The organism is Pseudomonas sp. NFACC04-2 (assembly GCF_900119265.1).
Lineage (GTDB): Bacteria > Pseudomonadota > Gammaproteobacteria > Pseudomonadales > Pseudomonadaceae > Aquipseudomonas > Aquipseudomonas fluorescens_AA.
Genome location: NZ_FPJC01000006.1, coordinates 168,240 through 224,653, shown reverse-complemented (window position 1 = coordinate 224,653; position 56,414 = coordinate 168,240). Strand labels below are relative to the sequence as shown.

Below are 56,414 nucleotides of genomic sequence, written 5' to 3'. Positions count from 1 at the left end.
ATTTCCTCGACGCTGACGCCTGGGGCACGTTCTTTCAGGATGAAGGCGCCGTCCTGGATTTCCAGGTAGGCCAGGTCGGTCAGCACACGCTTGATGCAACCGGCGCCGGTCAGCGGCAGGCTGCAGCGTGGCAGCAGTTTCGACTCACCGTCCTTGGACGCGTGGGTCATGGTGACGATGATGTTCTCGGCGCCGGCCACCAGGTCCATCGCACCGCCCATGCCCTTGACCAGCTTGCCGGGGATCATCCACGAGGCAATGTTGCCTTCGACATCCACCTCGAAGGCGCCGAGTACGGTCAGGTCGATGTGGCCGCCGCGGATCATGGCAAACGATTCGGCGGAAGAGAAGATCGACGCGCCGATGCGCGCGGTGACCGTCTGTTTGCCGGCGTTGATCATGTCGGCATCGACTTCGGCTTCGGTGGGAAACGCGCCCATGCCGAGCAGGCCGTTTTCCGACTGGAGCATGACTTCCATGCCTTCGGGAATGTAGTTGGCGACCAGGGTCGGGATACCGATGCCCAGGTTCACGTAGTAGCCGTCCTGCATTTCGCGGGCGACGCGTTGAGCCATTTGTTCGCGGGAAAGTGCCATGTTCTTATTCCTTCATTCGGGCCGGGGGCAGGAGATCACTTACGCACGGTGCGCTGTTCGATGCGTTTTTCGAACGTGCCGCAAATGACCCGGTCGACGTAGATGCCAGGGGTGTGGATCTGCGTCGGGTCCAGCTCGCCGGGTTCGACGATTTCTTCGACTTCCACCACCGTGATCTTGCCCGCCGTGGCGGCCAGCGGGTTGAAGTTCTGGGCGGTGTGGCGATAGATCACGTTGCCGAAATGGTCGGCCTTCCAGCCTTTGACGATGGCGAAGTCGCCGGTGATGGATTCTTCCATCAGGTACTGGCGGCCATGGAACTCGCGCACTTCCTTGCCTTCGGCCACGGGCGTGCCGACGCCTGTAGCGGTGAAGAACGCGGGGATGCCGGCGCCGCCGGCGCGCATTTTTTCGGCGAGGGTGCCTTGGGGGGTGAGCACGACTTCGATTTCGCCGCTCAGCAGTTGTTGCTCGAACAGGGCGTTTTCGCCCACGTAGGAGGCCACCACCTTGCGGATCTGCCGGTCTTCCAGCAACACGCCGAGGCCGAAACCGTCGACGCCGCAGTTGTTGGACACCACGGTGAGGTCGCGGATGCCCTTGCGCTTGATCTCGGCGATCAGGTTTTCCGGAATACCGCAGAGGCCGAAGCCGCCGGCGATGACGGTCATGCCGTCTTTCAAGCCCTCCAGCGCTTGTTCATAAGAGCTCACGCGTTTGTCGAAACCTGCCATAGACACCTCTTTTATTCTTGATGGGGTCGCAATGAGATGCAGTGTTGCGCCAAGTCATATATTTGTTAAGTTGATTTTTAGGTTGGATTGATTGATAAAACTCAACAATTGCCTTCGGAGCACCGCGACCATGACCCTCAAGCAAATCCGCGCCTTCCTCGCGGTGGCCCAGAGCCTGAGCTTCGCCGTGGCCTGCGAGCGGCTGCACCTGTCCCAGTCGGCCTTGAGCCTGACCATCAAGGCCCTGGAAGAAGGCCTCGGCGGTCGTTTGTTCAGCCGTAATACCCGTAACGTGGCGTTGACCCCCGAAGGTGAGTCCTTACTGCCACTGGCCCGTCGGCTGGTGGCCGACTGGGACAACGCCGAGGACGAAATGCGCCAGCGCTTCACCTTGCAGCGCGGTCGCGTGACGCTGGCGGCGATGCCTTCGTTTGCCGGCAATCTGTTGCCGCCGATCCTCAAGACCTTCCGCGCCCGCTATCCGAATGTCAACGTCACGGTCAACGATGTGATCAACGAACAAGTGCTGGAAATGGTCCGTGATCGTCATGTCGAGCTGGGCGTGGCGTTCGAGCCGATGCAGGGGTCGTCTCTGGCGTTCACGCCCTTGTACCTCGATCGTTTCGTCGCGGTGGTACCGTTGGATTCAGCCTTTGCCCAGCGTGACGAAATCCACTGGGAAACCCTGCTGGAGCAGCCGTTCATCACGCTGCAACGACCCTCCACTGTACGGGTGATGCTGGAAGAGCATCTGCGAGCCCGGGGCATGAAACTGCCTGTGGAGTTCGAGAGCCACCAGTTGGCGACCGTCGGACGGATGGTCGCCAGTGGGTTGGGGGTGAGTGCCGTGCCGGCGCTGTGCGTCGGGCAGATGCATGAGCTGGGTGCCCGCTGCATCACCTTGAGCGATCCGGTGATCGAGCGAGCCATCGGGGTGCTGACCAAGCCGGGGCATGAATTGTCGGCGGCGGCGCAGGCATTGTTCGATACGCTCAGGGGGCAGGACTTGGGTATGCAGTTGGCCGCAGGTTGACCCCGGCCACTGTGGGAGCGGGCTTGCTCGCGAAAGCGGTGGGTCAGTCGACAGCAGTATCGAATGTTCCATCGCTTTCGCGAGCAAGCCCGCTCCCACAAAGGGGCCGGGTGTTGCTAAAACGGGTGTTGTGTCAGCAATGGCAGTAGTTGCTCACACGGCTCTTCAAGCTTGAGGTCCAGCAGCTCATCGGCCCGGGTCTTGCCTTGGTTGATCGCCAGCAGCGGCTTGCCCTGGTCCTTGATGGCCCGGCACAGGCGAAACGCCGAATACGCCATCAGCGACGACCCCACCACCAGCAGGCCGTCCGCTTGCTCGACGGCTTGCATGGCGCGGGTCGCTGTGAGGGGGGCGACGTTCTCGCCGAAGAACACCACGTCGGGTTTCAACCGCTCGCCACCGCAATGGGGGCAATGGGGCACTTGGAAGCGCGCCTCGAACGCGGGGTCGAGCAGGGTGTCGCCATCGGGTGCCTGTACCGCATCGACATTCGCCAGGTAAGGGTTCGCGGTTTCCATCAACCGTTGAATCTGCTGTCGCTCGCTGCGCTGGCCGCAATCCAGGCACAGCACGCGATGCAGGCTGCCGTGCAGTTCGATGACGTCCTGGCTGCCGGCCTGGTCATGCAGGGTGTCGACATTCTGGGTAATCAGGCCGGTGATGCGTTGCTGCGCCTGCAACTCGGCCAAGGCTTCGTGAGCCACGTTCGGCCTGGCCTGCCTGACCCGGGGCCAGCCCAGCATCGCCCTTGCCCAATAGCGCCGTCGTGCCTCGGGCTGGGCGAGGAATTCCTGGTACATCATCGGTTGTCGACCCCGTCGCACGCCGTCGCTGTCACGGTAGTCGGGGATGCCCGAAGGGGTACTGATGCCGGCGCCGGTGAGTACCAGGAAGCGGCGCCCGGCCATGTGCTCCAGCAACTGATCGAGCGGTTCGAGGTGAAGGTCGTCGGGCATTGGGTGTCTCCGTTGGCCTGGAGCCGTTGAGGTTAGCACTCCAATCGGGCGGGGAAACCGTTGCAGCGCCTTTCGTCGCCCTGGCCCATGGTCTTTTCAAACTTTCCCCGGCGCCGCGATATCCACTTTTATGTGCGGTATTTCATAACCGTCGCACTGCGCTGCAGTGGCGACCACGGCTAAGGAGAAGGACATGGCAACGCCTAAAGAGAACCTGCTGGACTGGCTCAACGATGCCCATGCCATGGAGCAACAAGCGGAAAAAATGCTCAAGGCCCAGGCCGAACGCCTGGAACATTATCCGGTGCTCAAGGCCCGGATCGAGGAGCATTTGCAGGAAACCCTCGGCCAACAAAAATTGGTCGAACAATGCATCCAGCGCCTGGGCGGCAGTACGTCGACGCTCAAGGACCTGGCCGGCAAACTCATGGCCTTTGGTCAGGCGGTGGGCGGCATGACGATGAGCGACGAAGTGGTCAAGGGTGCCATGAGTGGCTATGTGTTCGAGAACCTTGAGATCGCCTCGTACACCGTGTTGATCGAGGCGGCGAAGGTAGCTGGGGATGTGGAAACGCAACGGGCGTGCGAACAGATCCTGCCCCAGGAAGTCGCCATGGCCGAGTGGTTGCGCGACCACTTGCCGGAAATTACCCAGGCGTTCCTGGAGCGTTCGGCCAATCCGCACACTGAAGCCAAGCGCTGAGCACGGCCAAGTATGAAGGAGCGGCAGGATCGCGTGCCGGTCGCTCCTTGAAGCTGCCGAGAAGAGGAAACGTATGAAGCAGACCACGGGTGAAGTACGGGCCATCAATCGACAGAGCGCAATGGTGGGGGTGTATGTGGCGCAGGAGGACGGCCATACCGTGCTCGAGCTGAGTTCGGCCAACGACATCGATATTGGCGACATCCTCGAATGGAACAGCGGCACGGCCTTGGGCACGCAGTCCTATCACAACCTGACTAAAGGTTGGACCGCCGATGTGTACGTGGCCAACCACGGCGTAGCGGCGGCGAATCTCGAGGTCCAGCTGATGGTCGGCTCTTCCTGACGGCGCCTTCGACCCTTATCTCGGGAGAAAGAGCATGAGCGGATTAAAGTGCGGTTGCCCCGATTGTCAGTGCGAGGTAGATCCGCAACGGGTTTTCAATCACGACGGCGAAGCTTACTGCAGCCAAGCCTGCGCCGAACAACACCCTAATGGTGAGCCGTGTCCGGCGCCAGACTGCCATTGTGAACGCAGTGGCAAGGTGGGTGAGCGGGACGTCACCAATAAGCAGCTGGACGATGCGCTGGAGGAAACCTTTCCGGCCAGTGATCCGATTTCACCTTGATCGAATCTCTCATCCGGGTGTCGGCGACAGGACATCCGGACGCCGCAAGCCGGTCAGTGCGGTGGTGCAGGAAAACACCGGCAGCCCGCGAGTTTTGGCTTCCTGGAACGGCGCGAGGCCAGGGTGACGAGACCGGTGCAATGGGGTGCCGGCGCCGCCCGACCTTTGGCGGACAGCGTGGAAAGACACGCACTGCTTTCAATTGAATGTAACAAGTAACGGCTAAGGTGTTTAAGATAATTTATGGCTCGCCGCTTATTTGATAGCGAGTTGTAATGTTCAGGCGTTGAATGGATTTGAAGTGTCTAGTTCTGACCGTTCGTCGCCGTTCGCTGAATTTCTTTCAAACCTTGGCGAAGTCCAATTCTCATAGTAATACGAGCCAGCGAGGCTCGTTAAACACTAACTAACGAGGTGAATGAAATGGCTAATACAGGAAATAACAATCCTGGCAATTTCGCTAACGATCGTGAGAAGGCATCGGAAGCCGGGAAAAAAGGCGGACAAGCGTCTGGTGGCAACTTTGCCAATAATCCGGAACGCGCCTCCGAAGCAGGGCGCAAGGGCGGCCAGGCATCGGGCGGCAACTTTGCCAACGACCCTGGACGCGCTGCAGAGGCCGGCCGCAAAGGCGGGCAGGCATCGGGTGGTAATTTTGCCAACGATCCTGGGCGCGCCTCGGAAGCGGGCCGCAAAGGTGGCCAGGCTTCGGGCGGCAATTTTGCCAATGACCGGGAAAAGGCCTCCGAAGCCGGTAGGAAGGGCGGCGAAAACAGCCGTGGCGGCGGTCGTGACTCGTAATGCCCGCTGACCAGGCAGGCCCCGTGCCCATGGCATGGGGCCCCATGGGCGGCAATAACTGAAAGTGGATATAAAGTTTCGCCTGGCTTTACAAGCTTTCCTTTTATTCGTGATGAGATGTTCGATGATGTCTTTGTTATTACCGTTCGTCTCATTTATCGAATAAAAAATAAATAACGTTCCCTTAACTTTTTCTGATGACTTGTGGGCCTGTTATTCCTGGCAGTGTCTCCATGGTTTATGTCTGATCGAGGGCTTTGATCATGTTTTTACATAATAAAAGACTGCAATACACCGTCCGTGTCGCCGAACCCAATCCCGGGCTTGCCAACTTGCTGCTTGAACAGTTCGGCGGTGCGCAGGGTGAGCTGGCGGCGGCGTCGCGCTACTTCACCCAGGCCTTGTCCGAGGACGATCCAGGCCGTAAGGATTTGCTGATGGACATCGCCACTGAGGAGCTCAGCCATCTGGAAGTCATCGGTTCGATCATTGTGATGTTGAACAAGGGCGCAAAGGGCAAGATGGCCGAGGGCGTGGAGAAGGAGGGCCAGTTGTACCGGGACATCAACGGTGCCGGCAATGATTCCCACATTACCAGCCTCCTGTATGGCGCCGGCTCACCATTGACCAACTCCGCCGGTGTGCCCTGGACCGCCGCCTATGTGGACACCATCGGCGAGCCGACAGCGGACATGCGTTCCAATATCGCGGCCGAGGCGCGAGCGAAAATTGTCTATGAGCGCTTGATGAACGTCACTGACGATCCCGGTGTGAAGGAAGCGCTGGGCTTTTTGATGACCCGCGAAATCGCTCACCAGCTGTCGTTCGAAAAAGCCCTGCACTCGATCCAGCCCAATTTTCCCCAAGGCAAGTTGCCGGGCATGCCGGAGTTCACCAACGTGTACTTCAATATGTCCCAGGGCGAACCTACCGTGCGCGGCCCATGGAATCAGGGCGACGATTGGGAGTTCGTCGAAAATCCAGCGCCGGCGGTGGATGGCGGCGATGGCCTGGCCAGCGTCCAGCTCAGTGAAAAAGACGAAGCGCTGCTGATGGACATGAAGGCACGGACGATGTCCAACCCCGAAAGCAACCCCATCACGGGTGCCGACTTGGGTTCAGGGATGCAAGGTGACAAACTGTAAACAACGGCGAGGGAGGAGACTCCCTCGCCTGAACCTTTTCGTCTGAGCGTTCCCGCCATGCAACCCTCAGACTAGCCATGCCTGCAGAGCATTAAGGACATTCGATGGACCAGCCTACTTCCCGGATCCGATCGCCTTGGCGTACCTGGCTGGGTCCTGTGCAAAACAACCTGCTGCTAGGGGTGAGTTTCTGGCTCGGGTTGGCGGTGATAACCGCGTTGTTACTCTACAGCGGCTACAACGCCTTGGTCGGTGCTGATCGGCACAATCTGGGCTACGCGGTCCTGGGCGGCACGTCCGGTTTCGCCGCCACGGCCTTGGGCGCATTGATGGCGGTGGTGCTGCGGGATATCTCGTCACGTACCCAGGACATCATGCTGGGTTTCGCTGCCGGCATGATGCTCGCCGCCAGCTCTTTCTCACTGATCCTGCCGGGCATCGAAGCCGCGCAGGTGATTTGTGGCAATCAGTTGCTGGCCGCGTTTGTCGTCGTGGTCGGCCTGGGATTGGGTGTGGCCCTGATGATCGGCCTCGACCGCTTCGTGCCCCACGAACACGAGTTGAGTGGGCGGCGCGGTCCTGAGGTGGAGCGCATCAACCGTGTGTGGCTGTTCGTGCTGGCCATCACCTTGCACAACCTGCCGGAAGGCATGGCCATCGGCGTCAGTTTTGCCGACGGCGATTTCAAGGTCGGCTTGCCCCTGACCACCGCCATTGCCATCCAGGACATCCCCGAAGGCCTGGCCATTGCCATGGCGCTGCGGGTGACGGGCATCAGCACCTTGCGTGCTGCGCTGATTGCGGTGGGCTCCGGGCTGATGGAGCCGCTGGGATCGGTGATTGGCCTGGGCATGTCATCAGGTGTGGCGGTCGCGTACCCCATCAGCCTGGGGCTGGCAGCGGGGGCGATGATTTTCGTGGTCTCCCACGAAGTGATTCCCGAGACCCACCGCAACGGCCATGAGACCCCGGCGACGCTGGGCCTGATGATGGGGTTTGCGGTGATGATGTTTCTCGACACGGCGCTCGGCTGAAGGCTGTTCGACCGTCTCGATACCCTCCGTCCACGCTTCGAAAAATTTCTTGAACATCTGAAAATTTCTTCGGGTCAGTGTTGATGACAGGTGAAGCGGCGTAGGCCGGCTTCACCTCATCTACCCTTTGAGGCCCGCCAAGTGCGGTGCCTTTTCTTGACCGGAGGATGATTGAAATGGCCAGGAAAACAGTGACCGACCTGTTCATTCACGAACTGTCCGATATCTACAGCGCCGAGAAGCAGATCACCCGCGCATTGCCCCGCATGGCCAGGGCCGCGACCAACCCTCTGCTGGCGCAAGCCTTCAACGATCACCTTGAGGAAACCCAAGGCCAGATCGAACGCATCGACACCCTCATTGAAGTGGCCGGCATCAAGCTCAAGCGCATGAAGTGCGTGGCCATGGAAGGTTTGGTGGAGGAGTCCAAGGAACTGCTCGAGGAAATCGAGAAAGGTGCGGTACTCGATGCCGGGTTGATCGGCGCGGCGCAAAAAGTCGAGCATTACGAGATCGCCAGTTACGGCACCCTGATTGCCATGGCCAAGCACTTGAACCTGGGCGATGAAGTGGTCGGGCTGTTGCTGGCGACGCTCAAGGAGGAAAAGGCCACCGACGAGAAGCTTTCCAAGATCGCTGAGCAGGGCGGTAACCAGGCGGCGACGATGGACTCTTGAACCATACTGGGCTGCTGCCCTCGCGCCCCGAATGGCGTGCATGCAACGTGATATGAATCGGGCCTGGCCAGTGCGCCAGCGCCCGGTTTTTTTGTATCTGCAATCCGTCAAACGGCGGCCATTACCGCACGGCGTCCAGCCTCGAAACTCGTTGGAACTCCCCTTGATCTGGCTCCGTCATCTGTTCTGAGAGGCACGTATTCGGGCGTCACCGCAGTGGCTGCCCGTTGTTGGGTTTTCTTCACGGAGGCAATGGACAGTCATGACTATCCCGGACAACAACCCCGATCAACAAAGCGGTCCATCGGGCCAGGACCGATCCAAGGATCATTTGAACGACCTCAAGGAGGATGTGAGCGAAGCCATCGGCAGCGCTCGCGAACAGGCCGATGCGCACTTTGGCCAATACCGCGATACCGCAGCCGATCAGATCGATGCACTGGCGCGCGGTGCCAAGTCAGCCGTGTCGGAACTGGAGGCCAATGACAGTCTTGGACTGTCCCACTACCTGACGGACATGGCGGATTCGATGAGCGGCCTGGCCAGCCGGTTACGCCACATGAGCGCCGAGCAATTGCTGCACGACAGTTCTCGACTGGCCCGGGACAATCCGGGGCTGTTCCTCTCCGGCAGCGTCGCGGTGGGCTTCGGACTCTCGCGTTTCCTGAAGGCCGGCAGTTCGCCTATTCCCGCCGAAGTCGACGATCCTGCCGCTGGCCATTCAAACCCTCCCACCGGCGGGTTTGCGGCTCGCGGACCTTTCGATGCGCCCCCGGACCCCCTTGGCCCCGGAGCCGGCACCCAGAGTGGCCTGGCCACCGGCATTACCCCGGCTTCCCCCAGCGCTCAGGATCACCCCAATGACGCCGCAACCGGCTCGTTGCCAGGCTCGGCCAATTCCAGAGGAGCATTGTGATGGACCGACAAGACCCGAATTACCAGCGTCCCAGCGCCGCGGCCATGCCCGAGGGCGATGCTTCGGTCATGGGGCTTCTAAAGCAATTGACCCATGAAGTCCCGTCGTTGTTTACCAAGGAACTGGCCTTGGCCAAGGCTGAGTTCCAGGCCAGCCTCAACACGCTCAAAGCGGGCATCGTCGGAGTGGCCGGTGGGGCGATTGTGCTGCTGGCCGGTTTCATCATTCTGCTGATGGCGGTGGTCTATGGCCTGAGCACGGTCATGGCGCCCTGGCTGGCGGCGCTGATCGTTGGCGCGGTGGTGATGATCATCGGCTTCGTCATGCTGCAGTCGGGCAAGAAGCAATTCGAACCGTCTCACTTCAAGCCTGATCGTACGCTCGATGCGTTGAACAAAGACCAGCAGGCCTTGCGGAGGAAAGTCTCATGAAGGACGAATTCAGAACCGAATCCGAAAAGAGCCCGGAAGCCATCGAGCGCGAGATCGACGAGCAACGGGCTCACATCAGTCATATCGTCGATGCCTTGGGCAGCAAGTTCACGCCAGGGCAAATGCTCGACCAGGCCCTGACCCTGGCCAAAGGCAACGGCTCGGCGTTCTTCAGCAACCTGGGCACCAGCGTGCGTAACAATCCGGTACCTGCCGTGCTGACCACCGTGGGACTGTGCTGGTTGATGCTCGGCCAGAACCAGCCGCCGCCACGCACCGGCTATCGCGTCGGTCCCGACCAGGACCAGGACCAGGATTCCAGCGGTTGGGGCGAAGGGCTTGCCGGTGGCCTGGACAGTGCCAAGGAGCACTTGCACAGCACCACCGACTCACTGCGCGAGGGGTTCCATCACCTCAGGGACAAGGCCTCGCACCTGGCCGATGACCTGGGCAGCAGTGCCCGTCATGCCCGGCGCAGTGCTCACGAGGCTGGGGAGCGCATGGCCCACGGTACGCAAGACCTGGGGGATTCGTTCAGTCGTCTGTTCAAGGAACAGCCACTGATGATGGCCGCCGCGGGGATTGCCCTCGGTGCCACGCTCGGTGCGGCGTTGCCCATGTCTTCCACTGAACAGCGAGTAATGGGCAAGACCAGTGCGGACCTGGCCGACAAGGTCAAGCGAACCGCACGGGAGGGGTATGAAGCGGTGCGCGATACGGCGAGCAAGACCACCGAGCATCGCGACGATGTCCCCCCTCGCACCCTGGCTAAGTCCGGTACAGACTTGTCTGCCGGCCTGGGCACCTCATAGGCCAGGGCGCAAGGCCCGGCGCAGCTTGGCAGAGCCTGTGCCGGGCTCCTGTCGAACCTGACAGTAGCCAAGGGCCCGGTGCCGGTATCTCATGGTTCCGTCGTCTGCATTTCCTGGAGGCCGCCCATGGAACACCGGGGCTCGTTCACCGGCCATCTGATCTTCATCGGGTTTGGTTCAATCACCCGGGCCACCCTGCCGTTACTACTGGGGCAGGATCATGTACCGGTCCAGCACATCACGGTCATTGCGCCCGTTATCGAAAAGAACATCTGGTTCAAGGAACGAGGGATCAGCTTTGTCCCCAAGGCGCTGACTGAATCAACCTTCGTGCAAATCCTGGATCGCTTCGTCAGGCGCGGCGACTTCATCGTCAACCTGTCGGTGGAGGTCAGTTCGTTGGCGCTGATGGCTTACGCCTTCGAGAAGGGCGCGCTGTACCTCGATACCTGCGTCGAGCCATGGGCGGGTGGCTATGACGATCCGCAATTGAGCCTGTCGCGGCGCACCAACTACGCCTTGCGCTATCAGGTCCTGGACTTGCGGGAAAAACTGGGCAAGGGGCCAACGGCAGTGGTGGCCCATGGTGCCAATCCCGGTCTGATCACCCATTTGCTCAAAGCCGGCCTGATGGAGCTGGCGGTGCATCTGAATCATTCGCCGCCACAGAGTCGTGAGGGCGTGGATTGGGCCCGGTTATGCATGGAGACGGGGATCAAGGTGATCCATTTTGCCGAACGTGACACCCAGTGCTCCAAGCAGATAAAGCAGGACGATGAGTTCGTGAACACATGGTCAGTGGAAGGGTTCATCAGTGAGGGTTGCCAGCCGGCGGAGCTGGGCTGGGGCACCCACGAGCGCCGTTGGCCGTCGTCTGCCAGGCGTCATCGCTTCGGGAGCCGCAACGCCATCTACCTGGAACGGCCGAGCGCCAGTGTGCGGGTCAAGACCTGGACACCGTTGGGTGGCCCCTGCCTGGGCCTGATGATCACGCATCACGAAACGGCGTCGACCGCCGACCTGCTGACCGTGAAAGACCAACGGCAATTGATCTACAGACCGACCCTGTACTACGCCTATCACCCGTGCAACGACGCGTTGCTGTCCATGCATGAGTTGATCGGTCACGGCTGGCAGAGCCAGCCTCGGCAACGCATCCTCAACGGTGAAATCGACAGCGGCGGCATCGATGCGCTGGGTGTCCTGCTGATGGGGCACGAACTGAATGCCTACTGGTTCGGCTCGGTGTTGAGTATCGATGAGGCGCGTGCGCTGTTGCCTTTCAACAACGCCACCAGCTTGCAGGTGGCCGCGGGTGTGTTGGCGGGAATCGTGTGGGCGGTGGAGCATCCGGACTGCGGTATCGTCGAGCCGGAGCAGATGGACTATGAGCGCGTCCTGGAAGTGGCCAGGCCTTACCTTGGCACCCTGGTGGGCAAGCGCACCGACTGGCGACCAACCGGTGCCTTCTACGAAGCTCCCCGCGACAGGGCTGCGTTCGATTGGCAGTTCGAGCATTTCACTCGTTTTTGACCCAATCGCCTGAAAACCACCACGCCGTAGCTACCAGCGCCGCCACCCAGGTCAGCACGATCAGTGCCGCCGCCCTCTTGTCCACCGGGCGCTGGCCGTCGGTCTCTTGCCATTGTCGGGCCTTGGCTTCGCACTCTGCCAGTACGGCCGGCGGCATCAATCGAATGGCCAGCCAGATGCCCAGCGGCAACAGGATCAGGTCATCCAGGTAACCCAGCACCGGGATGAAATCCGGAATCAGGTCGATAGGACTCAGGGCGTAGGCCACTACGATGATTGCGATCCATTTGGGCAGCCATGGCGTCTGCCGATGGCGATAACAGAACCACAGCGTCATGGTCTGGCGCTTCAGGGCTCTGGCCCATTGGCGAAGATGTTCGAGGAGCGTTGCCATTCAATATACCTGCAGGGGCCGGGATACCAGGCCAGGGTAACTGCAAACGCCGGATAAGCCTGCCTGGGCCCGCAGGTTTCGCTGCTCGCCACCTATACTAATCCCGTGGATGACATGAATCCGGGGTGGCGCGATCGTGCTGCGTTCGCTGATGTTGGGCGTTGTGCTCGTTCTGGCGGGGTGCGCCACGCCTCAGCGCGGTCAACAGGCCGCCCCGGTAGCGATTTCCCAGGACACTTGGCGACAGGTGGACCAGCAGCTCATCGCAGCCTCGAAAAGCGCCGTCGAACAGGCGGCACTTTATGCCCGTGGGTCGATGGAGCATTGGCGCACCTTGGTCTATGAGCGCACCGAGGTTGAATTCATCCCCTGGTTCAGCAGCTATTGGACCCAGGAGTGGCTGGCGGTGAAGGTCAGTTGGTACGCCGCCAGCGCCGAGGGCGAGACGGATTCCTCGGCCAGGCGTCTGGCGGTTTACCTGCAGGAACAATATCGCGAGCAGGTGCTGGAGCCAGTGGCGGTGGAAATCGATCCCGAGGCGATCAGGGCCAACGCCATAGGCTACTACCTGCGCCAGCTCAATCAGCAGGTCCAGGTCATCGCCCTGCGGCATCGCATCTCGAACGAACTGATGAACCGACGCCTGCACGGCATCCCGGCCATCCGCCTTGGCCCGCCCGCGGCGCGTGACGCTTCGTTGTACGAGATGGTCCACACCGAACCCTTGAACACCCTGCCGGCCTATGCGGCCCTGATCGATCACGTCAACAAGGCCGCAACCACAGGGGCCGGACCCTCGGAGGCGGTGATCGCCACGGTGGCGCAACGTACCAGCGAAAAAATCGAGGCTCAGTTCGCCACGCGAGGGGCAACCGGTGCAGCGGCGGCCGTGGCCGGGAAGGCGGCGGGGGCGTTGATCTCGGTGGGCGTGGCGGGCATTCGCGCGATCATCCACGAGGGCGAGCGGCCGGAAATGGAGGCGCAAATCCGCAAAAGCCTGAACGCTGCATTCGACGAGGCATGGTTCAAGTCACTCAAGCATCCCCTCAGTGGGGTGATGGCGCCGGTGTACTACCTGGACGAGGAAGTGGGAGGCAACCTGGTGGAGGCGGACCTGGCCAATCGAGCGGTGGCATTGCCGGACATCAAGCCGTGACGGGCTGCTTCATTCTGATCCGAGGGTGACGCGACAACCCTTGCGATGGCGGATCTGCTCGTCCGATGGGCGTTCCTTGATGAACTCGAAGCGCGGCTCGCCTTCGCTGTAGATCACCAGCCATCCCCATTCCAGCTCGCTTTCATCCTGCCCGGGCTGGGGCGGCGAGGCCCACCAGGGTTCTTTTTGCATGATCTGACGCATCGTCTACTCCTGCCGATTGATCCTTTGAACTATAGACCGCTCGATCAAGACGCTTGCATGGGTTGTGTGCCTGAAGCTTGATAATCAGTGTGCTCTGATCCCGCCCACCAGCGTCTAGCGTCTGTATCCCCGCACTCGAACGGGGAATGACTGGACCCCGCGCATATGCAAGCACTGTTGAACGAGATCCTCGATGCGGTTCGCCCCCTGATCGGTCAGGGCAAGGTAGCCGATTACATTCCTGCCCTGGGCACTGTGGTGCCCAACCAGTTGGGTATTGCCGTGTATGGCAATGATGGCGAGTTGTACTGTGCCGGCGACGCCGAAACAGCGTTTTCGGTGCAGAGTATTTCCAAGGTGTTCAGCCTGGTGCAGGCCATCGGGCATTCCGGCGAAGCGATCTGGGAGCGCCTGGGTCATGAGCCATCCGGTCAGCCGTTCAACTCCCTGGTGCAGTTGGAATTCGAGCGCGGCCGGCCACGCAACCCGTTCATCAACGCCGGCGCCTTGGTGATCTGTGATATCAATCAGTCGCGTTTCGCCGCCCCGGCGTTGTCGATGCGCGATTTCGTGCGCCGCCTGTCGGGTAACCCACAGGTGATGGTGGACGGCAAGGTCGCCGAGTCGGAATACCAGCACCGCGCCCGCAACGCAGCGATGGCGTACCTGATGCAATCGTTCGGCAACTTCCATAACGACGTGGAAGCAGTGCTGCGCAGTTATTTCAGCCATTGTGCCTTGCGGATGAGCTGTATCGACCTGGCGCGGGCATTCTGCTTCCTGGCCAACGACGGGTTCTGCAAACACAGCGGCGAACAGATCCTCAGCGCCCGGCAGACCCAACAGGTCAATTCCATCATGGCCACCAGCGGCCTGTACGATGAGGCCGGCAACTTCGCTTATCGCGTCGGCCTGCCGGGCAAGAGCGGTGTCGGTGGTGGGATTGTCGCCGTGGTGCCGGGGCGGTTCACCGTATGCGTCTGGTCGCCTGAACTCAACGCCGCCGGCAACTCCCTGGCCGGCATGGCGGCGCTGGAATTGATGAGCCAGCGGATTGGCTGGTCGGTGTTCTAGTTTCCTGCCGCATAAAAAAAGGCCCGCTCCTGATTCAGGAGCGGGCCTTTTCGTTAGGGGATATCAGCAGAGGCGGTCGATGACCCGGACCTCGGAAGTGTTCTGCATCGACTGCCAGGCCTGGGTCAGCGTTTGCAGCACACGGCCCATGAAGTCTTTGTCAGCCGCGGCCTTCTTGCCGACGTAGCCTTGGCCACGGCGGTACATCTTCAGCCGGGCACACAGTTCTTGCGTGTTCTTCTCGAACTCGTCTTCCTGGGTGTAGGGAGACAGGCAGTCCATATGGACCTGGCCAGTCTTGCTGATCCACAGGATATGGCTGTCGAGTGTGTCTTTGTGCGCTGCGAACATGCGAGCCAGTTCATCAATAGATGGTTGATTATTCAGATTCATGTGTAAGCCCCTTGACCATTTGGTTGATCTGTCTGGTGGTTCGCAAAAACTTCGCTTCTCGGTAAGTGCCTGCCTGCTACCGAACCCAGGCCGTCAGCGTTCGTCCGTCGAACTTCGACGGGGTCGTGCATCGGTTGTGTAGTGTTATCGAAGGGCTGCTACGCAAATGCGCTACAACGAAGAGAAACAGCGAAGAATCGTCAGGCAGTGTCAACTTTCGAGGGTCGACCACGCGCGTCATGAGGATCTTCGCCGACGTTTCTCGTCCTTGTCACCGGACGGTCATGCCAGGTCAGCACCTTCAATCTGCCTTGTGGGCAGTCCCTTATCCAAAAAACAGCTCGGCGGTCAGACGAGCTTGCTCAAACAGTTGCCTGTACTCCCGATCGGGGAGACGTCTGCATCATGCAAGGGCAAATCGGAGGCGTCAACGGTTTTGTAGTGATTATTTTTGGTCACTACATATTGTCGGACAAAATGGTTTGGGTATGAGGATTTCCGGTCAGACACACAATCAATGTCGGAGCGAGCTTGCTCGCGATGGCGGTGTGTCAGGCAATGATCTGATGGCTGATTCACCGTCATCGCGAGCAAGCTCGTTCCCGCAGGGGGCAGGGGGCCTGATTTTTGTTCAGGTGGCCTTGGCCTTGCTCGCCTTGCGCGGTGCACCGGCCGCCTTGCGCTTGGCTGGCTTGCGTTTGTTTTTCCATGGCGTTGCGCCCCGCCCGGCGGGGCTGGCCGGGCCGCTGATGGTCAGGCTCATGCCCTGGCAGCGGGCGACGTGCTTGCTCATCCAGGCGGCTTGCCGGGTCACGAATTCTTCCAGGCTCATTTCTCCGCTTTGCACCATGTCCAGGGCCTGCTCCCAGATGGCGGTGGTGCCCGGGTCGGCGATGGCCCGGGGTACGGCGTCGATGAGGCTGAAGGCCGCCGGTGTGGCGGAGAGGGCCTTGCCGTTTTTCACCAGGTAACCGCGGTCCAGTAGCCCCTGGATGATTGAGGCTCGGGTCGCTTCGGTGCCGATGCCGGTGGTGTCCTTGAGCTTCTGTTTGAGCAGCGGGTCCTCCACTAGTTTGGCGACGTTTTTCATGGCCTTGATCAGGTCGCCTTCAGTGAAGGGCTTGGGCGGCTGGGTCCATAGGTCCTTGGGGTTCACCTCGTCCACCGTGCAATCGCGACCTTCGGCCAGTGCCGGCAAGGTTTGCGGTGCCGGTGCTTCACGGCCCTTTGCCGGCGCCAGCGCTTCGGGCAGGGCGCGTTTCCAGCCGGGTTCGACGATCTGCTTGCCCACGGCGCGCAGTGCCTGGCCGGCACAGTCGAAGTCGGCCTGGGTCCGGTCGTATTCGTGGTTGGGCAGGAACTGCGCCAGGTAGCGCGCGCGAATCAACGTATAGACCGCACGCTGCTTGCCGGCGAGTTTGTCGAGGTTCCTGGCGGCGGCGGTGGGAATGATGCCGTGGTGGGCACTGACCTTGGCGTCGTTCCAGGCCCGGGATTTGCGCTGCGGCTGCAAATGCTCGCGCAGCGGCGCGAGGCTTGGGTCGGCCTGGGCGAGGGCGGCCAGGATGGCCGGTGCTTCGCTGTGCTGGCTCAAGGGCAGGAAACCGCAATCGCTGCGGGGGTAGGTGATGAGCTTGTAGGTCTCGTAGAGCGACTGGGCAATGTCCAGGGTTTCCTGGGCACCGAGGCCGAGTTTCTTCGAGCAGACTTCTTGCAGGGTGCCCAGGTCGAAGGGCAACGGCGCCGCTTCGCGCAGGCGCTCGGTACGCACCTTCAGTGTCCGGGCGGTGGCGGCGTTGCGCATGGCCTCGGCCGCGTCTCGGGCCAGAGCCTGGTTCAGGCAGCGTTCCTGGTCGTCGCAGGCATCCGGGTCGGCGCGCCACTGGGCAATGAACGCCGTGCCTTCGTGGCTGAGCTGCACGTCGATGGCCCAATAGGCGACCGGCACGAAGTTGGCGATGCTGCGGTCGCGATCCACCACCAGTCGCAGCGTCGGTGTCTGCACGCGGCCTACCGGCAGTACGCCCTGGTAGCCGGACTGGCGCCCCAGCAAGGTGAACAGGCGACTCATGTTCATGCCGATCAGCCAGTCGGCCCGGGAGCGGCCCAGGGCCGAGTGATACAGATTGAAGGTTTCGACGCCCGGCTTGAGGGCGGCCAGGGCCTTGCGGATCGACGCTTCGTCCAGGGCTGACAGCCATAGCCGCCGGATCGGTCCGCGATACCGGCAATGTTCCACCAGCTCGCGGGCGATCATTTCGCCTTCGCGGTCGGCGTCGGTGGCGATCACCAGTTCCTTCGCTTCCCCCAACAGGCGCTTGACCGCCTTGTACTGGCTGGCGGTTTTCGGCTTGACGGTCATTTTCCATTGCGCGGGCACGATGGGCAGGTCGGCCAGGACCCAGCGCTTGTAGCGCGCGTCGTAGGCGTCGGGCGGGGCGGTTTCCAGCAGATGGCCGATGCACCAGGTGACCGTGACGCCAGGACCCAGCCAGCAGCCGTCGCCACGGCGCGTGGCACCGAGCACCGCGGCGATGTCCTTGGCCTGGGACGGCTTTTCACACAGGTACAGCTGCATAGCGCCCTTTTCCTGAGCAGATTTCATGGGGCTGTAGCATGGTCATGGATGCGCGCAAGGGCAAGTTTTATCTGTATGGATATACAGATAAAAGCGTTGCGCTGAGTTGCAAGGGGTGTCTGGCGTGACATTCGGCGGCCTGTCGGCACGCAGAATGAATTTCTCGCAGGGGTATTGCTCATAACTTCAAGGCGGTTGAAACCGCAAAGAAGGTTTATGAGGTCAAGGAGAGTCACTTTCATGAATTCGATGCCCAATGGCAATGGCCAGGCGACTACACGTTTGATTCTCGTGGTGGAGGATGATCCAACTATCCTGGAGTTTCTCTGTGAAATCCTCGAGGAAGAAGGATTTGTCGTGGAGCCTCAGAAAAACGCTGACGATGCTTTGGAGTTCCTGGAAAAGAGCGCCCATTTTGTCGATTTGTTGCTCACCGACATCACCATGCCCGGCAAGATCGACGGTGCTGACCTGGCCAACCTGACCGGAGACCGCTGGCCGCAGATCCCGCTGCTGATCATGTCCGGCTTCGAAACGCCGGAAAGTGCCGGGATCAAGCACCACGCGTCGTTCATCGCCAAGCCTTGGGCCCTGGGCCAGATGCTGGACCTGGTGGAGAGCACGGTGAAAAATCACGCCATGCATTGAGTGATCCCAGTGGGTGGTGGCGGCCAGGCAGGTTTGGGTTGCAAGCGGCGATGGGCTCCATGACAATGCGAGTCATTATCAGTCGCGAATTATTCCATCACCATGCCCGCCAACGATCTGTCCCTACGCAGTGCTGTCGACGTTCTGTACAGTGATCATCACAATTGGCTTCAGGGCTGGTTGCGCAAGCGCTTGGGCAACACGTTCGATGCCGCCGACCTGACCCAGGATACGTTTGTGCGAGTCATCAAGGCGCGCACCGCGCTGGATATCCGCGAGCCGCGACCGTACCTGTCGATGATCGCCAAAGGGCTATTGATCGATCTGTTTCGCCGGCGCTCGCTGGAACAATCCTACCTCGAAGCGTTGGCCGCCATGCCGCAGGAGCAACACCCATCGCTGGAAGAGCAGGCGATCCTGCTCCAGGCCCTGATGGAGATCGACCGTCTGCTCCTGGGGCTGGGGCCGCGCGTCAGGCAGGCGTTCATCCTGTCGCAGTTCGATGGCCTGACGTACCCGCAAATTGCCGAGCGCCTGGGCGTCAGCGTCCGCACGGTCAACAACCACATGGCCAAGGCCATGGAACATTGCTGCCTGATGCAAATTCAATTGCAGCTTTCATGAACCTGGCCCCCGACGAGTTGCGAGCCATCCGCGTGGCGGCGCGGTGGTACGCCCGGCTGCATTCCGGTATTGCGACCGACGCGGACCGGGCCGATTGGCGCGCCTGGCTGGCCGCCGACCCATTGCACAACCAGGCGTGGCAGCGCATGGCCGCGGTGGCCGAGCAGATGGCGAGTGTGCCGGGCGCCTTGGCGGCACCGACCTTGAGCGACACCCACCAGCGATCCCGGCGCCAGGTGTTGCGCAGCGTCTTGCTGCTGACGTCCGCCGGCGGGCTGGGCTGGCTGGGCTGGCGCAGCCCGGCAACCCAGAACCTGTTTTGTGATTACCGCACCGCGGTGGGCGAGCGTCGCGCGTTCCAGCTGGCCGATGGCAGCACGGTCCTGCTCAACACCGACACCTCGATCAATGTTCGTTTCGATGGACAGCAGCGGCGCCTGGAGCTGTTGCGGGGTGAGGTACTCGTGACGACGGCGGTCGATCCCTTGCAACGTCCGTTCAAGGTGGTCACGGGGCCGGTCGAGGTGCTGGCGCTGGGCACCCGGTTTATCGTCCGTAGCCAGGCGCGGGGCGGCGAAGTGGCGGTGCTTGAGAAAGCGGTCGAAGTGAGCCTGTTGGCAAGTGGATCAAGGATGCGGGTCGAAGCCGGTCAGCGCCTGGATTTCAACGAGCGGTCGTTGGGGGCGCTGCGCGGCAACGATGTGTCGGTTGGTGCCTGGCAGAAGGGAAGCATCATCGCCATTGACCGTCCCCTGGCGGCGCTGCTGGACGAACTGTCGCGCTATCGACCCGGTGTGCTGCGTTGGGATCCGGCGATTGGCGACTTGAAGGTTTCCGGCGTATTTCCCGTCGACAACACCGATCTCGCCCTGGCCGCGCTGGAAAGTGGCTTTTCGTTGCGAGTGACTCGCTACAGCCGATTCTGGGTCCAGGTCTCCGGTGGCGATCGGCGGTAATGCTACGCAATAAAAAAATCAGCCCCTGCACTTTTCGTCCCCATCGTTCGGCTCTTCCTCAGTGAGTTTTTATCGACCATTTTGGGGAGGGGAAATATGACTTGGGTGAGCGCGCCAGGCCGTCTGGTGTTTGCAGTGAAAATCGGCTTGCTGGCGGTCACGACCGTCAGCGCCACGGTCGTGAATGCCAGCCCGGTTCCAGCGGCTGCGGCGCAACAGCGCGCGGTGCAGGCCTACGATATCGGCGCCGGTCGCCTGGTGGATGTGCTGACCCGCTTCTCCAGTGCCGCAGGTGTCGCCCTTTCGTTTGATGCCCGGCAGCTCGAGGGTTTGCAATCGCCCGGCCTGAGCGGTGCTTTCGGCGTGGGCGACGGGTTCGCCCGTATTCTGGCTGGAAGCGGCCTGCAAGCCGCCCTGCAGGCCAACGGCACCTACGTGCTGCGCCGGGTGCCCGTCAGCGGTTCGGCACTGGAACTGGACGCAACCACCATCGAGGCTCAGCGGCTCGGGGCGACCACCGAGCAGAGCAACTCCTACACGACGGGGGCGATCACGATCGGCAAGGGCGAGCACTCCCTGCGCGAAACACCGCAATCGGTGACGGTCATGACTCGCAAGATGCTCGATGACCAGAACCTCAATACCATCGAACAAGTCATGGAAAAGACCCCTGGCATTACCGTCTACGACTCGACTATGGGCGGCAAGTATTTCTATTCCCGCGGGTTCCGCATGTCTGGCCAATATCAATACGACGGCGTTCCGCTGGACATGGGCAACAGTTATGTCCAAGCCGACAGTTTCAGCAGCGACATGGCCTATTACGACCGTGTCGAAGTGCTGCGCGGCGCCGCCGGGATGATGAAGGGGGCGGGCGGCACGTCTGGCGGCGTAAACTTCGTTCGTAAGCGCGGCCAGGCCACGGCGCAGACCGAGCTCAGCCTGTCCGGGGGAACCTGGGACAATTACCGTGGGCAGGTCGATACCGGTGGCCCGTTGAATGACGCCGGCACCGTGCGGGGCAGGGCGGTGATCGCCGAGCAGAGCCGGCATTATTTCTACGATGATGCCCGGCGCAAGGACCAGATCTACTACGGCGCCCTGGACTTCGACCTGTCGCCCGACACGACGCTCGGCCTGGGCGTTGCCTATGAGGACGTCGATGCAAGCCCCTGCTGGGGCGGGCTGCCGCGCTACCGGGACGGCAGCGATCTGAAACTCAGCCGTTCCACTTGCCTGGACCCCTCATGGAACACCTGGCGCAGCCAGCGGACCACGGTGTTCGGCGACCTCAAGCATCAGCTCAACGACGACTGGGCCGTGAAGGTCGCCGGTGTCTATACGAAAAATACCCAGGACATCAAATACGCGTTTGCATCGGGCTCGGTGGCGCCGGGAGGCTCGACCACCAACATGCTCGGCAGCATGTACGACTATGACCAGGTCGATTACGGTCTCGACGCCTACCTGGACGGCAAGTTCGACGCCCTGGGGCAGCAACATGAGTTGATCGTCGGTTTCAACGCCAGTCGTTCGGACAAAGATGATTTTTTCTCGGTGGCGCTGTTGCCGCAGAAGCAGAATGTATTCGATCCGGACCGACATATTCCCGAGCCGGACGACAGTTACTTCATCGAAAACTCGACGCGCGGAGGCCCGGTCAAGACCGTGACCGAGCAGCAAGGCATGTATTCGACCCTGCGGCTGAAACTGGCTGACCCCTTGACGTTTGTCGTCGGTAGCCGGGTGAGTTGGTACAACTCCAAGACCGATTCGGTGTTCCTCACGGGCGGTACGGAGCACGCCAAGAGCACGGAGACGGGGCAAGTCACGCCGTTTGCCGCCGTGTTGCTGGACCTCGATGAGCACCTGACGGCCTATGCCAGCTATTCGGATATCTTCACGCCCCAAGGCAACTACCGCTCCGAAAGCGGCTCGGCACTCAAGCCCCTGGTGGGCGAGAGTTATGAGCTGGGGATCAAGGGCGAGTGGTTCGAGGGACGCCTGAACAGCGCCTTCAACCTGTTCCGCACGTTGCAGAAAGACCAGGCCCAGACTGACTACAACTCCAGTTGTGCGTCTTCGGACGGGTACTGCTACGAGAACGCTGGCAAGGTGCGCGCCCAGGGTTTCGAAGCCGAGATCAGCGGTGAAGTCATCGAGCGCCTGCAACTGCTGGCCGGTTACACCTACACCCAGACCAAGACCCTCGACGACATTGATACCAGCCTCAACGGTGGCTCGTTCAACAGCTACGTGCCGCGCCATGTGCTGCGCCTGTGGGGCGATTATGCCCTCGGCGGGGCGTTCGAACGGTTCAGTGTCGGCGCCGGGGTCAATGCCCAGAGCGACAATTTCCGCGTATCGCCGGCGACGGGCGAGAAGATTACCCAGGCTGGTTATGCGGTATGGAACGGCCGCGTTGGCTACCGCATCGATGACACCTGGTCGGTGGCCCTCAATGGCAACAACCTGTTCGACAAGCGCTACTACACCACCATCGGCACCGAGAGCTTCGGTAACTACTACGGTGAGCCGCGCAACTTCACCATGACCCTGAAGGGGCGCTTCTGAGCCGGTGGCGAGGGCCCTAAAGCCCTCGTCACGGTTTTGCCCTCAGTTGGTATCCAGGTCCACGTTGCGGGTTTCCCGCAGGCAGATCATGCCCACCACCAGGCTCACCCCGGTGATCACCACCGGGTACCACAGCCCGTAGAAGATATCTCCGGTGTAGACCACCAGGGCAAACGACACGGTGGGCAGGAAACCGCCGAACCAGCCGTTGCCGATGTGGTAGGGCAGGGACATGGAGGTGTAGCGGATCCGGGTCGGGAACAGTTCGACCATCAGCGCCGCCAGCGGTCCGTAGCACATCGCCGAGATGATGATCAGCGCGACGATCAAGGCCACGATCATCGGCCGGTTGATCTGCTGGGCATCGGCCTGCTGCGGGTAGCCGGCCAGGGTCACCGCACCGCGCAGGGCCGCTTCGTCGTAACCTTCGAGTTTCACGTCACCGACGCTGACCTGCACCGCGCTACCGGCCGGTGCCGCGACGCTGTTGTAGGGCAGGCCTTGCTTGACCAGGAAGGTCTTGACCTTGTCGCACGGGCTGTCGAAACGCGCCTTGCCCACCGGGTCGAACTGGAAGGTACAGGTGGCCGGGTCGGCGACCACGGTGATCGGCGCCTGGCGGCTGGCCTGGTCGATGGCCGGGTTGGCGTAGTGGGCCAGGGTCTTGAAGATTGGAAAGTACAGGGCCGTCGCCAGCAGCAGGCCGATCATCAGCACCGGTTTGCGCCCGACCTTGTCCGACAGCCAGCCGAAAAAGATGAAGAACGGCGCGCCAATCACCACGCTGACAATCAGCAGGCTGTTGGCCAGGGCCGGGTCCATCTTCAGGAACTGGGTGAGGAAAAACAGCACGTAGAACTGCGCCGCGTAGAAGGTCACCGCTTGCCCGGCGTTGATGCTGAACAGGGCGATCAGCACCACCTTCAGGTTTTCCCATTTGCCGAACGATTCGCGGATCGGCGCCTTGCAGCACTTGCCTTCTTCTTTCATTTTCAGGAAGGCCGGCGACTCGTGCAGGCTCAGGCGAATCCAGGTGGAGATACCCAGCAGCAGGATCGACAGCAGGAACGGAATACGCCAGCCCCAGACTTCGAACTGATCGCCGGTGAAGTAGCGGCAGCCCAGCACCACGAGTAGCGAGAGCAACAGCCCCAACGTGGCGGTGGACTGAATCCAACTGGTATGGAAACCGCGCTTGCCCATCGGCGCATGCTCGGCGACATAGGTCGCCGCGCCTCCGTACTCGCCGCCCAGGGCCAGTCCCTGGAGCATGCGCAACACCACCAGGATGATCGGCGCGGCAATGCCGATGCTGGCGTAGTTGGGCAGCAGGCCGACGCAGAACGTCGCCAGGCCCATGAGGATGATGGTGGCCAGGAACGTGTACTTGCGCCCGATCATGTCTCCCAACCGACCGAACACCAGTGCCCCGAACGGCCGCACGATGAAACCGGCGGCGAAGGCCATCAGGGCGAAGATGAACGCGGTGGTGTCGTTGACACCGGCGAAGAACTGCTTGCTGATCACCGCCGCCAGGGCGCCATAGAGGAAAAAGTCGTACCACTCGAACACCGTCCCCAGGGACGAGGCAAAGATGACTTTCTGGGTTTCCTGGCTGGTGCCGGCGCTGCGCGTGGCTTCCAGGGGCTGAACATGCTCGGACATAGCGGTATCCCTCACAGTGATTGTTTTTGTTGTTCCACTGCGACGCCGGGGTGGCGTCTCCTGATTTGACACACTTTCCTTGAATCGACACATTTGTTCACTGTGGGAGCGGGCTTGCTCGCGAAGGCGATGTGTCAGTCGCCATAATCGTTGACTGTCTGATCGCATTCGCGAGCAAGCCCGCTCCCACAGGAGACTGAGTCGTTCTTCAGACCGTAGCAGGTGCTTTTTCTACGTCGGTGTTCCTCGTCGCGGGGTTGAGCATCATCTGCGCCGCCTTCTCGGCAATCATCAACGTCGGCGAGCAGGTGTTGCCCGAGGTGATGCGCGGCATGATCGAGGCATCGGCGATGCGCAGCCCCTTGATGCCGTGGACCCGCAGTTGTGCATCCACCACGGCGTCGCGATCCTGGCCCATGCGGCAGGTGCCGACCGGGTGGAAAATCGTCGTACCGATGCGAGCGGCGGCCTCGTGCAGTTCTTCTTCGGTTTGCAGGCTGGGGCCCGGCAGGTATTCCACCGGTTTGAACGCGCTCAGGGCCGGGGCCGCGACGATGCGGCGGGTCAGGCGGATGGCGTCGGCGGCGACCCGCAGGTCTTCGGGATGGCTCAGGTAATTGGGCTGGATCAGCGGCGCTTCGTGCGGATCGGCGGAGCGGATGTCCACCCGGCCACGGCTTTGCGGGCGCAGGTCGCAGACCGACGCGGTGAATGCCGGGAAGTTGTGCAGCGGTTCGCCGAAGCGTTCCAGGGACAGTGGCTGCACGTGGTATTCAAGGTTGGCCGAGGTCTGTTCCGGCCCCGAACGGGCGAATGCGCCCAGTTGGCTGGGGGCCATGGACAGCGGGCCGCTGCGGTCGTACAGGTAACGCAGGCCCATGCCCATCTTGCCCCACAGGGTGCCGGCGATCTGGTTCAGGGTGCGGGCGTTTTCCAACTGGTAGATCAGCCGCAGTTGCAGGTGGTCCTGCAAGTTGCCGCCGACACCGGGCAGTTCGTGGGTCACGCCAATGCCCAGGCGTTGCAGCAGGCTGCGCGGGCCGATCCCGGAACGTTGCAGGATCCCCGGCGAACCCACGGCCCCGGCGCACAGGACGATTTCCTTGCGAGCCTTGAAGGTCATGCCCTTGCCTTGCCAGCGGGCGCTGACGGCGTAGGCCCGGTCGTCGCGCAACAACACGCGGTCGACCTCGACGTCGGTCAACACCGTGAGGTTGGCGCGCTGGCGAACCGGTTTGAGAAACGCCTTGGCCGCGTTCCAGCGCACCCCGGCCTTCTGGTTGACCTGGAAGTAGCCGCAGCCTTCATTGTCGCCGCCGTTGAAATCGTCGACGTTGGGAATGCCGCTCTGCTCTGCGGCACTGCGGAAGGCATCGAGAATCGGCCATGACAGGCGCTGGCGTTCGACCCGCCATTCGCCGCCGGCGCCGTGAAATTCGGACGCGCCGGCAAAGTGGTTTTCGCTCTGGCGGAACAGCGGCAGCACGTCTTCCCAGGCCCAGCCGGGATTGCCCTCGGCAGCCCAGCCATCGTAGTCCGCAGCCTGGCCGCGCATGTAGATCATGCCGTTGATGGAGGAGCAACCGCCCAGGACCTTGCCACGCGGGTAGCTCAGGGCGCGCCCTTGCAGGCCCGGTTGTGCTTCGGTCTTGAAGCACCAGTCGGTGCGTGGGTTGCCGATGCAGAACAGGTAGCCGACCGGGATGTGAATCCACGGATAATTGTCGCGTCCACCGGCTTCGAGCAGCAGCACCCGGTGGTGCGGGTTGGCGGAAAGCCGATTGGCCAGCAAGCACCCGGCAGGGCCAGCGCCCACGATCACGTAATCGTATTCATCGACGACAGGTTGCATTCGCGACCTCATTCTTGTTGTTGTGGGATCCATCCTAGTTGTTAGTTTTCGTCAAAAGAATGTTAGTTTTTGCGCAGTGGCTGTGCGTTTATAAACAGTCATGCCTTCAGGCGTGTTCAAGGATCGCTTCATGTTCGACTGGAATGACCTGCGCTATTTTCTGGAACTGCAACGCAGCGGGCGTTTGTTGACGGCTGCACGGCGCCTGAACACCACCCACGCCACGGTGGCCCGGCATATCGAGGCCATCGAGAAAAGCCTGGGCACCGCATTGTTCGTCCAGCATGCCCAGGGCTATGAACTGACCCCGGCCGGCGAGACGTTGCTCAAGCACGCCGAAGCGATGGAAAACGTGGCGTTGCTGGCCCAGGAAGACATCACCCAGTCCAGTGCGCCCCTGGGCAAGATCCGCCTGGGGGTGACCGAAGGGCTGGGCATCATGTTTCTCGCCAGTCGCATGGACGGGTTGTTCCAGCGTTATCCGGGTCTGGAGGTGGAGCTGGTGGCCGTGCCGCGCTTTGTCAGCATCCTCAACCGTGAGGCGGAAATCAGTATCCACCTCGAACGCCCGGCGGCCGACCTGCTGGTGACCCGCAAACTCACCGACTACAGCCTGGCGCTGTACGCCAGCCAGGCCTACCTGGACCGCTCGCCGGTGTTGCGCAGCCGCGAGGACCTGGCTCGCCACGCCTGGATCGGTTATGTCGATGACCTTCTGTTCAGCCAGGAACTGATGTTCCTCAACAGCTTTTGCCGCAACCCCCGGGTGGTGTTCCACAGCACCAGCGTCATCGCCCAGCAACAGGCTGCGCGCTCGGGCCTGGGGATCGCCGTGTTGCCGTGCTACATGGCCAGCAGTGACCCGACGCTGGTGCCGTTGCTGCCGGACGAAACCATTCGCCGCAGCTATTGGATCAGCACCCGCCGCGAACTGCACAAGTCCGTACGCCTGCGGGTGTTGTGGGATTACGTGGTGCAGTTGTGCGAGCGCGAGCAGGCCCTGCTGTTGCCCTGACTCCAAATCCGGCGACATCACCGTGGCGAGGGAGCTTGCTCCCGTTGGGCTGCGTAGCAGCCCCAAAACCTCAGTTCGCAATGTCCCTGACCCACCGCAATGAATGGGGCAGGGCTGCTTCGCACCCCAGCGGGAGCAAGCTCCCTCGCCACAGTGGGCTGTGCAAGTGCTGGCCGCCCAAGCCCCCTTTTATGGCCCCCAATGACCTTAAGCCGACGCGGTGGCGTGCCTTAGTGTGGGAACTGCCAGACCCACAACAAGAAAGGCGCAACCGTTGCGCCGCCAAGAGGGGCCTTATGTCGGCAATCACGCCTTCCTTTCTGCTTCGAACCGCTGCCGTCGTGTCGTTCGGCGCGTTGCTTGTCGCGTGTGGCGAAGAGGCCAAGCCGCCCGCGCCCACGGTATTCACGGCCATGCCCAGCGATGCGGCACTGGCCCAGGTCTACGACAGCAGCTGCAAGCTCTGCCACGCCAACCCCGGTGCCGGAGCGCCGTTGACTGGCGACACGAACGCCTGGGCCCCGCGGGTCGCCCAGGGCGCCGACACCCTGCTGGACCACGCGATCAACGGCTACAACGGCATGCCGCCGATGGGCCTGTGCATGCACTGTTCCGAAGAGCAGTTCCTGGCCCTGATCGCTTTCATGTCCGGTCAACACTTCCAATAATGAATACGGGTACTACGGCATGACGATGGACTACTCACGGCGTCGGTTGCTGCAACAGGCCGCCGTTGTCGCCGCCTTCACGGCGCTGGGCAGCCAGGGCGCCCTGGCCGAGCTGATGCGTGCGCCGCGGTTGATCCCGTGGCGCAACTGGTCCGGTGCGCAGAGTTGCCTGCCGGCGGCGCGCCTGGCCCCCAAGGACCTCGATGAACTGGTGCAGGTGGTGCGCCGCGCCGAAGGGCGAATTCGTCCAGTGGGGTCCGGTCATTCCTTCAGCGCCCTGGTGCCCACCGATGGCACCTTGTTGTCGCTGAGTTTTTTCAGTGGCCTGCTGGATCACGACGAGGCCAGCCTGCAAGCCACGTTCGGCGGCGGCACGCCCATGTCTCGCATGGGGCCGGCGCTCAAGGCCATCGGTCAGGCACTGCCGAACATGGCCGACGTGGATTACCAGACCCTGGCCGGTGCTATCGCCACCTCGACCCATGGCACCGGCAAGGCTTTTGGCTCGTACGCATCCCAGGTCGTCGGCCTGCAACTGGTGACGGCCAGCGGCGAGGTCCTCGATTGCGATGCCCAACGTCATACCGAAGTATTCAAGGCCGGCCGGGTGTCCCTTGGCGCGCTGGGGCTGGTGACCCGCGTGCGCCTGCAGAACCGCGCCGCCTATCGCTTGCGCGAGCACCAGTGGGTGGCGAAAACCGAGGAGTTGCTCGAGGACGTGGACGCCAACACCCGGGACAACCAGCACTGGGAAATGCAAGTCGTCACCCATTCCGACTATGCGCTGTCGATCACCCTGAACGAGACCACGGATCCGGCCACGCCGCCGATCAGCCCCGAGGAGGAGGGCGGCAATGAATTCGTTTCCCTGATCGAAAACCTCGACAAGTACGGCAGCGATTTTCCGGCGATCCGGCGAGCGTTGCTCAACAGCCTGCGGCTGGTGGCCGATTTCGATGACCGCGTCGGTGATTCCCATGACATCTATGCCAACGCCCGTACCGTGCGCTTCAACGAGATGGAATACTCAGTGCCTGCCGAACACGGCCCGGCATGCCTGCGGGAGATCCTCGCACTGATCCGCGACAAGGACCTGCGCACCTGGTTTCCCATCGAATACCGCTACGTGAAGGCAGACGACATTGCCTTGAGCATGTTCGAAGGCCGGGACAGTTGCTCGATCTCCGTGCACCAGCACTACCAGATGGACCATCACAATTTCTTCGCCGCCATCGAACCGATCTTCTGGAAGTACCAGGGGCGTCCACACTGGGGGAAATTGCACTCTCTGAACGCCAAGGCCCTCCAAGCGCTGTACCCGCGCTGGACTGAATTCACCCGGGTGCGCCAGGCACTGGACCCAGGCGGCAAGTTCCTCAATGGGCATCTTTCATCGATTTTGGGTTTGAGCTGAAGCAAGAACCTGTGGGAGCGAGCTTGCTCGCGATGGCGGTGCATCAATCGACATTTATGCAAACTGATCCATTGCTATCGCGAGCAAGCTCGCTCCCACAATTGTTTTGGGGTGTTCATAAGGTTCTGTATTCCCCTGCACATCTCCTGTGGGACTGAGCCTGCTCGCGAAGCAGCGACTCGTTCAGAACGCAAACGGAATACTGATCTTGGCCCAGAGCATTTCCCCTTCCGGACGATTCTCCACGTCGAACTCCTTGGCCCAGCGGATCTCGGCGCTGGCGTACTTGAGGAAGGTCAGGTGCAGCGCCGGGCCAATGGCGAAGACCTGGCCGCGTACGCCATCGTCCACGTCTTGCCCGGCGAATTGCACGGTACGGCCGTACTGTTTGTCGTCGGTGGTCTGCTTGAGGTAGTAGCCGTTGAGCCCCAGCCTCAGGTTGTCAGTCACGCGGTAGCTGGCGGAGTAATCGAAGTGGAAAATCTGCCCCGAACGGTAGTCGGTGTCCTTGTTCTTGCGGTTGAAGCTGTAGGTGCTTTTCATCGACACCTCGGTGTCTTCCGTGGGCAACCAGGTGAAGGAAAACAGCGGCTTGTAAGTGTAGAAATTGTTGCTGGTGTTGGCCAGTCGATCGGTGCTGTATTCGCCGGTCGGTACGGTGATTTCCACCGCCGCGGCCAGGGTCAGGTTTTTGCCCATGTCCCAGAGCACGATGGGCGAAATGGTCGTGTCGCCCATGCCCTCGCGGGTGTCATGCAGGCCGAACACCGAAACTTCCTGCTTGATCCAGGGCTGGGCGATGTAGATCCCCGCGCGCCCACCGGCCACCCGCAACGGGCTCAGGTAATCGATGCGCGGGACCACTGCCGTGGATTCGATTTCGACATCCGGCAGTTCGCCGCCCAATGAACTGATGTTGAATTTCCGAGCCTTGTAATGGTTGTAGTAGAGGTTGAACGCGACCATGTGGTCCGGAAGGCTGTCGACCTCCAGCGGCAACACAAAAAACCCGTCGGTGCCCGGGCCGATGTTGTCCACCCCCGATTCGGTAGCCAGGGCGGGCAGGGCACCGCCGCAGGCCAGGCCGAGGGTCAGTTGCAAGGCGAATGTCGTGCGGATCGGGTTCATGGGAGGCTCATTATTATTGTTGGAAATGCACCGGAGGTCCGAGTCATACAAATAAGCCGTTCGCCGCCGACAGGGCAGGGTATTGGCGGCCATAGAGGGGACTTGGGCGGCCAGATTTTTAACCCCCCCTATCCAGCGGCTCATGCTAACTTTATGAAATAACCGGTTACAAAAAACGCCACCTAACGTGCTCCGGAATCCGTCCCATGCAGATGAAAGTCATCGACCCCACCTATGAATTGGCGCTGGTATCGCCATTCCTGCTGCAAACCCTGGCCGAGGTGGTGGCGGACAAGGGCTTCGATGCCGCCAGCCTGTGTCGCGGCCTGGGGTTCGACCTTGATGACCTGCAAGATCCTGCCCAGCGTATTTCCTACCGCCAGGCCGTGATCATGATTCAACGTTCGCTCAAGCTGTTGCCCGACCAGGGCCTGGGGTTGTGGGTGGGTGACCGCAACGTGCTTGGCACCCTCGGCCTGCTGGGCCATGTCTTGTCGTTGTGCGAAACCCTGCGCGATGCCTTCGCCCTGGGGGTTCGTTACCAGCACACCACCGGCGGCATCGCCGTGACCCGTGTCGAAGAAGCCACTGACCGGATCATGGTCGAGGCGACCTGCCGCCTGCCTTTCGCCGAGATTCAGGTGTTTGCCGTGGAAGAGTTCTTCGCCAGCCTGATGGTCTATGGCCGGGCGCTGGCCAATCCCGATTTCAAGCCTCTGGCCGTGGAATTCATGCACGCCGCGCCGTCCTATGCCCAGGAGTATCAGCGGATATTGGGGCCGGATGTGCGCTTCGGTTGCCGACACAATCGAATGCTGATCGATGTGCGTTGGCTGGATATGCGCCTGCCCAATCACCACCCGCTGGCCCTGCGCCAGGCATTGGCCTTGCTGGAGCAGGAAGCCGGCGAGGTTCACCAGAAGATCGACCTGATCCAGACCGTGGAACGGGCCATTGCCCGGGACCTGACCCGTGGCAGCCACATCGAGAAAATCGCCGGCGATCTCAACATGAGCAGCCGCACCCTGCGTCGACGCCTGACCGAACACAGCCTGACCTTCGAGACCTTGCTCGAACAAGTGCGCCGCGGCCGCACCCTGAACCTGCTGGCCAACCCCGAGCTGTCCATCGAGCGCATCACCGAAGAAGTCGGCTACAGCGATGTGCGCAGTTTCCGCCGGGCGTTCCGGCGCTGGACCGGCATGAGCCCGAGCGCGTTTCGCAACGAGGGGCAAACGTCGTAGCCACGACATTCAGGCTGGGTCTGATTAAACTCCTGCCTTTTTTGAGGGGCTTCATTGCGCAGCCGGGGAGGCCTTGAATCCATGAGTCAAACGATGAAAACGGTACGCTGGGGCATGATCGGGTGTGGCAGCGTGACGGAACGCAAGAGTGGGCCGGCCTTCTACAAGGCGCCCGGTTCAGCGCTGGTAGCGGTGATGGGGCGACGTTTGGAGGCCGTCTCCGATTATGCTGAACGCCACGGCATTGCCAGGTTCTACACCGACGCGCAGGCACTGATCGATGATCCCGAAGTCGACGCGGTTTACATTGCGACGCCGCCCGACAGTCATTTGAGCTATAGCCTGCTGGTGGCTGCCGCCGGTAAACATTGCTGTGTCGAGAAACCGATGTCCCTCAATGTCGCGCAGAGCCGGGAAATGCAGCGCGTATTCAACACCGCAGGGGTGCAGTTGTTTGTGTCGTACTACCGGCGCTCGCTGCCGCGTTTTCGCAAGGTGCGGCAATGGATCGAGCAAAGATGCATCGGTGACATCCGGCATTTGACCTGGACGCTGACTAAGCCCGCGTCATCGGTGGATATCAACGGCGCGACCAATTGGCGTACCGATCCGGCGATTGCAGGTGGAGGTTATTTCACGGACCTGGCCTGCCATGGTCTTGATCTGTTCCAGTTCCTGTTGGGGGACATCGTCGAAGTGACAGGTTTCGCCGCTCGCCAGAACGGCTTGTATCAGGCAGAAGATGCGGTCGTGGCCAATTGGCGTTTTGCCTGCGGAGCCACAGGCATGGGTTGTTGGAACTTCGTCGCTGACCGACGTGAGGACCGCGTGGAGGTGATTGGCAGCGAGGGGCGGATCAGCTTCTCGGTGTTCGATGAGGCGCCGCTGCAACTGTATACGGACACCTCGGTCAGCCTCGACATTCCTCATCATCCTGAGCATATCCAGTGGCACCATGTACTCGGCATGAATGCCCATATCCGGGGTGAGTCGAAGCATCCCGCCGTGGCCGAAGAGGCCTTGAAGACCGACTGGGTGATGGACCGCATTCTCCAGCGCTGTTGAGGCGAGGCCGTGTGGGCATAACCTAATGCTCAAAGAGTATTTCCCAAGCGTCGAACGGTTTCCCTAAGATCACGTCATAACTCGTTATGACAAGTAATAGAGACCATGTCCGACAACGTTCTTTCCCTCAACAGCGTACCGCTGCACACGCAACTGCGAGACGTGCTGCGTGCGCGGATTCTCGACGGTGAATACCCCCAGGGCGGGCAGATGCCCTCGGAAAGCGAGCTCGGCGCGTTGTTTCGCGTCAGCCGCATCACCGTGCGCCAGGCCTTGGGCGATTTGCAAAAGGAAGGCCTGATTTTCAAGATCCATGGCAAAGGCACGTTCGTGGCCAAGCCCAAGACCTTCCAGAACGTCAGCACTCTCCAGGGCCTGGCCGAGTCCATGACCGGGCGCGGTTTCGAGGTGATCAACCGCTTGCTCAGTTTCAAGTTCATCGCGGCCGACAAACAGGTGGCCGAGCGCCTGAAGTTGACGGAAGGAGACACGGTGGCGCAGATCAAACGGGTGCGCTTGATCAACCGCGAGCCGGTTTCCTTGGAAATCACCTACCTGCCCAAGGGCCTGGGTGAACGGCTGGAAAAGGCCGACCTGGTCACCCGCGATATTTTCCTGATTCTGGAAAACGACTGTGCCTTGGCCTTGGGCCATGCCGACCTGGCCATCGATGCGGTGCTGGCCGACAGTGACCTGACCCAGGCGCTGGAGGTCGAGCCAGGCTCGCCGATCATGCGCATCGAGCGCCTGACCCATGACGCCAGCGGTCAGCCCGTGGACTTCGAACACCTCTATTACCGCGGCGATGCCTTCCAGTACCGCTTGCGGATCGACCGGCAAAAAGGGGACGCAGCTCCATGACTAGAAGCACCCTGGAACAGGAATACGACATTGTCGTCATTGGCGGTGGCACGGCCGGGCCCATGGCGGCGATCAAGGCCAAGGAGCGCAACCGCGATCTGCGCGTGCTGCTGGTGGACAAGGCCAACGTCAAGCGCAGCGGTGCCATCAGCATGGGCATGGACGGCTTGAACAACGCCATTATCCCCGGCCATTCCACGCCCGAGCAGTACACCAAGGAAATCACCATCGCCAACGACGGCATCGTCAACCAGGCGGCGGTGTACGCCTATGCCACCCACAGCTTCGAAACGATCGAGCAACTGGACCGCTGGGGCGTGAAGTTCGAGAAGGATGAAACCGGCGACTACGCGGTGAAAAAGGTCCATCACATGGGCGCCTACGTGCTGCCGATGCCGGAAGGGCACGACATCAAGAAGGTGCTTTACCGCCAACTGAAACGGGCGCGAGTGAGCATCACCAATCGGCTGGTCTGCACGCGGTTGCTGACCGATGAAGCGGGCGCGGTGAACGGTGTGATGGGCTTCGATTGCCGCACCGCCGACTTTCATGTGATCAAGGCCAAGGCGGTCATCCTCTGCTGCGGCGCGGCGGGACGCCTGGGCTTGCCGGCCTCCGGCTACCTGATGGGCACGTATGAGAACCCGACCAATGCCGGCGACGGCTATGCCATGGCCTATCACGCCGGTGCCGAATTGGCGAACCTGGAGTGCTTCCAGATCAACCCGTTGATCAAGGACTACAACGGCCCGGCGTGCGCTTATGTCACCGGGCCCCTGGGCGGCTACACCGCCAACAACAAGGGCGAGCGCTTCATCGAGTGCGACTACTGGAGCGGGCAGATGATGTGGGAGTTCCATCAGGAACTCGAAGGTGGCAATGGACCGGTGTTCCTCAAGCTCGATCACCTGGCCGAGGAAACCATCCAGAACATCGAAGAGATCCTGCACAGCAACGAACGGCCGAGTCGCGGTCAGTTCCATGCCAACCGCGGCACCGACTACCGCACGCAGATGGTGGAGATGCACATCTCCGAAATCGGTTTTTGCAGCGGCCATTCGGCGTCGGGCGTGTGGGTCAACGAACGGGCCGAGACTTCGGTCAAGGGCCTGTACTCGGCCGGCGACATGGCGGCAGTGCCGCACAACTACATGCTCGGTGCGTTCACCTACGGCTGGTTTGCCGGCAACAACGCTGCGGATTTCGTCGCCGGGAAGGATTTCTCGGCGCTGGATGCCGGGCAGATCGAACGGGAGAGGGCACGTGTCTACGCGCCACTGGAGCGCGAGCACGGCCTGCCACCGGCCCAGGTGGAATACAAGCTGCGCCGCTTCGTCAACGATTACCTGCAGCCGCCGAAAGTCACCAAGAAAATGCAGATCGGCCTGCAACGCTTCAGCGATATCCAGCGCGACTTGGACCAGATCAAGGCCCACAACCCTCACGAGTTGATGCGCGCCATGGAAGTCAGCGTGATCCGCGACTGCGCCGAAATGGCCGCCCGTGCCTCGCTGTTCCGCGCCGAAAGCCGTTGGGGCCTGTACCACTATCGGGTCGATCATCCACAACGCAACGACAGCGACTGGTTCTGCCATTGCCATTTGAAGAAGGGCGATGACGGCGCGATGACTTCATTCAAGAAAGCCGTCGAACCCTACGTCATCGCCCTCGATGCCGACGAACTGCAGGCCTACGACCGGCTGCGGGTCGGTGCCGACGCGGCGTGAACCGTCCACCCAGAGAGAACGCCCATGGCTTATCAACCCCAGGAAATCTTTTTCCGTTCCAATGCCCCCGTCACCGTGGACGAGGACAAATGCATCGCTCACAAGGGTTGCACGGTTTGCGTCGATGTGTGCCCCATGGACCTGCTGGCGATCAACCCGGCGACCCAGAAGGCCTATATGGCATTCGACGAATGCTGGTACTGCATGCCCTGTGAAAAGGACTGCCCGACGGGGGCGGTGAAAGTGGAGATTCCGTATCTGTTGCGCTGACTGACAGGACGCCATCGCGAGCAAGCCCGCTCCCACAGTGGATCGAAGCCAGTCGCAGATCTTATGTACACCGATAAACCTGTGGGAGCGAGCTTGCTCGCGAAGGCCCACCCAAACACCACAAAAGCCATCCGGCCACCCCCGGACGCACATTCAGAACACCCCTCGTTTCCCACCGCGCCCTGATCGTGGCGGAGACGACATCCAATAAATGATTCGAGGGGATACACCCATGCTATTGCGTGCAGCACTCGCCGGTCTGGTACTGGCTTCATTGACCTTGCCTGCCCAGGCAGAAACCATCCGCATCGCCATCGGCACCCAGGACACCACCATCAACTGCGCCGCCGGCGGCTTGTTGATCCGGGAGCTGGGCCTGCTGGATAAATACCTGCCTCATGACGGCGCCTACAAAGACGCCCAATACGATATCCAGTGGAAGAACTTCACCAGCGGCGCGCCGCTGACCAACGAGATGGTCGCCGGCAAACTCGACTTCGGCGCCATGGCCGATTTCCCTGGCGCGTTCAACGGCGTGGCGTTCGAAACTGCCGGCAAGCACAGCCTGTTCATTAGCGTGCTGTCGGGCAGCACCCAGGGCAGCGGCAACGGCATCGTGGTGCCCAGTGCGTCGGGCGTGCAGTCCCTGGCCGAGCTCAAGGGCAAGACCATTTCCGTGCCGTTCGCCTCTACCGCCCACGGCATGTTGTTGCGCGCTGTGGCGGCCCAGGGCTGGGATCCGCTCAAGGATGTCAACATCATTGCCCAGCCGCCGGAAGTCGCCGGCTCGGCGCTGCAAGCCGGCAAGATCGACGCCCATGCCGACTTCGTACCGTTCGCCGAACTGTTCCCCAGCCGGGGTTTCGCCCGCAAGATCTATGACGGTGCCCAGGCCAACACACCGACGTTCCACGGCGCGCTGGTGGACCAGGCTTACGCCAAGCAATACCCGGAAATCGTCGTCGCCTACCTGCGCGCCACCATCGAGGCCAATCAACTGCTGGCCGCCGAGCCGGAGAAGTACAGCGAGTTGATCGCCAAGGTCACTGGCGTGGATGCCGAGGTCAATTACCTGTTCCACGGGCCGCTGGGGGTGCAGACCCGCGACCTGACTTGGAAACCGGAATACCGCCAGGCCGTCGGCACCGCCATCGACACCCTAAAGCTGCTGAAAAAGGCTGATCGCGGCCTGGACCTCAATACCTTCATCGATGACCAGTACATCCGCGCCGCCTTCAAGGCGTCCAACCTGGACTACACCACGCAACTGGCTGACTACGCCCAGACCCCGCTGGGCAGCAGCGATGCATCGACCGGCCAGGCAATAGCCGACGCCCGCCATGTGGCCGAGATCTGGGTACGCGGCGAGCCGAAAGTGCGCCATTACGCCTCGGCCCAATCGGCCTTCGCCGCGCTGGCGAGCCTCAAGCAGGAAGGCAAGGGCATCCGCGCCGTCTATGCCCAGGCCAGCGACAGCGGAATCAAGCTGCTGGCCGAACAGGCGTGGTTCGCCAGTGATGCCAAGGGCCAGCTCAGCGCGTTCCTGCTCAAGGGGCAGGCCCAGCAATTCGCTACCGCCCAGGGCGGAAAAGTCTTCGACTTCAGCGAGGCCACCAGCCATTCCGTTGCCGCCCGCTAACCGTCAAAACAACTTGATGGACTGTGGGAGCGGGCTTGCTCGCGAATGCAGACTGACATTCGACATCGATGTCGGCTGACCCATCGCTTTCGCGAGCAAGCCCGCTCCCACAGGATCTCGACTGAGAGGAAGCATTGTGCCCCGATCATTTTCACGCTGGCTCCTGCGAGCCGCTTCACTGCTGCTCTGCCTGTTGTTCTGGCAACTCGCTGCAACCGGCCACTGGAACCTCGGCCTGGTGACCTTCGCCAACGTCCCGACGCCACTGGCAGTTATCCAGGCGGCGCTGGGCCTGGGAGAGTCGGGCAATCTCGCCCGACACCTGGGCAGCAGTCTGGGCCGGGTCTTTGCCGGTTATGGCGCGGCACTGTTGATTGGCGTGGCGCTGGGCCTGGCCATCGGTCGTTCGAAATGGGCCGAAGACCTGTTGCTGCCGCCCCTGGAAGTGCTACGGCCGATCCCGGCGGTGGCCTGGATCCCCCTGGCGATCCTGATGTTCCCTTCGTCGGAACTGTCGATGGTGTTCATCACCTTCACCGGCGCGCTGTTCCCGATCCTGCTCAACACCGTACACGGCGTCGAAGGCGTGGACCGGCGGCTGATCGCCTCGGCAAAAAGCCTCGGGGCCGGACGCCGGGCGATCCTGTTGGAGGTGATTCTGCCGGGCGCCGCGCCGAGCATCATCACCGGCCTGGCTATCGGCATGGGCACGTCCTGGTTCTGCCTGGTGACGGCGGAAATGATCGCCGGCCAGTACGGCATCGGCTACTACACCTGGGCCTCCTACACCGTGCAGAACTACGCCGACATCGTCGTCGGCATGTTGCTGATCGGTGTGTTGGGCATGGGCAGCAGCCTGTTGATCAAACGCCTGGGCGGGCTGTTCACGCCTTGGCATCGGCCACGAGGAAAAGCCTGATGAGCATGATGCAAACACCCGAAGGACGGATCGATATCCGTCAGTTGTCCATTGTCCTTGGCCAGGGAGCCCAGGCCTTCGAAGCGGTTCAGGGGCTCGATTGCCAGATCGAGGCGGGCCAGTTCGTCTGTGTCCTCGGGCCGTCCGGCTGCGGCAAGTCCACCTTGCTCGGGGCGTTGGCCGGGCATCTGCAACCGCGCTCCGGCAGCTTGAATGTCGACGGCTTGAGCGTTTCCGGCCCGTCGCCCCAACGCGGCATGGTGTTCCAGCAACATACGCTGTTTCCTTGGCGCAGCGTGCGGGACAACGTCGCCTTCGGCCTGAAGATGGGCGGCCTGGGCAAGGCCGAACGGCACCGGGCCGCTGATGAAATCCTTGCGCTGGTGGGCCTGGAAGGCTTCGCCGGGCACTGGCCGGACCAGCTCTCCGGAGGCATGCAGCAACGGGTGGAGATCGCTCGGGTGCTGGTCAACCGTCCACGGCTGCTGCTGATGGACGAACCCTTCGGCGCGCTTGATGCCCTGACCCGGTTGAATATGCAAGAGCTGCTGCTGGACATCTGGACCCGCATCCGCACCACCGTGGTGTTCGTCACCCACGACATCGACGAGGCGCTGTTCCTGGCCGATCGCTTGTTGGTGATGAGCCCGCGTCCGGGGCGAATCATCGAGGACCTGCGCCTGGATTTCCCACGGCCACGCACGACCGAACTGGTCACCCGCCCTGAATTCTCCCGCTTGAAACGCCACTGCCTCGACCTGCTGCGCCATGAGGACGGTCGGCAGTTGCCGCGCCTCAATCCCCTCGGGCTTCCCCCTGAAACCTCCTTGCCGCGATTTGCCCTATGACCTCTCTATTCGAAAACACCGACAACGACGACATCCTTGCCCTGCAACCACGCCTGACTGACGAGGATCCGGGCGTGCGCCGCATCGCCCTGATCGAACTGGCCGACCTTGAGGAGCCTGAAGGCCTGCTGTGGCTGGTGGACCGCCTGGCCGAGGACCCCAGTGCCGACGTGCGAGCCGAAGCCGCGCGATTGCTTGAAGCCTGGGAGGACGCGCCGGTGGTGACGGCCTTGTGCGAGGCTCTGACCGATCCGTCGCCAAGTGTGCAGGCCGCTGCCGCCCAGAGCCTGAGCCTGCTCAAGAGCGAGACGGCGGGAAGGGTGATCTTGCCCTGGACGGCACATGCCGAGGCCGGTGTGCGTGTCGCGGCGTTCAGGGCCTTGCGCGAGTTGCGCTTGCTCGAGGCGGCATCGGCGGCAATCGTTGCCCTGGCTGACGGCGATGCCAGCGTGCGTCGCGAGGCGGTTGGCGTGCTGGGCTGGCTCAAGCACCTCGACGCCTTGCCGGCCTTGGCCCGGTTGGCCAGTGATGATCCGGATACTGAGGTACGCCGCGCGGCCACCGGCGCCCTTGGCCTGGCTTCGGATGCGCAAGTCTTGCCGGCGTTGCGCCAGGCCCTCCGGGATCCGGCCTGGGCGGTGCGCGAAGAGGCCGCCACCACCTTGGGCAAGGTCGGTCACGCCGATGCCGGTCCGGCCTTGGTCGAGGCCTTGGGCGACGATTATTGGCAAGTGCGCTTGCGGGCCACTCGCAGCCTCGGTCGCTTGCGTTACGCCCCGGCGTTGTCGGCCTTGATCGAAACCCTGGGCCATCGCATCAGCAACTTGCGCAAGGAAGCGGCCCTGGCCTTGGGAGAGTTGAACGAACCAGGCGCTATCCCGGCATTGCAGGCGACCCAGGACGATGGCGACCCCGAAGTGCGCAAGGCCGTACGCATTGCCTTGGGTCAGCTGCAATGAGCCCGCTGGCGCTGGGCAATTCCCAAGGCAAAGGCCAATTGCGCCTGGACTGGCCCGGCGGCCGTGAGCAGCGCCTGGACCACGTCACCCTGCGCCGTCACTGTCCGTGCTCGCGGTGCCGGGCGCTGCGCCTGCAAGGGCTCACCGTCCAGGTTGACCCGTGGATTCGGGTGGTGGCAGTCAACCCACAGGGCTACGGGGTGCAACTGGTTTTCAGTGACGGGCATGAGCGAGGGATTTACCCGTGGGCCTACCTGGCGGGGCTTGAGGCTACATGATCACCTCGGCCCCCTGTGGGAGTGAGCTTGCTCGCGATGAAGGCGATACAGGCAAGCTGTGAACTGACTGGCGGCGCTTGTCAGAAAAATCCCGAAAGAGTACAAATGTACTCCATGACGACTCTCACCCCCCGCCGCGCCGCCATCCTGACCTTCATTCGCGAACGCATCGCCGATCAGGGTCAGCCTCCCAGTCTCGCTGAAATCAGCGAGGCGTTCGGGTTCGCCTCCCGCAGCGTGGCGCGCAAGCATGTGCTGGCGCTGACCGAAGCCGGTTTTATCGAAGTCAATCCGCACCAGGCCCGGGGTATCCGCTTGCTGAACCAGCCGGCACGCCCGGAGCTGCTGGACGTCCCGGTGCTGGGGCGAGTGGCGGCCGGCTTGCCGATCGGCGCCGATGCCGAGGTCCACAGCCGCCTGATGCTGGATCCGGCGATGTTCACCAAGGCGCCGGATTACCTGCTGCGGGTCCAGGGCGACTCGATGATCGGGGACGGTATTCTCGACGGCGACCTGGTGGGCGTGCAGCGCACCCCCCAAGCCTCCAACGGCCAGATTGTCGTGGCACGGCTCGACGGTGAAGTCACCATCAAGCGTTTCGAGCGCATCGGCGAACGGGTGCGCCTGCTGCCGCGCAACCCGGCCTACCAGCCGATCATCGTCGAAGCCGACCAGGACCTGGCCATTGAAGGGGTGTTCTGTGGCCTGTTGAGGCAAGGCTGATGGGTGCTGTCGTTGCGCTGGACACGCTGTTCAACGGCGGCCAGGTCTGGAAGGGCCGGCCTGCGCCGCCGGCCGCCAGCCCGCAACCCACCGGCCATGCGGCATTGGACGCGGCGCTGCCCAGTGGTGGCTGGCCGGAAGCGGCGTTGACGGAGTTGCTTATCGCCGCGCCGGGCGTGGGTGAGTTGCAATTGGTGTGGCCGACCCTGGCGCGGTTGTCGGCGGCGGGGGAGCGGATCGTGCTGGTGGCGCCACCGTTCGTGCCCTATCCCCAGGCCTGGCAGAACGCCGGGGTAGACCTGCGCCATCTGTCAGTGATCCGGGCCGATGAACGCGATGCCCTCTGGGCCACCGAACAATGCCTGCGCTCGGGCAGTTGCGGCGCGGTGCTGTGCTGGCCCCGCCAGGCGGACGACCGGGCCTTGCGCCGCCTGCAAGTGGCGGCGGAAACCGGCCAGACCCTGGCGTTCGCCTGGCGCTCGATCCAGGAAGCCATCAACCCGTCGCCAGCGGCCCTGCGCATTGCCATCGATACCCGGCCTGCGCAGTTGCGCGTGCTCAAGTGCCGGGGCGGGCTAGTCCGTTCTGCGCCGATTGCCTTTGCCACACTCGCCCCACAAACCGGGCATTGAGGTTGCGATGCGCTGGGTCTGTATTCTCTTCCCGCAATTGGCGCTGGACGCCGCGCTGCGTCAGCGCCCCGATCCCGACCAGCCCCTGGCATTGCTGACCGGTCCGGCCCAGCGTCGGGTGCTGCAAGCGGTGAACGCGCCGGCACGGGCCCTGGGCTTGCGGCCCGGCCAGACCATGACCGCCGCCCAGGCCTTGAGCAAAGGCTTTGCCACCGCGGAATACGACGCGGCGCAGATCGAACATTGGCAGCAGTTCCTCGCAGCCTGGGCCTACCGTTTCAGCGCCCAGGTCAGCGTGCATTATCCGCGGACGCTGCTGTTCGAGATCGAGTCGAGCCTGGGCCTGTTCGGGCCCTGGCCGGTATTCGAGGCGCGCTTGCGAGCCGAACTGACCGAGCTGGGCTTTCGTCATCGCATCGTCGCCGCTCCGAACCCAGTGGCGGCACGGGTGTTGGCCAATGCCTATGACGCCCTGGTGGTCCCCGATAGCGAGACTTTGCAGGCGTGCCTGGGGCAAATGCCGGTGGACCGGATCGGCCTGGAGCCCGACGTCGCCACGGCGCTGTCGCGCATGGGCCTGCGTCGCCTGAGCCAGGTCCAGGCCTTGCCCCGGCACACCCTGGCACGACGCTTCGAAGCCCAGGTGCTCAAGCACCTCGACGCACTGACGGGCAGCCGCACCTTGGCGTTGTCGTTCTATTTGCCGCCGGACCGTTTCGATGTGCGCATCGAACTCAACTACGACGTGCAGTCCCATCAGGCGTTGCTTTTCCCGTTGCGCCGACTGACCGGTGATCTGTCGGCTTTCCTCTGCGGTCGTGACAGCGGCGTGCAGCGTTTTGACCTGCACCTGGAACACGCCGGGTTGCCGGACACGCTGATCAAGGTCGGCCTGCTCAGCGCCGAACGGGATCCCTCGATGCTCTTCGAACTGGCCCGTGGCCGCTTGGAACAAGTACAGGTGGAAGCCCCGGTGCGGGGCTTTCGCTTGTGTGCCGAAGACCTGCCGAGTTTCGTGCCCCAGCGCCTGGAACTGTTCGATGAGCGCCCGCAACAGTCCTTGCCCTGGGAGCAACTGCGCGAACGCTTGCGGGCCCGGCTGGGGGATGACGCCGTGCAGGGCCTGGGGTTTCGCGACGACCATCGGCCTGAGTGCGCCTGGCAAATGACCTCCCAACCCCGATCCCAGACTTGTCCGGTGCGCGACGGCGTGCAGCGTCCCGGCTGGCTGCTGGAGGAGCCCCAGGCATTGGCGCAAGGTCAGGCGCACATCCTCATGGGCCCTGAGCGCATCGAGACCGGTTGGTGGGATGGCGCGGATGTGCGCCGCGACTATTACCTGATCGAAACCCGCAGCGGACAACGTGGCTGGGCCTATCGACCGGTGGGCGAGGGCGGGCCGCTGTGGCTGCAGGGCTGGTTCGCATGAGCGTTGAGTATGCCGAGCTGCATTGCCTGTCGAACTTCAGCTTCCAGCGCGGCGCCTCCAGTGCTCTGGAGTTGTGCCGTCGCGCCAAGCAGCAGGGCTACCAGGCCCTGGCGATCACCGATGAATGCACCCTGGCCGGGATCGTCCGGGCCTGGCAGGCGGCCAGGGAGTTGGACCTGCACCTGATCGTCGGCAGCGAGATCCAGGTCGAGAACGGTCCAAAGTTGGTGTTGCTGGTGGAAAACCTGGACGGTTATCAAACCTTGTGCCGGTTGATCACCCGCGCCCGGCGTCGCAGCGAGAAGGGTCACTACCGCATCGTGCGAGAGGATTTCGACGAGCCCTTGCCGGGATTGTTGGCGCTGTGGGTGCCCGATGGTAAAGCCCCCGAAGACCAGGGCCGCTGGCTCCAGTCAATGTTTGCCGGGCGCCTGTGGCTGACGGTCCAGTTGCATTGCGGGCAGGACGACCGGCGTCGGCTGGCGGATGTGCTGGCGTTGGCGGAGCGCTTGAACCTTCCAGCCGTGGCCAGCGGCGATGTGCACATGCACGCGCGCGGCCGTCGCGCCTTGCAGGACACCATGACCGCCATCCGTCACCACGTCACGGTGGCCGAGGCCGGCCAGCGCTTGCACCCCAACGGCGAGCGCCACCTGCGCAGCCGCGAGGATCTGGCCGATCTCTACCCGCAGGCCTTGCTCGATGAAACCCTGAACATCGCCCGACGCTGCACCTTCGACCTCGGCCAATTGCGCTATCAATACCCCCGCGAGCTGGTGCCCGAAGGACATGAACCCGCGTCCTGGCTGCGGGAATTGACCGAGCGTGGCATGCGCGAGCGGTGGAAGGATGGCGTGACAGACAAGGTGCGGGTACAGATCGACAAGGAGCTGAGCCTGATCGCCGAGTTGGGCTATGACAGCTATTTCCTCACCGTGCAGGACATCGTCAGCTTTGCCCGCAGCCGCCATATCCTTTGCCAGGGGCGCGGTTCGGCGGCCAACTCGGCGGTGTGCTACGCCTTGGGCATCACCGAAATCGATCCCAGCCTCACCAGCCTGTTGTTCGAACGCTTCCTGTCCCGGGAGCGCAACGAGCCACCGGACATCGACGTCGACTTCGAACACGACCGTCGCGAGGAAGTGCTGCAATACGTGTTCCAGCGCTATGGTCGTCATCGTGCGGCCTTGACGGCAGTGGTCAGCAGTTACCACGGCGCCGGGGCGGTACGCGATGTGGCCAAGGCCTTGGGCCTGCCGCCGGATCAGGTCAACGCCCTGGCCGATTGCTGTGGTCGCTGGAGCGACGAGGCACCGCCGGTGGAGCGCTTGCGTGAGGGCGGCTTCGATCCGGACAGCCCGGTGTTGCGTCGGGTCCTGAGCCTGACCCAGCAATTGATCGGTTTTCCCCGGCATTTATCCCAGCACCCTGGCGGCTTCGTGATTTCCGAACAGCCCCTGGACACCCTGGTGCCGGTGGAAAACGCCGCCATGGCCGAGCGCACCATCATCCAGTGGGACAAGGACGACCTGGACGCGGTCGGGCTGCTCAAGGTGGACATCCTGGCCCTGGGCATGCTCAGCGCGATCCGGCGCTGTTTCGACTTGATCGAGCAGTACCGGGGGCAGCGTTATGCCCTGGCGTCGTTGCCCAAGGATGATCGGGCTACTTACGAAATGATCAGCCGCGCCGACACCATCGGTGTCTTCCAGATCGAGTCCCGGGCGCAGATGTCGATGTTGCCTCGGCTGAGGCCCAAGACGTTCTACGACTTGGTCATCGAAGTGGCGATTGTACGCCCCGGGCCGATCCAGGGTGGGATGGTGCACCCGTACCTGCGGCGCAGAAACAACGAAGAGGCGGTGACTTATCCCTCTGACGCGCTGGAACAAGTGCTCAACCGCACCCTGGGCGTTCCCTTGTTTCAGGAGCAGGTCATGCAGATCGCCATCGTCGCGGCCGATTACACCCCGGGAGAGGCCGACCAGTTGCGGCGTTCCATGGCGGCCTGGAAACGTCACGGCGGGTTGGAGCCCCATCGGGAACGCCTGGCGCAGGGGATGAAGAAAAACGGCTACACCGTTGAATTCGCCGCGCAAATCTTCGAACAGATCAAAGGCTTCGGCAATTACGGTTTCCCCGAGTCCCATGCAGCCAGTTTCGCCTTGCTGACCTACGCCAGCAGTTGGCTCAAGTGCCACGAACCGGCGGCATTCGCCTGTGCCCTGATCAACAGTTGGCCGATGGGCTTCTACAGCCCGGACCAGATCCTCCAGGATGCCCGCCGGCATCAACTGTCGATCCACCCGGTGGACGTGCGCGCCAGCGATTGGGATTGCAGCCTTGAACCCATGGAAGGCCGGCAACCGGCGATCCGCCTGGGGCTGCGCCTGGTCAAGGGCTTTCGCGTAGAGGATGCCCTGCGTATCGAAGCGGCGCGCCGGCATCGGCCCTTCAGCGATGTGGCCGACTTGGGCGAGCGCGCGCAACTCGATGCCCGGGCCCAGGCGCAACTGGCCGACGCGGGGGCCTTGCAGGGCTTGGCCGGGGATCGCCATCGGGCCCGCTGGGAAGTGGCCGGAGTGCAGAAGCAACTGGGCTTGTTCGCCGGTTTGCCCAGCCAGGAAGAACCGCCCGTGGCTCTGCCCGAACCCACACTGGGGGAAAACCTGTTTGCCGATTACGCCACGCTGGGCACGACACTAGGCCCTCATCCGCTGGCCCTGCTGCGTCCCGAACTGCGCGCCCGACGCTGCCGCAGTTCTCGGGAATTGCAAAACGTGGAGCATGGCCGCAATGTCAGCGTCGCCGGGCTGGTCACCGGTCGCCAACGCCCGGGCACGGCCAGCGGCGTGACCTTCGTCACCCTGGAAGATGAATTCGGCAACCTCAACGTGGTGGTCTGGCGCGACCTGGCCGAGCGCCAACGCAAGACCCTGGTGGGCTCGCAATTGCTCAGGGTCGACGGACGCTGGGAAAGCGTCGGCGAGGTTCGCCACTTGATCGCCGGGCGCTTGAGCGACCTAACTCAATTGCTGGCGGGTATCCAAGTGCAGAGCCGCGATTTCCGCTGAATTCGCAGGCTGGAGACGCGATTTCTGCGGCATCGGAATTACGTGGCGAGGGGATAAATCCCCTCGCCACAGTGTTAATCGTCTCCCCGATCCGAACAGCGCCCTCACATGAAACCAAACGCCAACCCGGCGCTCGAAGCTCTGATCGCAAGGGATTTGTGTCTGTCGATTCCCTGCAGGCATTTTTGAGGTTCAGAGTCGACCATGGAGTTTCTATCCCAGAATCACGGCTGCCCTGGGTGGGGCGGTGAGATGGCCGGGCGTATCCGGGCGTTCGATTGGAGCCGAACCGAGTTGGGCGCCATCGAGCACTGGTCCGCCAGCTTGCGTAGCGCTGTCCAATTATTGCTGGCTTCGCCCCTGCCGATGGTGATGTTGTGGGGCCGCCAGGGTTTCATGATTTACAACGATGCCTATGCCGAGTTCGCCGGCGGCCGCCATCCCTACTTGCTGGGGTGCGCGGTGGAGTTGGGCTGGCCGGAGGTCGCCGAATTCAATCGCCATGTACTGGACGTCTGTCTGGCCGGCGGCACCTTGTCCTACCGCAGCAAAGAGCTGGTCCTGCTGCGCGATGGCAAGCCTGAAGACGTGTGGATGGACCTCTACTACAGCCCGGTGCCCGATGATGACCAGTGCCCGGGGGGCGTGCTGGCGATTGTGGTGGAAACCACAGAGCACGTATTGACCGAGCGCGCACGGCAAGAGGCCGAACGCAGTTACCGCGCGGTCAATGAACGCATCCAGCTGGCGCTCTCGGCCGGGCCCTTGCTGGGGTCGTTCGTCTGGGACATCCAGGCCGACACGCTGTCGGGCGATGAGCGTTTTGCCCGCACCTTCAACTACCCACCCGACTGTCCGCTGGACGCACTGCCAATAGAGATTGCCCGCCAGGGCATCCACCCGGACGACCTTGAAGAGGTCAACCAGCGGGTCGAACTGACCGTGCGTACAGGCACGCCTTACAGCGCTGAGTATCGGGTCCGCCGCCTGGGCGGTGACTACCGGTGGGTGCTGGCCAGCGGTCGATGCGAGTTCGACAGGACAGGCCGGCCCCTGCGGTTTCCGGGCGTGTTGATTGATATCAACGAGCGCAAGACGGCCGAAGCTTCGCTGCTCAAATTCACCCGCGACCTGGAGCAGCGTGTCGCCGACGAGGTGCAGGCGCGGTTGGCAGCCGAAGAGCAGTTGCGCCAGTCGCAGAAGCTCGAGGCCATTGGTGGCCTCACCGGTGGCGTGGCCCATGATTTCAACAATTTGCTGCAGGTGATCGCCGGCAATTTGCACTTGCTGGCCCGCCACGAACGGGACAACGCCAATGTGCAACGGCGGGTCAGTGCCTCCATCGAAGCCGTGGAGCGGGGGGCCAAGTTGTCATCGCAGTTGCTGGCTTTCGCCCGGCGCCAGCCATTGTCACCGGCGGTCTACAACCCACGGCGCATCTACGAGGGCATGGGGGAACTGCTGCAACGGGCCTTGGGCGAAACCATTCTGATCGACGTGAGCCTGCCCCAGGAACCCTGGTGCATCCATGTTGATCGCAATCAGCTGGAAAATGCCCTGTTGAACCTGGCGATCAATGCGCGTGATGCCATGCGGGGCGAGGGCACCATCCGTCTGATCGGCGAGAACATCGTGCTCGATGAAGCGTTCTGCGCCGGCAAGGGGATTGTGGCCGGCGACTATGTCCGGCTGTCGGTGATCGATTGCGGTGTCGGCATGCCGCCCGACGTTCTGAAGCAGGTGTTCGAACCGTTTTTCACCACCAAGACCGATGGCCAGGGCACCGGGCTTGGATTGAGCATGGTGTTCGGGTTCGTCAAGCAGAGTGGCGGCCATATCGAGATCGCCAGTGACCTGGGCGAAGGCACGCGGGTGCGGATGTATTTCCCTCGAAGCCTTGCGCCCGAAGCAGGGGAAACCGAGCAACACGACGCGCTTCATGCCGGCCAGCAAGAGACGATCCTGGTGGTGGAGGACAACGACGAGGTGCGCAGCGCGTCGGTGGAACTGCTGGAACAGTGCGGCTATAAGACCCTCACGGCCGCCAACGGCGATGAGGCGATGAAGCTGCTGTTGGATGGCACCCCGGTCGACCTGATCTTCACCGACGTGGTCATGCCCGGCCTGATCAAGAGTTCCGACCTGGCCGCCTGGGCCAAGGTGCAGAGCCCGCCGGTCCCTGTGCTGTTCACCTCGGGGCACACCCGGGACATCATCTCCCGCAACCATCAATTGAGCCCCGATACCCATTTGTTAAGCAAACCCTACGGCCCGGACGCACTGGCCCGCATGGTGAGGAGCGTGCTGGGCGGTTGATCGTGGCGTCTTAAACAAATGGAACCGAAGCCGTCGCGTCACCTTCGAATGTTCAAGACCGGTCATCCATCCGGCCCTGTCATGAACGAGGTGCCCATGAACGACGATCCCGCAAACACTCAGCAACACGGCCAGGCGCAGACGCCATCCCCGCGTAGCGATCCGGCCATCGATCCCCAGGTCCCGGGCAGGCCTTCGAGTGCCGAGCCCGTCAGTCCTGCCGGAGCGGATCAGGCTGACAGCGCTGCCACTGAAGTCGATCAGAAGCAGCATCATCAGGACAATGACAACACCTTCAGCCCCGGCTTCAAGCCTGACCCGGACCGGCCGAAATCCGGTGACGACACGGATGCCGATATCGACACTGATGGGGGCTAGACCAGGAAGGATGTACAACACCGCATCAGGGTGGTGAATGCAAAACTCATGAACATCCACAAACTCTGTGGGAGCGAGCTTGCTCGCGAAAGCGCTGGGTCAGCTTGAATCGATGCTGATTGTGCCGCCGCCATCGCGAGCAAGCTCGCTCCTACAAGGGGCCTGCGCTGAATGCAAAACTTTTGAACACCCACAATGGTCCTGTGGTGAATGCAAAACTCATGAGCACCCACAATCCCTGTGGGAGCGTGCTTGCTCGCGATAGCGGTGGGTCAGCCTGCTTATTCAGCCTTGAAGCAATACGCAGCCAACTTGTTGCCATCCGGGCGAGGGCGCTTTACCTCAAATGTCCTTGACCAGCCGCAGCGCATCGTAGATAGCCGCATGGGTGTTACGCGCCGACACCGCGTCGCCAATTCGGAACAGCTGGAAACGGCCCTCCGGGTTGGTCACGATATTTTGGGTTTTCCCGGCGATCAGATTGTGCTGCTCCACCGCGCCGTTATTGCTCGAGTGCGGGCGCAGTTCGAAGTACAAATCGTCCAGGGGCAGGGTGCCGTGGTTGACCACCACCTGATCGACCACGCGCTGCTTGTGCACCTGACCATAATCGCTACCGAAGTTGGCCACCAATTGACCGTCGCGCTTCTCCACGGAATCGACCCGATAGGTGACCGTGAAGGTGACGTTCAGGTCTTGCAGGCTGCGCATGTAAGGCACCAGGTTCATCGCCATCACCTCCGGCGCAAACGACCGGTCCGGCGTGACGATCTCCAGTTTCGCACCGCTGTTGGCGATGACTTCGGCCGCTTGTAGCGCCGCGTGATCGCCCGCGTCGTCGAAGATCAGCACGTTCTGGCCGGGCTTGACGTCACCGGAGATGATGTCCCAGGTCGACACCACCAGTTCATTGCCGTGCTTGAGCACCTCGGTATGGGGCAAGCCGCCCGTGGCGACGATCACCACGTCCGGCGCCTCGGCCATGATGGTCTCGGCTTCGGCCCAGGTGTTGAATTGGAACTTCACCCCCAGCCGTTCGCATTGCGCCATGCGCCAATCGATGATGCTGATCATCTCGCGCCGCCGCTCGCTCTGCGCAGTCAAGCGGATCTGCCCACCGGGTTGATCCGCCACTTCGAACACCGTGACGTCGTGGCCGCGCTCGCCGGCCACCCGTGCCGCCTCCAGGCCCGCCGGGCCGGTGCCGATCACTACTACCTTGCGCTTGACCGACGCCTTGGGGATTTCGTGGGGCATGGTGGTTTCGCGGCCGGTGGCGGCGTTGTGGATGCAGTACGCGGCGCCGCCCTGATAGATGCGGTCCAGGCAATAGTTGGCACCGACGCAGGGGCGGATCTCTTCTTCACGCTTCTCGATGATCTTGCGCACGATGTGGGGGTCGGTCATGTGCGCCCGGGTCATGCCGATCATGTCCACCTTGCCCGAGGCAATGGCGTGCCGCGCCGTGGCGACGTCCGGAATCTTGGCCGCATGGAACGTCGGGAAGCCGGTGGCCGAGCGGATCTCGCCGGCAAAATCCAGGTGCGGCGAGTTGCGCATGCCTTGGATTGGAATCACGTCGGTGAGGCCAGCGTCGGTGTCGATGTGGCCGCGGACCACGTTGAGAAAGTCGACCAGGCCGCTGTCCTTGAGCATGTGGGAAATCTGCATGCCGTCCTTGGCGCCGAAGCCCCCCGGCAGATCCTCGTCACCGGTGTAGCGAATCCCGACCAGGAAATTTTCACCACAGCGCTGGCGGATACCGCGCAATACATCAAAAGTGAAGCGCAGGCGGTTTTCCAGGGAGCCACCGTAGGGCCCCTCGAGTTCATTCGTCAGTGGCGACCAGAACTGGTCCATGAGATGCCCGTAAGCCTGCAGCTCCAGGCCATCAAGACCGGCCGCCTTCATGCGTTCGGCGGCATCGACGTAGTCCTTGATGATGCGATCGATATCCCATTCTTCCATCTTTTTCGGAAACGACCGGTGAGACGCTTCGCGGCGATGGGAAGGTGATACCACCGGCAGCCAATCGGCTTTGTCCCAGCGCGTGCGCCGCCCCAGGTGGGTCAGTTGGATCATCACCGCCGCGCCATGTTCGTGGCACTCGTCGGTGATGTCTTTCATCCATTTGACCACTTCGTCCTTGTACGCCAGCACGTTGTTGAACACTGGCGGGCTGTCGCGGGAAACGGCGGCGGAGCCCGCCGTCATGGTCAGCGCCACGCCGGCCTTGGCTCGTTCGACGTGATAGGCGCGGTACAGGTCCTTCGGCATGCCGTCGACAGGATAAGCGGGTTCATGGGAGGTGGTCATGATCCGGTTTTTGAGGGTCAGGTGTTTGATCTTATAGGGCTGCAGCAGAGGATCGCTGGACATGGTGTTGCGCTCCGGGAACAGAACATCAGGCTTGGTTTGACATAACGGTATGTCGAATGTTCATGTGTGTCAACGATTGGGACACTGGTGTACATTTTTCTTGCGTGACGTAAAAACCAGGATTACCATCCAGTCGAAACAGGGGTGGTCCGGCTCGTGCGGCCGGCCATCGCGCATCGATCCAAAGTGCAAGGGGGCTGTGCGAAGCGCTATGCCAGGAACCATGAAAATACTCGTTGCGGTAAAGCGCGCCATCGACCCGAATGTGAAAGTCCGGGTGAAAGCCGACGGTTCAGACGTCGAGCTCAATGGCGTGAAGATGGCCTTGAATCCGTTCTGCGAAATCGCGGTGGAAGAGGCTATTCGCCTCAAGGAAAAGGGGCTGGCATCCGAAGTTGTGGTGGTTTCGGTGGGCACGTCGGCGTCGCAGGAACAACTGCGCACGGCATTGGCGCTCGGCGCGGACCGGGCGCTTCTGGTCGAGACGAGCGCGGTACTGGAGCCGCTCAATGTCGCCAAGTACCTGAGCAAAGTGATCGATCGGGAAAAGCCGCACTTGATCCTGTTCGGCAAACAGGCAATCGACCAGGAAAACAACCAGGTCGGGCAGATGGTCGCGCAGTCGATCGGCAGCGGTCAGGCCACTTACGCCTCTGCCGTCAATCAGGTCGACGGGCAATGGGTCGTCGAACGTGAAGTCGACGGTGGCAGCCAGGTGGTCGCCCTTGCCATGCCGGCCGTGGTGACGTGTGACTTGCGCCTGAACCAACCGCGCTACGCCTCGTTGCCAAACATCATGAAGGCCAAGAAAAAACCACTTGAAATCATTGTCGCTGACACCTTGGGCGCGAGCGTGAAGGAACACGCTCGATTATTAGGGGTGGTCCCGCCTGCGGTGCGCAAAGCGGGGATCAACGTCGGTTCGGTGGCCGAACTGGTGGATAAATTGAAGAACGTTGCGGGGGTGATTTGATGCGCACATTGGTGATCGCCGAGCACAGTGCCGGTCAACTGACGGCAGGTACGTGGAGTGCCGTGACCGCCGCCATGGCCCTGGGGGCCGAGACGGATTTGCTGGTGATGGGCGGGACGGCCGCATCGGCAGTGGCGCAACAGGCGGCGCTCACCCGGGGCCTGGATCGGGTGCTACTCGCACAAGAGGCGATGTTCGAAAATGCCCTGGCTGAAAATGTTCAGCCGCTGATCACTTCACTGGTGGCCGAGGGGTATACGCACGTCGTTGCCGACGCCAGCAGCATGGGCCGCAATGTACTGCCGCGGATCGCGGCGAGCCTGGATGTCGGCATGCTGTCCGACGTCACCCAGATCGTCTCGACGGACACATTCCAGCGACCCATTTATGCCGGCAATGCCATCGCCACGGTGCAGTCCCTCGATCCGATCAAGTTGCTCACCGTCCGCGCCTCGGCGTTCGCCCAGGCCTTGTCCCACGAGTATCGCTGCGAAGTGGTGGCGGTGGAGGGCGGGCAAAGCGCAAGCAATGTGCGCTTCATGAGCGAGCAACTGACGGCCAACGAAAGGCCCGACCTGTCGAGCGCCCGCGTCGTCGTGTCCGGTGGCCGCGGGATGCAGAGCAAAGAGAATTTCGCCCTGATCGAGCGGGTGGCGGACAAGCTTGGCGGTGCCGTAGGGGCCTCGCGTGCCGCGGTGGATTCGGGGTTTGCCCCCAACGATCTGCAGGTCGGGCAGACCGGGAAAATCGTCGCGCCAGAGCTTTACATCGCGGCGGGTATCAGTGGCGCCATTCAACATTTGGCGGGCATGAGTGGTTCAAAGGTCATCGTTGCGATCAACCAGGACGCTGAAGCGCCGATTGCCCAGGTGGCGGATTACATGTGGGTGGCGGATCTGTTCGAGGCCTTGCCGGCGCTCGAAAAAGCACTGTGAGTGCTTACATTCATAAGTTCCGCCAAAGGGCGGAGGAGGGCCGGACGACCTGAATACATGAAGGGTTTCGCATAACCAGAACTTATCCATGCATAACATTAAATCCCTTGAGGAGTGTAATGGCACTCTGCTTTGATGAGGGAACGTGAATTCTTCTGCTGCCCTGCCAATAACTATTAATACAGTATGCGGAGATGCACCATGATGACGTTTTCCAGTAAAACTCGTATCGGCTGGCTTGCAGGCCTGGCGATGGCCGCCGGCAGCCTGATGGCCCACGCCGAGGAACCCACGCCCATTCGTATCGGTTGGGTGAATTGGTCGGATACGGAAATCGCTGTAAAGCTGGCGGATACCGCATTGCGCGACCACTTGAAGCGACCGGTCAAATTGGTGCTCGCCGACATTGGCATTCAGTTCCAGGCCTTGGCCAACGGCAATATCGACCTGATCCCGATGGTCTGGCTGCCGAACACTCACAAGGCATTCTATGACAAGTACCAGGACAAGCTCGAAGACCTTGGCGTGCTGTATGAAGGTCGGATCGGCATGGCCGTGCCAACGTCCATTCCCGCCAGCGAACTCGCCACTGTCGAGGACCTCAACAAGCCTGAAGTGCGGCAAAAGCTCGACGGCAAGATCCTGACCTCGGAAGTGGGCAACGGCCAATACAAACTCACGGAAAAGGCCATCAAGGAATACAAGCTCGAAGGCTACAAGATGGTCGCCTCTTCAGAGTCTGGCATGCTGAGCGAGCTGGATCGCAACCTCAAACGCGACAAATGGGCATTGATCAACGCCTGGAGCCCTCACTGGATGTTCGCCAAGTGGCCGCTGCGCTACCTGGATGATCCGAAGCAGGTTTTCGGCGGCGCCGAGCAGATTCACGCGATTGCCCGCAAAGGCTTTAGCGCCGAACATCCCGATGTCGCCCGGTTCTTCGCCAACTTCAAGATTCCCAAGGCCGACCTTGAGAAGCTGATGGCGACCGCCCGTGACAGTTCGGCAGACAAGGTCGTTGCCGAGTACTACGCCGCCAACAAGCCTCGTTTCGAGGCCATGTTTGGCAGTCAGACCGCCTCGGCGACCGTCAGCCAGTAATCGCCGCCGTTGCTTGATAGGTGTTTGCAGTTCGGTGCCCTTGACGCAAAGTGAAGGGCGTCGGCTGTCATCGATACTGTAGGGCTACCCTTGGACATGCCGGGACCCGCTTCCAGTACCGCTGGGATACGTTGAGCAGCCTGTCATCTTCTTCTGCGTCTGACTCAGGAATGGGGTTGAAAACGATGATCACCCGTCACGAGCCTTTGTCGTTGGATCCGTCTGTCACCCGCAGCGCGCAGTGGCTTCGGCGATCGCTGCATGAAATCCTCTCGAATCACCTGGGGGACGGTACATCCGGGGCGACACAGGCCTATGCCGACGCCCTGGGCCCGACCGAGTGGACCCTCAAGATGCCGCCGGCAACGCCCCGCGCGTTACCGGCAGCCCTGGCGCCCTATTTGGCCCAGGCATTCGACGCTGCGCCAAGCGTCCCTGAACACCTGGCAGGGGTATTGGAGGCGTTGAAGGCGCTGGTGCCCCATGTTCCCTGGATCAATCGTCAGGCCCAGGCTGGCCAGGACGATCGGTTCGTGGAGCGGCATCGCCATGGCATGGTCACCGGTCCAGGGGGATTGTTCGACTGTCCCGGCATGACCCTGGGATTGGCCCTCATGGCGCCTGAAACCTGTTATCCGTTCCACCAGCATCCTCCGGCTGAGTTCTATCTGGTGCTGTCCCCAGGCGACTGGTATCGCGAGGACGCAGGCTGGTGGACGCCCGGGGCAGGGGGCATTGTCATAAATCCACCGTCCTGCACCCATGCGATGAGATCAACGCAAGTGCCACTCCTGGCGCTGTGGGGATTGCTCCATGAGCCCTGCGCTTGAGGCTAAGGGTCGAAGACTACAAGTCATTTCAGAGGCTGAACGATGTCCGTCACCACATTGGGTATCAAGTTGGATGGGGAAACACGGGCCAGGCTGAAGTCGGTGTCGGCAAAGCTGGACCGCACCTGCCACTGGTTCATGAAACGGGCGATCCTGGATTTCATCGAAAAGGTCGAAGCCGGGGCAGGCATTGAAGCGCTCGTCGCGGTCGAGGCGCTGGAAAGAGACGCTGCGCGCCACAGCCTCGCAAGACGACGCAAGGATACCGTTGCGCTAGAGCCGTGCACGGGTGATGCACGCCGTGGGTGATGCCCCACGGCCGCAACTTGGAATCCTCTTGTGCCTGCTTTCCATGCTGCTCTTTGCAAGCCAGGACGGGATCACCAAAGTGCTGGTCAAGGACCTTCCCGTCGCCCAGCTTGTCATGGTGCGTTACTGGGTATTCCTGGCATTCGCTGTCGGCTATAGCCTTTATCGCGGCCACCTGGGAGCGGCGTGTCGAAGCCATCATCCTGTCCTGCAGGTCATTCGTGCCTTGCTGGGGGTGGGCGAAAGCGCGTTGTTCGGATTGGGGCTGCGCTACCTTGGCATGGCTGAGATGCATGCCCTGTATGCGGTGTTTCCGCTGATGACCCTGGCCTTGGCAGGCGCGTTCCTGGGGGAGTTCATCGGCGTCCGCCGCTGGATGGCTGCGGCCATAGGGTTCTTGGGGACCCTGGTGATTCTCCGTCCGGGAACCGGCGTCTTCGAATTGGTGGCGCTGATTCCGCTATTGTCGGCCCTGGGATTCGCGGTCTTCAGTGTGCTGACACGTCGGATCAGCCGGGATGATTCATTCGCGACGAACATGCTCTACATGGGCTTTTTCGGCGCCCTGGCCATCACGTTCTCTGGCTTGCCAGGGTGGGTTTCGCCGACTCCGACACAGTGGGGCCTGATCGCCGTGCTGTCGACGATCGGCATGGTGGCGCAGCTGCTACTCCTCCAGGCGCTCAAGTACGCAACGGCAGGTACGCTTCAACCGTTCAATTACACGCTGTTGGTGTTCGCCACATTCATCGGCCTGTTCGTGTTCGGCGAACTGCCCGACCTATGGACCGTCGTGGGGGCGTGCATGGTGATTGCCGGTGGCCTGTATGCGATCAAGGCGAAAGGTTAGGTGACCTGTTTTATCTTATGCGTGTTAGGAATAAGCATAACTGAATATATTCCTTGTCCGTATTAGTCGTCATGCTAGATTGTTCCCACCGGACAGCCGGATATGTTCAACCTAATCGATGGTACGACTATGTCCGGTGTCCGAATCTTTCCAATCAGCCTCGAGGCTTTGTCCTATGACCAAGCCTATGGAGCGATTTCTCATTCCGGCAATACCCATATCAGTCCTGAGACCTTCATTGCCGTCCCATTCGTGACCGGCAAACCTCTCCCTTGTCAGGCTAACAGCGAAGCCTGCAGTGCAATCAGCGAAGGCTTGGCGTTTCTGCTCTA

At 62.0% G+C, this 56,414-nt stretch carries 55 protein-coding genes (2 of these 55 cut by a window edge); 44 read left to right on the top strand and 11 right to left on the bottom strand.

The window, feature by feature from the left end:
• Together BT125_RS11390 and BT125_RS11385 are read right to left on the bottom strand one after the other, a co-directional pair.
• Window positions 1-596: the 5' portion of a CoA transferase subunit B gene (locus BT125_RS11390; RefSeq protein ID WP_072406966.1), read on the bottom strand. It extends 70 nt beyond the left edge of the window; 596 of the gene's 666 nt are visible here — the first part of the coding sequence; it begins with the start codon at window positions 594-596; its stop codon lies beyond the left edge, outside the window.
• A gap of 35 nt (window positions 597-631) precedes the next feature.
• Window positions 632-1,330 carry a CoA transferase subunit A gene (locus tag BT125_RS11385; protein WP_072406964.1) on the bottom strand — a complete coding sequence of 233 codons (699 nt, stop codon included), beginning with the start codon at window positions 1,328-1,330 and terminating at the stop codon, window positions 632-634.
• Window positions 1,331-1,460: 130 nt separating this feature from the next.
• On the opposite strand from BT125_RS11385, the gene BT125_RS11380 reads away from it, so the two are divergent.
• Window positions 1,461-2,363 carry a LysR family transcriptional regulator gene (locus BT125_RS11380; RefSeq protein WP_072406962.1) on the top strand — a complete coding sequence of 301 codons (903 nt, stop codon included), beginning with the start codon at window positions 1,461-1,463 and terminating at the stop codon, window positions 2,361-2,363.
• Between the two features lie 116 nt (window positions 2,364-2,479).
• Here the strand turns inward: BT125_RS11380 and BT125_RS11375 are convergent, their stop codons facing one another.
• Window positions 2,480-3,319 (bottom strand): NAD-dependent protein deacetylase, encoded by an 840-nt coding sequence (locus tag BT125_RS11375; protein WP_072406960.1) that lies wholly within the window; start codon window positions 3,317-3,319, stop codon window positions 2,480-2,482.
• 193 nt (window positions 3,320-3,512) lie between these two features.
• Here BT125_RS11375 and BT125_RS11370 point away from each other — a divergent pair, with 193 nt between their 5' ends.
• The 11 genes from BT125_RS11370 (at window position 3,513) to BT125_RS11320 (ending at window position 12,000) form a co-directional block, all read left to right on the top strand.
• The gene (locus BT125_RS11370; RefSeq protein ID WP_072406958.1) at window positions 3,513-4,022 is read left to right on the top strand and encodes a ferritin-like domain-containing protein; all 510 of its coding nucleotides are present in this window, start codon (window positions 3,513-3,515) and stop codon (window positions 4,020-4,022) included.
• A gap of 73 nt (window positions 4,023-4,095) precedes the next feature.
• Window positions 4,096-4,368: a hypothetical protein gene (locus tag BT125_RS11365; protein ID WP_072347683.1), complete on the top strand. Its 273-nt coding sequence runs from the start codon at window positions 4,096-4,098 to the stop codon at window positions 4,366-4,368.
• Window positions 4,369-4,402: 34 nt separating this feature from the next.
• On the top strand, window positions 4,403-4,651 hold the full coding sequence (locus BT125_RS11360) for a metallothionein (RefSeq protein WP_072406956.1): 249 nt from the start codon (window positions 4,403-4,405) through the stop codon (window positions 4,649-4,651).
• Between the two features lie 423 nt (window positions 4,652-5,074).
• Window positions 5,075-5,452, top strand: a complete 378-nt coding sequence (locus BT125_RS11355) for a con-10 family general stress protein (RefSeq protein WP_072347679.1) — start codon at window positions 5,075-5,077, stop codon at window positions 5,450-5,452.
• 263 nt (window positions 5,453-5,715) lie between these two features.
• Entirely contained in the window at window positions 5,716-6,597 is an 882-nt protein-coding gene (locus BT125_RS11350) for a manganese catalase family protein (RefSeq protein ID WP_072406955.1), read from the top strand.
• 104 nt (window positions 6,598-6,701) lie between these two features.
• A complete protein-coding gene (locus BT125_RS11345) occupies window positions 6,702-7,631 on the top strand; it encodes a ZIP family metal transporter (RefSeq protein WP_072406953.1) in 930 nt (309 codons plus the stop codon).
• 176 nt (window positions 7,632-7,807) lie between these two features.
• A complete protein-coding gene (locus tag BT125_RS11340; protein ID WP_072407072.1) occupies window positions 7,808-8,308 on the top strand; it encodes a YciE/YciF ferroxidase family protein in 501 nt (166 codons plus the stop codon).
• Between the two features lie 262 nt (window positions 8,309-8,570).
• Complete coding sequence (locus BT125_RS11335) at window positions 8,571-9,224, top strand: hypothetical protein (protein WP_072406951.1); 654 nt, start codon at window positions 8,571-8,573, stop codon at window positions 9,222-9,224.
• The gene (locus tag BT125_RS11330) at window positions 9,224-9,655 is read left to right on the top strand and encodes a phage holin family protein (RefSeq protein ID WP_072406949.1); all 432 of its coding nucleotides are present in this window, start codon (window positions 9,224-9,226) and stop codon (window positions 9,653-9,655) included. Before BT125_RS11335 ends, BT125_RS11330 begins: the two co-directional genes overlap by 1 nt.
• Window positions 9,652-10,467, top strand: coding sequence for a DUF3618 domain-containing protein (locus tag BT125_RS11325; protein WP_072406947.1), 816 nt, complete (start codon window positions 9,652-9,654; stop codon window positions 10,465-10,467). The genes BT125_RS11330 and BT125_RS11325 overlap by 4 nt, the downstream gene beginning before the upstream one ends.
• A 126-nt stretch (window positions 10,468-10,593) precedes the next feature.
• Window positions 10,594-12,000, top strand: coding sequence for a saccharopine dehydrogenase NADP-binding domain-containing protein (locus tag BT125_RS11320; protein WP_072406945.1), 1,407 nt, complete (start codon window positions 10,594-10,596; stop codon window positions 11,998-12,000).
• On the opposite strand, the gene BT125_RS11315 is transcribed toward BT125_RS11320, so the two are convergent.
• On the bottom strand, window positions 11,987-12,394 hold the full coding sequence (locus BT125_RS11315; protein ID WP_072406943.1) for a YkvA family protein: 408 nt from the start codon (window positions 12,392-12,394) through the stop codon (window positions 11,987-11,989). The genes BT125_RS11320 and BT125_RS11315 overlap by 14 nt on opposite strands.
• 136 nt (window positions 12,395-12,530) lie before the next feature.
• On the opposite strand from BT125_RS11315, the gene BT125_RS11310 reads away from it, so the two are divergent.
• The gene (locus BT125_RS11310) at window positions 12,531-13,550 is read left to right on the top strand and encodes a hypothetical protein (protein WP_072406941.1); all 1,020 of its coding nucleotides are present in this window, start codon (window positions 12,531-12,533) and stop codon (window positions 13,548-13,550) included.
• Window positions 13,551-13,559: 9 nt separating this feature from the next.
• Here the strand turns inward: BT125_RS11310 and BT125_RS11305 are convergent, their stop codons facing one another.
• Entirely contained in the window at window positions 13,560-13,754 is a 195-nt protein-coding gene (locus BT125_RS11305; RefSeq protein ID WP_053123348.1) for a hypothetical protein, read from the bottom strand.
• Between the two features lie 165 nt (window positions 13,755-13,919).
• On the opposite strand from BT125_RS11305, the gene glsB reads away from it, so the two are divergent.
• Entirely contained in the window at window positions 13,920-14,828 is a 909-nt protein-coding gene (gene glsB, locus BT125_RS11300; RefSeq protein WP_060741483.1) for a glutaminase B, read from the top strand.
• Between the two features lie 63 nt (window positions 14,829-14,891).
• Here the strand turns inward: glsB and BT125_RS11295 are convergent, their stop codons facing one another.
• Together BT125_RS11295 and BT125_RS11290 are read right to left on the bottom strand one after the other, a co-directional pair.
• On the bottom strand, window positions 14,892-15,221 hold the full coding sequence (locus BT125_RS11295) for a hypothetical protein (RefSeq protein WP_060741484.1): 330 nt from the start codon (window positions 15,219-15,221) through the stop codon (window positions 14,892-14,894).
• A gap of 631 nt (window positions 15,222-15,852) precedes the next feature.
• Entirely contained in the window at window positions 15,853-17,799 is a 1,947-nt protein-coding gene (locus tag BT125_RS11290; RefSeq protein WP_072406939.1) for a DNA topoisomerase III, read from the bottom strand.
• A 240-nt stretch (window positions 17,800-18,039) separates the two neighbouring features.
• On the opposite strand from BT125_RS11290, the gene BT125_RS11285 reads away from it, so the two are divergent.
• From BT125_RS11285 to BT125_RS11270, 4 genes are all read left to right on the top strand, one after another.
• On the top strand, window positions 18,040-18,447 hold the full coding sequence (locus BT125_RS11285) for a response regulator (protein ID WP_072406937.1): 408 nt from the start codon (window positions 18,040-18,042) through the stop codon (window positions 18,445-18,447).
• 102 nt (window positions 18,448-18,549) lie between these two features.
• Entirely contained in the window at window positions 18,550-19,071 is a 522-nt protein-coding gene (locus BT125_RS11280; RefSeq protein WP_060741487.1) for a sigma-70 family RNA polymerase sigma factor, read from the top strand.
• Window positions 19,068-20,027 (top strand): FecR domain-containing protein, encoded by a 960-nt coding sequence (locus BT125_RS11275; protein ID WP_072406935.1) that lies wholly within the window; start codon window positions 19,068-19,070, stop codon window positions 20,025-20,027. The genes BT125_RS11280 and BT125_RS11275 overlap by 4 nt, the downstream gene beginning before the upstream one ends.
• 96 nt (window positions 20,028-20,123) lie before the next feature.
• The gene (locus tag BT125_RS11270) at window positions 20,124-22,601 is read left to right on the top strand and encodes a TonB-dependent siderophore receptor (protein ID WP_072406933.1); all 2,478 of its coding nucleotides are present in this window, start codon (window positions 20,124-20,126) and stop codon (window positions 22,599-22,601) included.
• Between the two features lie 42 nt (window positions 22,602-22,643).
• Here BT125_RS11270 and BT125_RS11265 read toward each other — a convergent pair whose 3' ends face one another.
• Both BT125_RS11265 and BT125_RS11260 read right to left on the bottom strand, forming a co-directional pair.
• Complete coding sequence (locus BT125_RS11265) at window positions 22,644-24,266, bottom strand: MFS transporter (protein WP_072406931.1); 1,623 nt, start codon at window positions 24,264-24,266, stop codon at window positions 22,644-22,646.
• 208 nt (window positions 24,267-24,474) lie between these two features.
• Window positions 24,475-26,118, bottom strand: coding sequence for a GMC family oxidoreductase (locus BT125_RS11260; protein WP_072406930.1), 1,644 nt, complete (start codon window positions 26,116-26,118; stop codon window positions 24,475-24,477).
• Between the two features lie 130 nt (window positions 26,119-26,248).
• Here BT125_RS11260 and BT125_RS11255 point away from each other — a divergent pair, with 130 nt between their 5' ends.
• The 3 genes from BT125_RS11255 to BT125_RS11245 all read left to right on the top strand — a co-directional run bounded on the left by BT125_RS11255 (window position 26,249) and on the right by BT125_RS11245 (window position 29,215).
• Entirely contained in the window at window positions 26,249-27,133 is an 885-nt protein-coding gene (locus BT125_RS11255; protein ID WP_072406929.1) for a LysR family transcriptional regulator, read from the top strand.
• Between the two features lie 296 nt (window positions 27,134-27,429).
• Window positions 27,430-27,801 (top strand): c-type cytochrome, encoded by a 372-nt coding sequence (locus tag BT125_RS11250; RefSeq protein ID WP_072406927.1) that lies wholly within the window; start codon window positions 27,430-27,432, stop codon window positions 27,799-27,801.
• A 115-nt stretch (window positions 27,802-27,916) separates the two neighbouring features.
• Window positions 27,917-29,215, top strand: a complete 1,299-nt coding sequence (locus BT125_RS11245) for a D-arabinono-1,4-lactone oxidase (protein WP_170866828.1) — start codon at window positions 27,917-27,919, stop codon at window positions 29,213-29,215.
• Between the two features lie 183 nt (window positions 29,216-29,398).
• On the opposite strand, the gene BT125_RS11240 is transcribed toward BT125_RS11245, so the two are convergent.
• A complete protein-coding gene (locus BT125_RS11240; RefSeq protein ID WP_072406923.1) occupies window positions 29,399-30,343 on the bottom strand; it encodes a SphA family protein in 945 nt (314 codons plus the stop codon).
• Between the two features lie 206 nt (window positions 30,344-30,549).
• Between BT125_RS11240 and BT125_RS11235 the strand changes: the two genes are divergently transcribed.
• The 16 genes from BT125_RS11235 (at window position 30,550) to BT125_RS11160 (ending at window position 48,705) form a co-directional block, all read left to right on the top strand.
• Entirely contained in the window at window positions 30,550-31,587 is a 1,038-nt protein-coding gene (locus BT125_RS11235) for an AraC family transcriptional regulator (protein WP_072406921.1), read from the top strand.
• A 93-nt stretch (window positions 31,588-31,680) separates the two neighbouring features.
• A complete protein-coding gene (locus tag BT125_RS11230; RefSeq protein WP_072406919.1) occupies window positions 31,681-32,652 on the top strand; it encodes a Gfo/Idh/MocA family protein in 972 nt (323 codons plus the stop codon).
• A 105-nt stretch (window positions 32,653-32,757) separates the two neighbouring features.
• Window positions 32,758-33,513, top strand: coding sequence for a GntR family transcriptional regulator (locus BT125_RS11225; protein WP_072406917.1), 756 nt, complete (start codon window positions 32,758-32,760; stop codon window positions 33,511-33,513).
• Window positions 33,510-35,240, top strand: coding sequence for a fumarate reductase/succinate dehydrogenase flavoprotein subunit (locus BT125_RS11220; RefSeq protein WP_072406915.1), 1,731 nt, complete (start codon window positions 33,510-33,512; stop codon window positions 35,238-35,240). Before BT125_RS11225 ends, BT125_RS11220 begins: the two co-directional genes overlap by 4 nt.
• A gap of 24 nt (window positions 35,241-35,264) precedes the next feature.
• Entirely contained in the window at window positions 35,265-35,510 is a 246-nt protein-coding gene (locus BT125_RS11215; protein ID WP_003180418.1) for a 4Fe-4S dicluster domain-containing protein, read from the top strand.
• A 232-nt stretch (window positions 35,511-35,742) separates the two neighbouring features.
• Window positions 35,743-37,149: an ABC transporter substrate-binding protein gene (locus tag BT125_RS11210; RefSeq protein WP_072406913.1), complete on the top strand. Its 1,407-nt coding sequence runs from the start codon at window positions 35,743-35,745 to the stop codon at window positions 37,147-37,149.
• Window positions 37,150-37,285: 136 nt separating this feature from the next.
• Window positions 37,286-38,068, top strand: coding sequence for an ABC transporter permease (locus BT125_RS11205; protein WP_072406911.1), 783 nt, complete (start codon window positions 37,286-37,288; stop codon window positions 38,066-38,068).
• Window positions 38,068-38,916: an ABC transporter ATP-binding protein gene (locus tag BT125_RS11200; protein ID WP_072406909.1), complete on the top strand. Its 849-nt coding sequence runs from the start codon at window positions 38,068-38,070 to the stop codon at window positions 38,914-38,916. Before BT125_RS11205 ends, BT125_RS11200 begins: the two co-directional genes overlap by 1 nt.
• Window positions 38,913-39,875 (top strand): HEAT repeat domain-containing protein, encoded by a 963-nt coding sequence (locus BT125_RS11195; RefSeq protein WP_072406907.1) that lies wholly within the window; start codon window positions 38,913-38,915, stop codon window positions 39,873-39,875. Before BT125_RS11200 ends, BT125_RS11195 begins: the two co-directional genes overlap by 4 nt.
• Entirely contained in the window at window positions 39,872-40,153 is a 282-nt protein-coding gene (locus BT125_RS11190; RefSeq protein WP_072406905.1) for a DUF971 domain-containing protein, read from the top strand. Before BT125_RS11195 ends, BT125_RS11190 begins: the two co-directional genes overlap by 4 nt.
• 105 nt (window positions 40,154-40,258) lie before the next feature.
• On the top strand, window positions 40,259-40,876 hold the full coding sequence (gene lexA / locus BT125_RS11185) for a transcriptional repressor LexA (RefSeq protein ID WP_072406903.1): 618 nt from the start codon (window positions 40,259-40,261) through the stop codon (window positions 40,874-40,876).
• Complete coding sequence (imuA, locus tag BT125_RS11180) at window positions 40,876-41,508, top strand: translesion DNA synthesis-associated protein ImuA (RefSeq protein WP_072406901.1); 633 nt, start codon at window positions 40,876-40,878, stop codon at window positions 41,506-41,508. The genes lexA and imuA overlap by 1 nt, the downstream gene beginning before the upstream one ends.
• 7 nt (window positions 41,509-41,515) lie before the next feature.
• The gene (locus BT125_RS11175) at window positions 41,516-42,937 is read left to right on the top strand and encodes a Y-family DNA polymerase (RefSeq protein WP_072406899.1); all 1,422 of its coding nucleotides are present in this window, start codon (window positions 41,516-41,518) and stop codon (window positions 42,935-42,937) included.
• A complete protein-coding gene (locus BT125_RS11170; RefSeq protein ID WP_218190264.1) occupies window positions 42,913-46,011 on the top strand; it encodes an error-prone DNA polymerase in 3,099 nt (1,032 codons plus the stop codon). Before BT125_RS11175 ends, BT125_RS11170 begins: the two co-directional genes overlap by 25 nt.
• 204 nt (window positions 46,012-46,215) lie before the next feature.
• Window positions 46,216-48,327, top strand: a complete 2,112-nt coding sequence (locus tag BT125_RS11165) for a hybrid sensor histidine kinase/response regulator (RefSeq protein WP_072406895.1) — start codon at window positions 46,216-46,218, stop codon at window positions 48,325-48,327.
• A 96-nt stretch (window positions 48,328-48,423) separates the two neighbouring features.
• Window positions 48,424-48,705 (top strand): hypothetical protein, encoded by a 282-nt coding sequence (locus BT125_RS11160; RefSeq protein ID WP_072407071.1) that lies wholly within the window; start codon window positions 48,424-48,426, stop codon window positions 48,703-48,705.
• A gap of 342 nt (window positions 48,706-49,047) precedes the next feature.
• Here the strand turns inward: BT125_RS11160 and BT125_RS11155 are convergent, their stop codons facing one another.
• Window positions 49,048-51,084 (bottom strand): NADH:flavin oxidoreductase, encoded by a 2,037-nt coding sequence (locus BT125_RS11155; protein WP_072406892.1) that lies wholly within the window; start codon window positions 51,082-51,084, stop codon window positions 49,048-49,050.
• A 223-nt stretch (window positions 51,085-51,307) separates the two neighbouring features.
• Here BT125_RS11155 and BT125_RS11150 point away from each other — a divergent pair, with 223 nt between their 5' ends.
• From BT125_RS11150 to BT125_RS11120, 7 genes are all read left to right on the top strand, one after another.
• A complete protein-coding gene (locus BT125_RS11150) occupies window positions 51,308-52,057 on the top strand; it encodes an electron transfer flavoprotein subunit beta/FixA family protein (protein ID WP_072406890.1) in 750 nt (249 codons plus the stop codon).
• Complete coding sequence (locus BT125_RS11145) at window positions 52,057-52,992, top strand: electron transfer flavoprotein subunit alpha/FixB family protein (protein WP_072406888.1); 936 nt, start codon at window positions 52,057-52,059, stop codon at window positions 52,990-52,992. The genes BT125_RS11150 and BT125_RS11145 overlap by 1 nt, the downstream gene beginning before the upstream one ends.
• Before the next feature lie 201 nt (window positions 52,993-53,193).
• The gene (locus tag BT125_RS11140) at window positions 53,194-54,093 is read left to right on the top strand and encodes a glycine betaine ABC transporter substrate-binding protein (protein ID WP_072406886.1); all 900 of its coding nucleotides are present in this window, start codon (window positions 53,194-53,196) and stop codon (window positions 54,091-54,093) included.
• Between the two features lie 170 nt (window positions 54,094-54,263).
• Window positions 54,264-54,923: a dimethylsulfonioproprionate lyase family protein gene (locus BT125_RS11135; RefSeq protein ID WP_072406884.1), complete on the top strand. Its 660-nt coding sequence runs from the start codon at window positions 54,264-54,266 to the stop codon at window positions 54,921-54,923.
• Between the two features lie 42 nt (window positions 54,924-54,965).
• Window positions 54,966-55,232 carry a hypothetical protein gene (locus BT125_RS11130; protein ID WP_072406882.1) on the top strand — a complete coding sequence of 89 codons (267 nt, stop codon included), beginning with the start codon at window positions 54,966-54,968 and terminating at the stop codon, window positions 55,230-55,232.
• Window positions 55,216-56,082, top strand: coding sequence for a DMT family transporter (locus tag BT125_RS11125; RefSeq protein ID WP_072406880.1), 867 nt, complete (start codon window positions 55,216-55,218; stop codon window positions 56,080-56,082). The genes BT125_RS11130 and BT125_RS11125 overlap by 17 nt, the downstream gene beginning before the upstream one ends.
• A gap of 102 nt (window positions 56,083-56,184) precedes the next feature.
• Window positions 56,185-56,414 carry the 5' portion of a hypothetical protein gene (locus tag BT125_RS11120; protein ID WP_072406878.1) on the top strand. 10 nt of this gene lie beyond the right edge of the window, so 230 of the gene's 240 nt are visible here — the first part of the coding sequence; it begins with the start codon at window positions 56,185-56,187; its stop codon lies beyond the right edge, outside the window.

Excerpts from the sequence above, each read along its gene's own strand:
- BT125_RS11385 (WP_072406964.1), bottom strand. The coding sequence starts at position 1,330 with ATGGCAGGTTTCGACAAACGCGTGAGCTCTTATGAACAAGCGCTGGAG.
- BT125_RS11380 (WP_072406962.1), top strand. The coding sequence starts at position 1,461 with ATGACCCTCAAGCAAATCCGCGCCTTCCTCGCGGTGGCCCAGAGCCTG.
- BT125_RS11375 (WP_072406960.1), bottom strand. The coding sequence starts at position 3,319 with ATGCCCGACGACCTTCACCTCGAACCGCTCGATCAGTTGCTGGAGCAC.
- BT125_RS11370 (WP_072406958.1), top strand. The coding sequence starts at position 3,513 with ATGGCAACGCCTAAAGAGAACCTGCTGGACTGGCTCAACGATGCCCAT.
- BT125_RS11365 (WP_072347683.1), top strand. The coding sequence starts at position 4,096 with ATGAAGCAGACCACGGGTGAAGTACGGGCCATCAATCGACAGAGCGCA.
- BT125_RS11360 (WP_072406956.1), top strand. The coding sequence starts at position 4,403 with ATGAGCGGATTAAAGTGCGGTTGCCCCGATTGTCAGTGCGAGGTAGAT.
- BT125_RS11355 (WP_072347679.1), top strand. The coding sequence starts at position 5,075 with ATGGCTAATACAGGAAATAACAATCCTGGCAATTTCGCTAACGATCGT.
- BT125_RS11350 (WP_072406955.1), top strand. The coding sequence starts at position 5,716 with ATGTTTTTACATAATAAAAGACTGCAATACACCGTCCGTGTCGCCGAA.
- BT125_RS11345 (WP_072406953.1), top strand. The coding sequence starts at position 6,702 with ATGGACCAGCCTACTTCCCGGATCCGATCGCCTTGGCGTACCTGGCTG.
- BT125_RS11340 (WP_072407072.1), top strand. The coding sequence starts at position 7,808 with ATGGCCAGGAAAACAGTGACCGACCTGTTCATTCACGAACTGTCCGAT.
- BT125_RS11335 (WP_072406951.1), top strand. The coding sequence starts at position 8,571 with ATGACTATCCCGGACAACAACCCCGATCAACAAAGCGGTCCATCGGGC.
- BT125_RS11330 (WP_072406949.1), top strand. The coding sequence starts at position 9,224 with ATGGACCGACAAGACCCGAATTACCAGCGTCCCAGCGCCGCGGCCATG.
- BT125_RS11325 (WP_072406947.1), top strand. The coding sequence starts at position 9,652 with ATGAAGGACGAATTCAGAACCGAATCCGAAAAGAGCCCGGAAGCCATC.
- BT125_RS11320 (WP_072406945.1), top strand. The coding sequence starts at position 10,594 with ATGGAACACCGGGGCTCGTTCACCGGCCATCTGATCTTCATCGGGTTT.
- BT125_RS11315 (WP_072406943.1), bottom strand. The coding sequence starts at position 12,394 with ATGGCAACGCTCCTCGAACATCTTCGCCAATGGGCCAGAGCCCTGAAG.
- BT125_RS11305 (WP_053123348.1), bottom strand. The coding sequence starts at position 13,754 with ATGCGTCAGATCATGCAAAAAGAACCCTGGTGGGCCTCGCCGCCCCAG.
- glsB (WP_060741483.1), top strand. The coding sequence starts at position 13,920 with ATGCAAGCACTGTTGAACGAGATCCTCGATGCGGTTCGCCCCCTGATC.
- BT125_RS11295 (WP_060741484.1), bottom strand. The coding sequence starts at position 15,221 with ATGAATCTGAATAATCAACCATCTATTGATGAACTGGCTCGCATGTTC.
- BT125_RS11290 (WP_072406939.1), bottom strand. The coding sequence starts at position 17,799 with ATGCAGCTGTACCTGTGTGAAAAGCCGTCCCAGGCCAAGGACATCGCC.
- BT125_RS11285 (WP_072406937.1), top strand. The coding sequence starts at position 18,040 with ATGAATTCGATGCCCAATGGCAATGGCCAGGCGACTACACGTTTGATT.
- BT125_RS11280 (WP_060741487.1), top strand. The coding sequence starts at position 18,550 with ATGCCCGCCAACGATCTGTCCCTACGCAGTGCTGTCGACGTTCTGTAC.
- BT125_RS11275 (WP_072406935.1), top strand. The coding sequence starts at position 19,068 with ATGAACCTGGCCCCCGACGAGTTGCGAGCCATCCGCGTGGCGGCGCGG.
- BT125_RS11270 (WP_072406933.1), top strand. The coding sequence starts at position 20,124 with ATGACTTGGGTGAGCGCGCCAGGCCGTCTGGTGTTTGCAGTGAAAATC.
- BT125_RS11265 (WP_072406931.1), bottom strand. The coding sequence starts at position 24,266 with ATGTCCGAGCATGTTCAGCCCCTGGAAGCCACGCGCAGCGCCGGCACC.
- BT125_RS11260 (WP_072406930.1), bottom strand. The coding sequence starts at position 26,118 with ATGCAACCTGTCGTCGATGAATACGATTACGTGATCGTGGGCGCTGGC.
- BT125_RS11255 (WP_072406929.1), top strand. The coding sequence starts at position 26,249 with ATGTTCGACTGGAATGACCTGCGCTATTTTCTGGAACTGCAACGCAGC.
- BT125_RS11250 (WP_072406927.1), top strand. The coding sequence starts at position 27,430 with ATGTCGGCAATCACGCCTTCCTTTCTGCTTCGAACCGCTGCCGTCGTG.
- BT125_RS11245 (WP_170866828.1), top strand. The coding sequence starts at position 27,917 with ATGCGTGCGCCGCGGTTGATCCCGTGGCGCAACTGGTCCGGTGCGCAG.
- BT125_RS11240 (WP_072406923.1), bottom strand. The coding sequence starts at position 30,343 with ATGAACCCGATCCGCACGACATTCGCCTTGCAACTGACCCTCGGCCTG.
- BT125_RS11235 (WP_072406921.1), top strand. The coding sequence starts at position 30,550 with ATGCAGATGAAAGTCATCGACCCCACCTATGAATTGGCGCTGGTATCG.
- BT125_RS11230 (WP_072406919.1), top strand. The coding sequence starts at position 31,681 with ATGAAAACGGTACGCTGGGGCATGATCGGGTGTGGCAGCGTGACGGAA.
- BT125_RS11225 (WP_072406917.1), top strand. The coding sequence starts at position 32,758 with ATGTCCGACAACGTTCTTTCCCTCAACAGCGTACCGCTGCACACGCAA.
- BT125_RS11220 (WP_072406915.1), top strand. The coding sequence starts at position 33,510 with ATGACTAGAAGCACCCTGGAACAGGAATACGACATTGTCGTCATTGGC.
- BT125_RS11215 (WP_003180418.1), top strand. The coding sequence starts at position 35,265 with ATGGCTTATCAACCCCAGGAAATCTTTTTCCGTTCCAATGCCCCCGTC.
- BT125_RS11210 (WP_072406913.1), top strand. The coding sequence starts at position 35,743 with ATGCTATTGCGTGCAGCACTCGCCGGTCTGGTACTGGCTTCATTGACC.
- BT125_RS11200 (WP_072406909.1), top strand. The coding sequence starts at position 38,068 with ATGAGCATGATGCAAACACCCGAAGGACGGATCGATATCCGTCAGTTG.
- BT125_RS11195 (WP_072406907.1), top strand. The coding sequence starts at position 38,913 with ATGACCTCTCTATTCGAAAACACCGACAACGACGACATCCTTGCCCTG.
- BT125_RS11190 (WP_072406905.1), top strand. The coding sequence starts at position 39,872 with ATGAGCCCGCTGGCGCTGGGCAATTCCCAAGGCAAAGGCCAATTGCGC.
- lexA (WP_072406903.1), top strand. The coding sequence starts at position 40,259 with ATGTACTCCATGACGACTCTCACCCCCCGCCGCGCCGCCATCCTGACC.
- imuA (WP_072406901.1), top strand. The coding sequence starts at position 40,876 with ATGGGTGCTGTCGTTGCGCTGGACACGCTGTTCAACGGCGGCCAGGTC.
- BT125_RS11175 (WP_072406899.1), top strand. The coding sequence starts at position 41,516 with ATGCGCTGGGTCTGTATTCTCTTCCCGCAATTGGCGCTGGACGCCGCG.
- BT125_RS11165 (WP_072406895.1), top strand. The coding sequence starts at position 46,216 with ATGGAGTTTCTATCCCAGAATCACGGCTGCCCTGGGTGGGGCGGTGAG.
- BT125_RS11160 (WP_072407071.1), top strand. The coding sequence starts at position 48,424 with ATGAACGACGATCCCGCAAACACTCAGCAACACGGCCAGGCGCAGACG.
- BT125_RS11155 (WP_072406892.1), bottom strand. The coding sequence starts at position 51,084 with ATGTCCAGCGATCCTCTGCTGCAGCCCTATAAGATCAAACACCTGACC.
- BT125_RS11150 (WP_072406890.1), top strand. The coding sequence starts at position 51,308 with ATGAAAATACTCGTTGCGGTAAAGCGCGCCATCGACCCGAATGTGAAA.
- BT125_RS11145 (WP_072406888.1), top strand. The coding sequence starts at position 52,057 with ATGCGCACATTGGTGATCGCCGAGCACAGTGCCGGTCAACTGACGGCA.
- BT125_RS11140 (WP_072406886.1), top strand. The coding sequence starts at position 53,194 with ATGATGACGTTTTCCAGTAAAACTCGTATCGGCTGGCTTGCAGGCCTG.
- BT125_RS11135 (WP_072406884.1), top strand. The coding sequence starts at position 54,264 with ATGGGGTTGAAAACGATGATCACCCGTCACGAGCCTTTGTCGTTGGAT.
- BT125_RS11130 (WP_072406882.1), top strand. The coding sequence starts at position 54,966 with ATGTCCGTCACCACATTGGGTATCAAGTTGGATGGGGAAACACGGGCC.
- BT125_RS11125 (WP_072406880.1), top strand. The coding sequence starts at position 55,216 with ATGCACGCCGTGGGTGATGCCCCACGGCCGCAACTTGGAATCCTCTTG.